Below are 41450 nucleotides of genomic sequence, written 5' to 3'. Positions count from 1 at the left end.
TGTGCGGGTTTCATAAAACAAAGGTAAGCAAAGATAGCTAATTTTAAAACTTACCAACCAGATATTTCCGCTGAGCCGTATTTTCGCCTGGATGATCCACTCACGAGCAGGGATGCTATCATCGCTTCAATTAGTAGAAAATAATCTGGGAAATATGGCGCTGATACTTCTGGGAAGCATGTTTGTCGTATATCAAGAGTTTATATTGTTCAAGAATGTGCTGTCCTGGATAGGACGTAAAGCAGTGCCTATGGATTTAAGCTATTCCTTATACGCTATTCTTGTTCCATTGGTAGTGATGATTATCAAAATCCCATTCAGCAGTCCGCTGGATATGTTTCCCAAGAATAATATATGGGGAGCGTTATGTTTCGACTTCGGCTTCTGGCACTTTATGACGGCACTTTCACTGGTATATGCCGTTATTATGATTGTCATTCAATTCATCCAGTTCGTTACCGCGCTACGGCAGAGCGGTAAACGTCTTCTATCGGTATGTGTAATCTATTTCCCGGTAATGTTTTCCTTATTCATATTGTCGATGTATGCTGTAATAGGAGTGGTGCTCCTCTTCATCATAAAATTTGCATTGAGTGTCATGGAAGAGAATAGCAGGAAATAAATTAAATAAAGGTTACTCTATATACATCAAACATCTATTATCCTTCTTTTTAAAACGCTTCAACCGTTCCAGCTTCTCGCTTTCACCTTCTTTGGCAGGAAACGTTACCTGACCGGTGTCCTTGTTATAATCGTATAATTCCCGTGCAGGAACCACATAAACGTGCTCCGGAGCACCATTAACCCATCCAAAGCCAAAAACGTAAAACAGACTTTTTATCGGACGGTTCAGTTGGTTAATATTCATATATACCTCGTACTTCTCAATATCCTTCCTGTCAAGATAAAATCCAACTTTACTTCTCCATTTACATTCTACGGCTATTATCTCTCCGACCTTATAAATCCTGCTCCTATCTACAGCACATTCCAATAACAAATCCGGAGATGAAGAAGACAGAGGCCGGTATCCCTCAACATATTTATCACCTCGCCAATCCAGAAGCCGCCAGAATATTTTTCCTGTATCCAAGTCGGAACATCCATCTTTACTGATATTAGAATTTTTCACAACCCACTCTTCAAACCTGTCTCCCAAATATTTATTCTTGTTCCTTTCTTTAAAGTATTGAAAGGTGTCCATGAACCGATATTGAAAAACATTCACACAGTCATCTATAAACCTATTTAATATTTTCATTGTCATAACAAACTGCTTCTATATCATTATTCATCATCTATGAAGGTGTTTCAGGGAGCTTCATTATCTCGGTACAGATGTGGCTCGCAATAAACCACCTGCAAAAATAAAGTAATATTTATTTCAAACAAATATTTACAAATAAAGAATAAGCATTCTTGATTACAAAAGCACAAAACAAACACCCAAATAAAAAATCAGACTTTTTTCTGTTTTTCCCAATTCTTCCCAGATTCCTTTCCCATCTTTGCAATACGAAAACAAATAAAGTATTAATCATTAAAAATAAAGAAGTATGAAAAAGTTTATTATGATGTTAGTTTGTATGTTTGCAGTGCACACAATGGTAATGGCAGATAACGATAAACCGATACAGGTAAACCAGTTACCGACAAAAGCGCAGACATTTATCAAGACTTATTTCAAAAACCATAAAGTGACATTAGCCAAAATGGAATCGGGAGTATTCTACAAAAGTTATGATGTAGTCTTTACAAATGGAGAAAAAGTAGAATTCGATAAAGCGGGAGAGTGGAAGGAAGTGCGGTGCAGACAAAGTGAAGTTCCCGCACAAGTTGTACCGGAAGCAATCCGTAATTATGTAAAGACCAACTATCCGGATGCAAGAATTCTCGAAATAGAATTCGATCATAATGAATATGAGATAAAATTGTCCAATCGTTGGGAAATTACATTCGACTCTCAAATGAGAGTAATCGATATCGACGATTGACAATGCCTGCCCTCAAAACATGAGGGATTAAAATACAAGAGTACAAAAACAGTTGTTCGAGTAAACTCCGAACAACTGTTTTTGTTTAAAAGCCCCATATATATCAGTCGGCAGATTATCAGCTCTTTTGAGAGCAAATAACACATTATTTAATATCTGCTCTCCAAACATTCCGTACATCATGAAAAATAAATGCCGCAATAAAGAATATAAACGCTTTATTTTTATACTTTTACACTCATTAAACAGCAAATTCAAATTATATAAACGATGGATAATTCAACTAACAATAAAAACATATTCCAGTCGGAGCTGCCTTGTGAAAAGAAAAACGGACACAGCATAATCCAAGAATTCATAAACAACTACCCTTACAGTGTCCAGGACTTAATAAAATTGCTCGAATGTGGTTATCAAATTACTTATGAAGATAGAAAAATCATGAAAGAGCAGTTCCCCACCGACACCTATAAATATTATGCTACTTTCTCCAGGTTAGCATTCAAATTGTATCAGGAAGGGCAAGCTGAACTAATAACAACTCTAATTACTTCCGGAGTGGACCTTTCAGGAACAATTTATACGATTGAAGCATTACTTTCCAACAAACCCGAGTATTTCAGTTTTCAAACCAATGTATGGGTATGTATCGCTAATAACGCAATAACCCATTACAAAAATCATTGGATATTTTGTGAGGCAGCACTCAAACAAAGCGGTAAATGGGAAGAGGTTTACAAAGCAGAGTCATTCCTAAGAAAACACAACAAATTAGATAAAAATGAAATCATAGCATGGAAGAAACCTAAAGAATACAAAATATTAAAGCTGCTCTATCCTCAATTGCAAGTACCGGCTGTCCGTTTCTTAGAAGACGAACAGCCCGACCCTTACCAAACGGCCATCTCCCTCTTTCATAAAACCGAACTGTCAGATATGTTGGAAACATTAAGCATAAGTATAGAGAAAGAACGTCCGGTTTGGGGATATCATCACATAGCCGGTGCTACTGCTGAAGAGAAAATCAATACACTATGGCATACATTTCCCCACGAAGAATTCCTTGAGGCATTGTTTTACCTCGCTGATCACAAACACTCTTCTTCCATACTCAACCTACTGATAAAAGAGGAAGCTAATGAAATTAGAGATGCCATACACGCCCCCAATACACTTCACAAGTTACAAACAGGGCTGGAAGTAGGAAGAATATATCATCCGGAGTTTCTACTTCTATTATGGGAGTTAGGATACAGGCACAAAAAAACGGAAGATTGGCAAAAAGACAATAGCCTGACAAATACTACGAAAATGAGGCTTTATTGTTTAGACAAACTATTCGACAATACACTAAACATCGATTTAAAAGAAATATTAACTAGTAGTATTATCCAGGCAGTGTGCCTGATTGAAGACATTAGGAACAACCGCATTACTTTTACCAATCATCCTAATTGGAAATCACGTATAAACAGTATACGCAGTGCATCCAATCATCCCTTAAATAATTATTGGGGATACATTGATATGGCTTTAGATAATTTCCATACAAAAGAAGGCCAAAGCATGAGAACGTATCTATGCCAGAAAGAACCGGGAATCAAACTTGATAATAAAGAGGAGACTATTGTAAAAGAGACAAACCTTTATAAGGCATTGACTATTTTATATCCGGATATTTATAATTAAATCATACTTATAAATACCGCTCCCCTTTACTAAAAAAAGAAGAATCCCGGAAGAACATGATATTCGGACAAAGATTGAATAGCGTAAGCAATCTACTATTCGCAACGGCAATAAGTATTTGCACCGCACGTACAACGGGGCAATAGTTGCTCGCTCAACTCATCGCGATAGAACTCGTACAGTTGCCGATACATTGTTTCATAGAGGGTTTCTATTTGTTGTTCCTGTTCACTCTCGCTTTGAAAACGATTTTTAAAAGGGTCTTCAAAGTTAAAATGCACCTGCCGTTTGGCATTGAGGGTGAGGAAGCTCAGTTCTTCCTCAGCTTCTTTACACAGGGTAACAACATAGTCCCATGACCGATGCGCATATGCTCCGACACCGGAAGGCTTTTTACGCGATATGCCGTAACCGTTTTGCTCCATCACATCGCATACGACATCGGGAACGCAATTTCCTTCCATAACTCCTGCCGTAGAAATATTCATTCCTCTGCCAAATGTGTGCAGGAGTTCTTGTGCGATACGGCTGCGGCACGCATCCTTATTACTTATTAATAATATGTCCATTGTGTGTTATTTTACCAGTTCTAAATATTCACCATATCCTTCTGCCTGCATCTTCTCTTTAGGGATAAAGCGCAAAGAGGCGCTGTTGATGCAATAACGCAATCCGCCTTTATCGGCAGGACCATCTGTAAAGACATGTCCCAAATGGGCATCACCTGTTTTGCTACGGACTTCCGTACGTACCATTCCGTGAGTAGTATCTGCTTTCTCCTGAATCAGCTTGCGGTCAATCGGCTTGGAGAAACTGGGCCATCCGCAACCGGAATCGAACTTATCGGTAGAGACGAACAAAGGCTCACCCGTAGTAATATCCACATAGATGCCCGGACGGTGTTCATCCCAGTAGGCATTACGGAAAGGCGGTTCGGTGGCATTTTTCTGGGTAACGGCATACTGTTCTGCGGTGAGTTGCGAACGCAATGTTGCATCATCGGGCTTACTGTAAGCCGCCACCGGTTTCTTCATCTTTGCTTTACGTGCCAGGTCGAATAGCGCAGGATTGATATGACAGTAGCCGCCCGGATTTTTATCCAGATAATCTTGATGATACTCTTCTGCCGGATAAAAATTCTTCAACGGCTCAATTTCCACTTCCAGCGGGCGGGTGTAGTTGGCAGCCAGACGGCTAACGGTTTCACGGATAACAGGCAGATCGGCTGCATCGGTATAATAAATGCCTGTGCGATACTGAGTACCACGGTCATTTCCCTGACGGTTCAGACTGGTAGGGTCAATTGTCTTGAAATAAAGGTCGATAAGAAAAGGCAAGGTCACCTTATCAGAATCATACTGTACTTTTACGGTTTCGGCAAAGTCCGTAGTACCTGTACAGACTTGCTGATAGGTAGGATTGGCTATATTTCCGTTTGCATATCCCACTTGGGTAACTTCTACACCTTCTATTTGCTTCAGGAAATGTTCGGTTCCCCAGAAACATCCGCCTGCCAGATAAATTTCTTTCATTGACTTCATATCGTTTCTCCTTTCCGCCTGACCGGTCGATTTACCGACACAGGACAGACAACTTATTAGCATTACAAAAATAAAGATTATTTGCTTCATACCATTTACCATATATGAAGTAAAAAACAAAAAAGTCAACGCAATGGTTGACTTTTTCAAATAATATTGTTTATTATCAGAAGCTGAATTTCTCCAGTTTCATAGAAGCAAGGCTTTGTATTTTAGGAACCAAAGTCACAAAATGCGCCGCCTTTTCGTGTGCAGCCAAAGACTCCTCATCTTTCCATGTTTCGCAAATCATAAGGACATCTTCACGGGTTGCACTTTCAAAAATGTCATAAGCAATGCAACCGTTATCCTTCAGGGAACAAGCTACCAGTTCTTTTGCAGCTTCCATCACAGCAGCACGGTTATCCGCACTCACTTGAATAAAAACATTCAGTCTAAGCATATTCATATCTATTTTAAGTATGGCGCAAATTTATATAGAATAAATAAGAAGTCCGTTAAGATTCTGTGTAATTATTCCTCAAATGTGTTACCCGTTTCTACAACACTCTACATATTTCTACATTGGACTTTTCGGGACAACTTCGCATAATTATCCTGTAAATCAATCATATACCAACAGCCAATACAGTTTGGCATTCTATTTGTCCTATGATAAGTGTTAGAGATGATAACCCCAAATATTCACTAAAAATCAGAAAGTTATGAAAAAGGTATTAGCAGCATTAGTAATGGTTTTAGGAACAGGAAGTTCTGTAGTATTCGCACAGGAAGTAAACAACTCATCAGCAATCGTGGCAGAAGCACAAGTTCCGCAAGACGAATTTGTGAAAATCGACCCGACAGAATTGCCACAGGCTGTTATGCAGACATTAGCCAAAGATTATGAAGGTGCATCTGTAAAAGAAGCCTACGTAAAAGAAACGGAAGAGACCACACTCTACAAAATCATCATCGTCACCCAAGACGGTCAGGAAGCGGAAACGCTTTTAAACGAAAAAGGCGAAATTGTCAAAGAATAGTCTTTTCTAAATGTAAATCTCATTAAAGAAAAAATTCCGGTTCGTAACGAATCGGAATTTTTTTATCCGCAAAACACATACGTACCCACAGAGATTATTTGTACATTTGTTGCATCGTATTTAGATGCAGTATCCTATGAAAGTCAAGATAGAAGAGAGCTGGCGGCAACGTTTACAAGAAGAATTCGACAAGCCCTACTTTGAAAGATTGGTATCATTTGTGAAAAGCGAATACGGACGTGCCAACGTGCTGCCGCCGGGACACCTTATCTTTCATGTTTTCAACTCATGCCCTTTTGAAAAAGTAAAAGTGGTTATCTTAGGACAAGATCCCTACCCCAACCCCGGACAATATTACGGGATATGCTTTTCCGTACCGGAAGGAGTAGCCATACCGGGATCACTCGCCAATATATTCAAGGAGATACATCGAGACTTGGGCAAACCGATTCCTACTTCCGGCAATCTGGACCGCTGGGTGGCTCAGGGAGTATTCTCCATGAACTCTGTCCTTACGGTACGCGCCCACGAAACCGGTTCGCACCGCAACATGGGCTGGGAAACTTTCACAGATGCGGTAATCAAGAAATTAAGTGATGAACGAGAACATCTCGTATTCATGCTTTGGGGAGCTTATGCCAAAGAAAAGGCAGCCTTGATAGACAGCAGCAAGCATTTTATTCTGACAACCGTCCATCCTTCACCCCGTTCCGCCGAATACGGTTTCTTCGGTTGCAGGCACTTCAGCAAGGCCAACGATTATTTACGGAGCAAAGGCATTGAGGAGATAGACTGGTAAGACCAAAGCCCAATCTTACAGCACCCCGTTTACCCCGCTGCCGAACAATGCGAAATCTCCCAAACAGGGGTCGTCCGGAAAGACTTCCGCCAAAGCCTCGGTTATGTTCCGCGCATTCTTCAGAGAGAATGTTTCCGTATCGGTAAGCCCCAAAAGATAAGCCACCCTGCAAACGTGCGTATCCAAAGGAATCAGCAAATCGCGACGGTCAAAGCTCTTCCAAATGCCGAAATCCACTTCCGACTCTTTCCGTATCATCCACCGCAGAAACATATTCAGTTTCTTTTGAGGGCTCTTGACTGAAACTTCCAGAAATGCGCACAGCTTCTCCATCGGTGTACCCGGATAAACCGACAAGGCATCTTCCAAACTATCAAAACGGGTATAGGCAGCGTGCAGCCGGGCAAAGTAAGTATAAAAATCCGCATGGGAAAGCATACGGTAAAAGCTACTCCTATCTGTAGGCAGGAAATCTTCTTTCCACCTGCAGGACAAGACATACCGGTAGGGTGAAGCTCCCATTAAGCCATGCAGTCCGTCCGCTTTCTTTAATATCTGCCTGCGGTTGCCAAAACTCATTATAGCTGTGAGCAAGCCGCTAACCTCAATATCCTGTTTCTGCGTATACCGATGCGGAAACTGAACAGGATCACCTTGTATAAAGGCTGCACAATGATATTCTCTTGCCCACGCCAAGAGCTGCAATCGGGTTTTCTCGGTCATACTTTGTAATATTCAGCAATTTTCAGTTTCTATTTCTATTTTTCCATCCGGCCCTGCACCCTGCCACTATCCATACAGCAACAACGAACGGTGCGGTGAGGGTTGTTATTCCCCACTTCATACCGCCTATCTGGAGTAAGACGGACAGCAATACAGCCACTGTGGCCCACGCGCCGCCTTTCCATGTTTTATCTCCCAAAGCAATGGCGCACAACACTCCGTTATATCCCATCAATCCGGCATTCAAAACAGCATCATCCACTCCCAACAGCAGAGCGAACGGAATGGAAAGCCCCGCTCCCAATGCAGCATAAAAGCCATTGATACGGGAATTAACCATGATACCCAACAGGAAGAGCACTCCTGCCAATACTGTATTCCCCTGAAACATCACCTGACCGATGTTCAGACAAAAAGCCTGCAAAAAAGAGAGTGACTGGGCTGTCACTGCATTCCCGGAAGGCAATAGCAAAGACGGCATCATCCCTCTGCAAGCAGCCAACAATATCCACACCGAAAGGATGAAAGGAGCGGTAAATCCCGGCACCCGCCGCTGCAAGCTGAAAAGACGGGCTATCCAAGCGGATAAGCACGCACCTGCAACCAACAATGAGAAAGAAGCTACGGAAACCGGCATAAATACTCCGATCGCTATTCCCACCAAAGTACCGTTAAACCCGTAAAGCCCGTTCCTTATATCTTCGCGACTGTAACCGGAAAGACAAGCCGTTAGTGTACTTACAACATTACCCACAATCGCCAGCAAGGCCATTTGCCAGGAATTCAGAAGGATACCTGCCAGCATCAATACCCCCGACAGCGCATTGTTCTGAAACATCACCTGGCCTACACCACGCCCTAAAGTAAGAAATGCTTCTTTCATATACTCTTTCAAAAGCTATTTATATAATATAATCCGCTGCAAAATTACATATGTTTTGTCTTTTCAGATTAAACAAACAATGATTATTAACGAACTTCCGTCCAACAAATGTCCAATAAATATGCGGCAAACCACATTTATAGCAACATCGGACAAGTCCCCTATCCCTTTTTCCCCTTATTTTTGCATCGTGAACAAACCGATAGAATATATGGAAACCAAAAAGACAACCCGGGAAGAGTATCAGAAGTGTGTGAATGCAGTGGTGGATTATATCAATCTCCACCTCGGAGAAGAAATCGACCTGAAATCGCTGGCCAAGATTTCCCATTTCTCTCCGTTCTACTTCCACCGCATCATGAAAGCTTTTTTGGGCGAACCCATAGGTACGTTTATCGTCCGGACACGTACTGAAACGGCAGCACGGTTATTACGCTACACCGATTTGCCGATAGCCGACATTGCTTATCGCATCGGTTATTCGTCTTCCTCGTCATTGTCTAAAGTGTTCAAGCAGTTCTACGGTATTTCACCTTTAGAATATCGTAACAATAAAAACTTTGTAATTATGAAACCAGCTATTATCCGTCCGGAACTCAAACTGAAACGGGAAATCAAAGAACTTCCGGTCCGAAATGTGATTTATATCCGATTGTTCGGAGACTATAAACTAAATGATTATTGCGGCACGTGGATGCGCCTTCAACAATTTGTCCAAGAGGAAAAGCTGCCAATGGGAGAAGTGATGCCTTACTGTATTTTTCATGACGACCCTAAAGTGACCCCGATAGAGAAACTGCGTACCGATGTATGTATGGTTATGCCTGCCGCCGTAACTCCGAAAGGCAATATCGGCTTCAAGCAACTTCCGGCAGGACGCTATGCCATATTCCTGTATAAGGGTTCGTACGAACACCTGCAAAGTGTGTACGACACAATCTATGGAAAATACATCCCTGAAATGGAATGTACATTCAGAGAGGAAGCCAGTGCCGAACGATACCTGAATAATCCGGCTGATACTGCACCGGATGAGTTACTGACAGAAATCTATATTCCGATAGAATAAATTAAAATATGTAAGGTATGGGTTCGTCATTCTTCATTATGTCCGGAATGAGAAACCATACCTTATGAAACAGACAAACACCCCTACTTCATCTGCTTATAGTCCGCAATGAATCCTTCCGTCATCCACTTTGCCAGAGCCTGGCGGTTGGAACTGATAACGAAACGGCGCTGGTCGAACGTATTCTGGATATTGCCCAGTTCAACGAAGACCGAAACCGGAGCGGCTTGCAGCAACACGTAGAGGTTACGCGAACTGACAGTCCCTTCAAATCCGCGATTGGGCTGATGTTTGTCATATTTCGATTCGAAAGTTTCTTTCATGGTAACCGCCAGTTTCTTTCCCGACACGCTTTTCGGAGCATGGTAAAAGAATACGTCCGTCTGCGCACTCCTGCTGCGGCTGTCCACATGCAAGAATATAGCCCGGCAATACTTATACTTCCTACGGTCTTTCCGGTAGAGTTCATTGATTTTGGTGCAACGCTGTTGCAGGCGGGCTACCTGATTCAGCGGAATGGCATCGCCCATGCACGTTTCCCGCTTACTGTTGGAAAGGTAGCGGCTGTCGCGGATTCCGTCTTTGGCATCCTGAATGATGATATGCACTTCCGCCCCTTCCTGCATCAGGTTACGGGCAAGGCGCAAGGCAACATCATAGGCATATTCATCCTCGTGCAATTCCACCTTTCCTATTTTTCCGATAGCTCCGGGATCGGGACCGCCATGCCCGCTGACCACATAGAAGCAAGCACCCTGCAAGCGGTTGGACGTCACTGGCACATCGGCCAGCTTCTTCCCGAACAGCCGTTCGCGAACCACTCTCTTTTTACCGGCAACAGCTTTGGGCGAAACGGAGGCAGAAGTCCCTTTCTTCAAGGGCGGCAACACATATTTCACACCCAATCGCAGTTCCTCTTTTCCACGCAGACGTTTTTCGTTCAGCTTCATAAACTCATTATAGTAGGCTTTTCCCGGACGTTTGTTCCGTTCCAGAAAAGACGAAATACCCTCGCCCGATTTGGGTGTGGCATATTCTCCCTGAGCAGAGACATCCAAAAGAAGAAAAGTACAGAAGAGAACAGCAAGCAAGCAAAATATACGTTTCATATTCCCGTTATTCGTCATTTATTTCGTATCGGCAGCAGATTTTCAACTGCTAAATTATAGCATTTTACCATTCGCGCGCACAAAATTATATTTTTTTCCCTACTTTTGCGACAACTTACGTGTTTTAAAGAAAAGAAACTCTAAATACAGATAGCATTATGGCAAAGCAATTCAAGCCGGAGACACTGTGCGTACAGGCAGGGTGGACTCCTAAAAAGGGAGAACCCCGCGTACTCCCCATTTATCAAAGTACAACTTTCAAATACGATACCAGCGAGCAAATGGCGCGTCTGTTCGACCTCGAAGACAGCGGTTACTTCTACACCCGTCTGCAAAATCCTACGAACGATGCCGTTGCAGCCAAGATAGCCGCCCTCGAAGGCGGTGTAGCCGCCATGCTGACATCGAGCGGACAGGCAGCGAATTTTTATGCTATCTTCAACATCTGCCAGGCAGGCGACCACTTCGTATGCTCATCCACTATCTATGGCGGAACGTTCAACCTGTTTGGCGTGACAATGAAAAAGCTGGGTGTCGATGTAACGTTTGTCAACCCCGATGCGCCCGAAGAGGAAATCTCTGCCGCTTTCCGTCCGAACACCAAAGCCCTGTTCGGCGAAACAATCTCCAACCCTACGCTGGAAGTTCTCGACATCGAAAAGTTTGCCCGTATCGCCCACAAGCACGGCGTACCTTTGATTGTAGACAATACTTTCCCCACTCCTATCAACTGCCGCCCGTTTGAATGGGGAGCCGATATAGTAGTCCACTCCACTACCAAATACATGGACGGACACGCCACCAGCGTAGGCGGAGCAGTTGTAGACAGCGGCAATTTCGACTGGGAAGCACATGCCGACAAATTCCCCGGTCTCTGCACACCGGACGAATCGTATCACGGGCTGACTTATACAAAAGCTTTCGGCAAACTGGCTTACATCACTAAAGCAACGGCGCAACTGATGCGCGACCTCGGCAGCATCCAGTCTCCGCAGAATGCGTTCTTGCTGAACCTCGGTCTGGAAACTCTGCACCTGCGCATGCCGCAACACTGCGGCAATGCCCAAAAAGTAGCCGAATACCTTTCCAAAAACGACAAAGTGGCATGGGTGAACTATTGCGGCCTGCCCGACAACAAGTATTACGCATTGGCACAGAAGTACATGCCCAACGGCTCCTGCGGCGTTATCTCTTTCGGACTGAAAGGCGGCCGCGAGGTGTCTATCAAATTTATGGACTCGTTGAAGCTGGCAGCTATCGTAACTCACGTTGCCGATGCACGTACCTGCGTGCTCCATCCTGCCAGCCATACGCACCGCCAGCTCTCTGACGAGCAACTGTTGGAAGCCGGTATCCGCCCCGACCTCATCCGTTTCTCGGTGGGTATTGAAAATGCGGATGATATCATCGCAGATATAGAACAGGCGCTGAACGCGTAAGCATCATCTGTTCAAGTGAAACGCATCATCTGTCGAGGGCTGTTCAATCATACATTCAGCCTCAACGGATGATGCGTTTCATTATTATTCAGTTTTCAATGTTATCGGCAGGCTTTCCTTACCCTGACAGAAGGTCTTTGCCTTCACTACCGGAGCATGGCACGGCACGGGCGCTTCCCACAAAGCGGATTGGGCATCCGGTTCCGAACCATCCGTTGTGTAACGTATTTCAGCACCTCGAATGGCAACGTTGGCATAAAGCTTACCGTCCTTCACCAACAATCCCGGATGAGGCAGGCGGAAATTGATACCGTTCCTTGCCCAATAAGGCATTTCCATATCGCTGATTTTTTCATAATACAACGCCAATGCTTTGTTGAAGGCTTGCTGTTCCTGTGCACCCCGCAGTTCTTCCCATGCCGGATAAGCATTCCAGCCACGCTCTGCCAGTCCCATGATTTTCGGGAAAAGAAGGTATTCCACACCGTTAAAGCTACGGATTGTTTCGGCAAACAACTGACCTTGCACACCCAGGATATTCTTTCGCCCCTCTGCCGTCAGAACTGTTTTTCCCTTTTCCGCTGCATCCAAATCGACGGGATTGCCTGCACCGTCCGTACGCAACGAACGATAGATGCTGAAAGGAAGCATGGAGAAAGAGACTGACTCATCCACATAACCGCCCCAATCAAGCCCGCGCTCGTCGGGATGCCCGTTGTACGCCATATCCATATAGAAATTGCCCACATTACAGAGAATCACCGGGTAGCCGTTATTGGCAATCTGATACACCACCTCATCGTATCCCGGAACCGTATTCCAGCAGTACACGCCCGCCGCCTGAGTCCGCAATTGCCGGTGCGCCTCTTCGGTATGCCCCAAAGCAACTTCCTGCCAACCGCTGAATTTCAGCCCGTTCCTTTGCATAATGTCTGCCATCTGCGTGATGAAATGCTCTGCCAAGTCATGCGGTTTCGTCATTCCTTTATCTTTCATCAACGCCTGACATTTTGGGGAACCCAGCCATACGCCACGCGCCACTTCATCGCCGCCAAGATGCACCGTAGCCAGCGGTACGCCGGCTTCCCTGTACATAGCCGCAAGTTCCTGAATCACTTTCTCCATAAAGCGATAAGTAGAGGGCATGGCCACATTTATCACATTGTCCGTATAATACTGCACGGATGCGTAGCGGGAAGTATCTTCCGGCTCACTCAGCAGATATTCGGCGGCCTTTTCCACATCCGTGTCCTTATACTTATTATAACGCGCTTTCATGGAGACGATAGCCGCACGGGCATGTCCGGGAGATTCTATTTCCGGTATGACGCGGATATGTCTTTCGGCAGCATAGCGCAACAGACCGATAAAATCCTCACGGGAGTAATATCCGTTGCCTACGGTTGCGGCATCCGGGTCGTAACCGCCGTCATAGCACGGATAGAGACAACGGCTCTCGTCGGTGGTATGTCCGCGGCGGCTGCCCACGGCGGTCAGCTCTTCCAATCCCGGAATTTCCAGACGCCATGCCTCATCATCCGAAAAATGGAAATGGAGCACATTCATTTTGTAAGAAGCGAAAACGTCCACCAGCTTTTTCAAATTGTCTACGGTAGTGAAGTTGCGGGCAATGTCTATCATCTGCCCGCGATACAGAAGGTCGGGATAATCTTCCACAGACATAGCGTCCAGCCGGTACGGCGCTTCTTTACCTTTCAGCATCGCCAGCAAAGTTTGCGTACCGTTGAAAACTCCGTGCGGAGTGGCGGCGCTAATCTTTACCCGGTCGCAGTCTATAACCAAATCATAGTATTCATCGTTCACAGCTTTCGCCTTGTCAGTCAAGGTTTCCAAAGCAATCGTAACGGGAGCTTTATCCACTACTTCCAAGTCGTACAGAGCAGATAACTTCTCTTTCAGCAACCTTGCCTCAACGGCATACGCGTCCGGATACGCCAAAGCCACCTTGCCATCCAGCACAACAGCGCCTTCGGCAGGCGTCGCTTTCTTTACCGACGGCAATATATCCCACTGTTTCAAAGCCGATACGTTCTCCAAACGAAGATTCGATTCGTATATTTTAGTTGCATCCGGATAGCCGGGCAGTGACTCCGGCGAGGGTAACGCAAGCGTATTCAGCGTTACGGGAAGCGGACTGCTTTCCTTACCGTCTGCCGTAGCCACCCAATAAGTGCCTTCGGGCGCGTGCGAATTCCGGTCTATCTTGTAAGAGCACAGAAAAGTGATACGCATGGAATCACCAGGAGCCAACGGAGTAAAGCTTTCCGTCGGATACATCTTAAAGAAGTTTCCGTTCACCGGTTCCACCTTAACGGCAGGATTCCCTATCTGCTTCACATTGCGGGGAAGTTGCGAATAATAGATTGTCCAATTTCGGGGAAGAGGAGCGCCGGAGATGTTTTTAAGAACAAAGGAGTTCTCATAGTATCCGGGTTCCGCATTACCCGTACCCATTTCCCAGGTCAGGGAAACCGGAGCTTCGGGTTTGTCACTCGTTCCGCATCCTGCCAGCAACGGCGCGGTGCAAAACAATAATCCTGCAAGAGGAAGTTTAAAAATCTTCATAAAACAACTGTGTTAAGTTAATAATTTGGGGTAATACTTAAATCTATTGCCAAAAATAAGCATTTTTAGTTTATTTACTGATAATTCTAATAGAAATTATCCGATACAGACTACAAATTAGAACTTTTATCTCTAAATTTGCGACCAAATCATAACAAATTTAACTAATCTACCATGGCTAAGATAACCAAAGAAGCTGCCTTGCTCTATCACTCGCAAGGCAAACCGGGAAAAATTGAAGTAGTGCCCACCAAGCCCTACAGTACACAAACCGACCTTTCACTCGCTTATTCTCCGGGCGTTGCAGAACCGTGCCTCGAAATCGAGAAGAACCCGCAGGACGCATATAAATATACAGCCAAAGGCAATCTGGTAGCTGTAATCTCCAACGGAACCGCCGTTCTCGGTCTGGGCGACATAGGCGCACTCAGCGGAAAGCCCGTTATGGAAGGAAAAGGGCTGCTGTTCAAAATCTATGCCGGCATCGATGTATTCGATATCGAAGTGAACGAGAAAGACCCCGACAAGTTTATCGAAGCAGTCAAGGCAATTGCCCCCACGTTCGGCGGTATCAACCTGGAAGACATCAAGGCTCCCGAATGTTTTGAAATAGAACGCCGGCTGAAAGAAGAACTTGATATTCCGGTGATGCACGACGACCAGCATGGTACGGCCATCATCTCCAGCGCCGGACTGCTGAACGCACTGGAAGTGGCAGGCAAGAAGATTGAAAACGTAAGAATCGTAGTGAACGGCGCAGGCGCTTCCGCCACCTCATGCACCAAACTGTACGAATCGCTCGGCGCACGCCGCGAGAACATCCTGATGCTGGACAGCAAAGGCGTCATCACCAGCGACCGCGAGAACCTGACCGAACAGAAGCGTTACTTTGCAACCGACCGCCGCGACGTACATACCCTTGCCGAAGCCATCAAAGGCGCCGACGTATTCCTCGGCCTTTCCAAAGGCAATGTACTGACGCAGGATATGGTACGCAGCATGGCCGACCACCCCATTGTATTCGCCCTTGCCAACCCTACTCCGGAAATATCCTACGAAGACGCTATGGCAGCGCGTCCGGACGTACTGATGTCTACCGGCCGTTCCGACTATCCGAACCAGATTAACAACGTTATCGGCTTCCCCTATATCTTCCGCGGCGCACTCGATACGCAGGCAAAGGCCATCAACGAAGAGATGAAGATTGCTGCCGTACACGCCATCGCCAATCTTGCCAAACAACCCGTACCCGACGTGGTGAACGAAGCCTACCATGTGAACAACTTCACTTTCGGTCCGGAATACTTCATCCCGAAACCGGTAGACCCGCGCCTCATCACCGAAGTGTCCTGCGCCGTGGCAAAAGCCGCCATGGACAGCGGTGTGGCCCGCAAGCACATTGCAGACTGGGATGCCTACCGCCTGCAACTGCGCGAGCTGATGGGCTATGAAAGCAAGCTCACCCGCCAGCTCTACGACACCGCCCGCCGCAACCCGCAACGTGTGGTATTTGCCGAAGGCATTCACCCCAATATGCTGAAAGCCGCCGTTGAGGCCAAGGCCGAAGGTATCTGCCATCCCATCATATTGGGCAATGACGAAGCTATCGAGAAGCTGGCAAAAGAACTCGACCTCAGCCTCGAAGGCATTGAAATCGTAAACCTGCGCCATCCCAACGAATCGGAACGCCGCGAACGTTACGCACGTATCCTTTCCGAAAAGCGCGCCCGCGAAGGCGTCACCTACGAAGAGGCCAACGACAAGATGTTCGAGCGCAACTACTTCGGCATGATGATGGTGGAAACCGGTGAGGCCGACGCTTTCATCACCGGATTGTACACCAAGTACAGCAACACCATCAAGGTGGCCAAAGAAGTAATCGGCATCCGTCCGGAATTCAAGCACTTCGGCACAATGCACATCCTCAACTCGAAGAAAGGCACGTACTTCCTTGCCGATACGCTTATCAACCGCCATCCCAATGCGGAAACACTGATAGACATCGCCAAACTGTCGGAGTATACCGTACGCTTCTTCAACCATACTCCCGTTATGGCCATGCTGAGCTACTCCAACTTCGGTACGGACAAGGAAGGAAGTCCGGTAAGCGTGCACGAAGCCGTGGATTACATGCAGCGCAACTATCCCGACCTTGCCATCGACGGCGAAATGCAGGTGAACTTTGCCATGAACCGCGAACTGCGCGATGCCAAGTATCCGTTTACCCGCCTGAAAGGAAAGGATGTGAATACGCTTATCTTCCCGAACCTGAGTTCCGCCAACTCCGCATACAAACTGTTGCAGTCGATGGATATGGACTCCGAACTCATCGGCCCGATACAGATGGGACTGAACAAGCCTATCCATTTTACCGATTTTGAAAGCTCCGTGCGCGATATAGTAAACATTACCGCAGTAGCCGTTATCGACGCCATTGTGGACAAAAAGAAAGCAGGCAAATGAAAAGGCAATTTTCCAGATTTCAAATCGTTTGCATCACGCTTCTTTGGGCAGCGCTTTGCTACATAGTACTGACAACCGCCGAACGGATTGACGGACCAATTATCCTGACACTTGCCATTTCAGCAGCATTGGTATTCATTCCTGTAATAAAAGCGCTCAAAAGGAAATAAATAATATCTTTTTATTCATTTTTACGGGATAAAACAATATTTTTGTTGTTTTATCCCGTATTTTATTTATAAATTGTTTGCTTGTATCATTTTTATATTTACTTTTGCAACCGCAACAAGAGGTAAGGCGCTACCGTATCACCGCCTTACAATATAAATATGCAAACCCAATAAAAGAAATAGATTATGAATGCAGCTAAGGTATTAGAAGATTTGAAAAGACGGTTCCCCAATGAACCGGAGTATCATCAGGCAGTAGAAGAAGTGCTTTCTACCATTGAAGAAGAGTACAACAAACATCCGGAGTTCGACAAAGCCAATCTGATTGAACGTCTTTGCATCCCCGATCGTGTTTACCAGTTCCGTGTTACTTGGGTGGATGACAAGGGTAACGTACAAACCAACATGGGTTACCGTGTACAGCACAACAACGCCATCGGTCCGTACAAAGGCGGTATCCGTTTCCACGCTTCCGTGAACCTCTCCATTCTGAAATTCCTTGCTTTCGAACAGACTTTCAAAAACTCGCTGACTACCCTGCCTATGGGTGGCGGTAAGGGCGGTTCGGACTTCTCTCCGCGCGGCAAGTCAAATGCAGAGGTGATGCGTTTCGTTCAGGCTTTCATGCTGGAGCTGTGGCGCCACATCGGTCCCGAGACCGACGTTCCTGCCGGTGACATCGGTGTAGGCGGCCGCGAAGTAGGTTTCATGTTCGGCATGTACAAGAAACTGGCTCACGAGTTTACCGGAACCTTTACGGGAAAAGGCCGCGAATTCGGCGGTTCGCTGATTCGTCCGGAAGCCACGGGTTACGGCAACATCTACTTCTTGCTGGAAATGCTGAAAACCAAAGGTACAGACCTCAAGGGCAAGACCTGCCTGATTTCCGGTTCGGGCAACGTGGCTCAGTACACTGCCGAGAAAGTACTGGAGATGGGTGGCAAAGTCCTGACAATGTCCGATTCCGACGGTTACATATACGACCCCGCAGGTATCGACCGCGAAAAGCTGGATTACATCATGGAACTCAAGAACCTCTACCGTGGACGCATCCGCGAATATGCAGAACAATATCCGGGCGTTAAGTATGTGGAAGGTGCACGTCCCTGGGGCGAAAAAGCAGATATCGCTCTGCCTTCTGCCACTCAGAATGAAATCAACGGTGACGATGCCAAGAAACTTATCGCCAACGGTGTAATGGCGGTATCCGAAGGTGCAAACATGCCTTCTACTCCCGAAGCTATCAAAGTGTTCCAGGAAGCCAAGATTCTGTATGCTCCGGGCAAGGCAGCCAATGCCGGCGGTGTATCGGTATCGGGCCTCGAAATGACCCAGAACTCCATTAAACTGGGCTGGAGCGCCGAAGAAGTGGACGAAAAGCTGAAAAGCATCATGAAGAACATCCACGAGGCTTGCGTGCAGTACGGAACGGAAGCCGACGGTTACGTAAATTACGTAAAGGGCGCCAACGTTGCCGGATTTATGAAAGTAGCCAAGGCAATGATGTCACAAGGTATCCTGTAAGCAGGATGATTGTTACGGTATAATAAGAGGAAAGCATGTAAGATTTATCCGAATTTTGACATGCTTTCCTCTTTTTTTATCTGATAATATTGTTTACATTTACTTCCGTTTTCCAAAAACCAAAAAGTAAATGATATGAAACGATTACTTCTCCTTCTATTCAGTTGCGTCCTGTTTCTCCAACCTTACTGCCAGGCGCAGCCTCTCACATCCGAAGAAAGTCCTGTAACATTAAGCACCGCTACCGGTGACATCAAAGGCAGACTTCTCCTGCCTGCCAATGCCACAACCTGTCCCGTAGTGCTGCTTATCGCCGGTTCCGGCCCTACCGACATGGACGGCAACAATCCCATGATGAAAAACAATTCGCTGAAATTCCTTGCCGAGGGACTGGCACAGAAAGGTATCGCCTCGCTCCGTTTCGACAAACGCGGCATAGCCGGCAGCGCCGCAGCAGGCAAAGAAGAGTCCAAACTCCGCTTCGAGGATTATGTAAACGATGTGACGGGCTGGATAGACTTTCTTGCCAAAGACAAACGCTTCACCGGCATCACAGTAGCCGGACATAGCGAAGGCTCGCTCATCGGCATGCTTGCCTGCCAGAGCCGCCCCAAAGTAAAGAGTTTCATTTCCATTGCCGGCGCAGGCAGTCCGGCATACGAAATCATAGAAAAGCAAGTGGCTGCCCAAATGATGCCGGAGTCCATACGGAAAGAAGTGGCGGACATCAACCGTTCGTTAAGAAACGGAAAAGAGGTGGCGCAAGTCCCTGCCTATCTGCAGGCGCTGTTCCGGCCTTCCGTACAGCCCTACCTCATCTCCTGGTATAAATACAATCCGCAGACCGTCATCGCTTCCCTGAAAATGCCCGTGCTGATTCTTCAAGGTAAAAACGATATTCAGGTAAAGGAAGAGGATGCAATGCTGCTGAAGAAAGCATCTTCCAAGGCAGAACTCGTTCTGATAGACAAAATGAACCATGTGCTGAAAGATTGCGAGAGCACCGCACCGCAGCAACAAATGGCAGTGTACAATAATCCTTCACTGCCCGTCAATGCCGCGTTGATGAATGCAACCGTACGGTTCGTCAATAACAGCAAATAAAAACCAATAACAGATATGACAACAAAAGAAATTCCCGTACTGCTCCTCACCGGTTATCTGGGCAGCGGTAAAACAACGTTAGTAAACCATATTCTCGCCAATAAACAAGGCATCAGATTCGCAGTTATCGTCAATGACATAGGCGAGGTAAACATTGACGCAGACCTCATCCAAAAGGGCGGCATCGTGGGCAAGAAAGACGAAAGCCTCGTTGCGCTTCAAAACGGCTGCATCTGCTGCACGCTGAAAACGGACCTGATAGAGCAAATAGGCGAAATCATGCGGATGGAGCGTTTCGACTATATCGTTATCGAAGCCAGCGGCATCTGCGAACCCGAACCTATCGCACAGACCATCTGCTCCATTCCCCGCCTGGGCGGCATGTACACCCAATACGGCATCTGCCGCCTGGACTGCATCACCACCGTAGTGGACGCCCTGCGCCTGCAAGACGAGTTCGCCTGCGGCAACGACCTCACCCGAAAAGGGATTGACGAGGAAGACATTGAAAATCTTATCATCCAGCAGATTGAATTCTGTAATATCATTCTTCTGAACAAGGCAGCGGAAGTAAAACCCGAAGAGCTGGAACGCATCAAGCAGATTATACGTACCCTGCAACCCGCAGCCGAAATCATCGAATGCAATTACGCGGATGTGGATTTAAAGAAGATTATCCATACAGACCTGTTCGACTTCGAACGCGTGGCTACCTCGGCAGGATGGATTCGCGGGATAGAGAAACCAGCCACCGAAGAGGAAGAAAAAGAAGCGCACGGACATCATCACCACGAAGAAGGGCATGAGCATCATCATGAAGAACATGAACATCACCACGAAGAGCACGAGCATCACCACGAAGAGCACGGACACCATCATCATCACCATCACGAAGGGGGCGAAGTGGAAGAATACGGCATCGGTACTTTCGTTTACTACCGCCGTCCGGCATTCGACATTCACAAATTCGACCATTTCATCGCCACCAGATGGAGCCGCAACATCATCCGTGCCAAAGGCGTATGCTATTTCAGCCACAACCGCGACATGTCCTACCTTTTTGAACAGGCAGGCACTCAGAAACAACTGACCGAAGCCGGGCTGTGGTATGCCACGGCCCCCGAAGAAGACCTGATTGAACTGATGCGTCAAGAACCCGGACTGATGCGCGACTGGGACGAAAAGTACGGAGACCGCATGCAAAAGATAGTCTTCATCGGCCAGCACATGGACAAAGAGCAGATTATACGCGACCTCGACGCATGCCTTGAGTAAGCCTATTTCCGTTTCCACCGGAGGAGACGGATGTTTCCCTTAAGGAAACGCCCGTTCCCCTTTAAGGAAACCCGAATTTCCCTGCAGGGAAACTGAAGTTTCTACCATAGGAAACTGACGTTTCCCCCTAAGGAAACCGGAGTTCCCACCGTGGGAAAACTGCATTGCGTTGCATTTCAACCGGTTATCCCTACCAGTCATACCGTTCTACATACTCGTCAAAGTAGTCATCAAGCCGCAGGCCGAGAGCTTCTGCCTGGCTGATAATGTATTGCTGGGCAGCAGGATTGATAAGGTACTCTCCTTTACGGGCAAGGTAATAGTTCTTACGCCCGAAGTAGGAAATAAGCCGCAAGCGGAATGTACCCGCCACCCGAACCGTGAGCAACTCTGCCACCCGGGTGAAGCCGCGGGCATAACGCACCGGCGTATTCGGACGGTAATATTCACACTTTCCCTTCATCGACTCCAGCTTCCGGGGAGTAAGCGTAGGCAGGAACGGATATTGCAGGGAAGCATTCTGCAAGGCTATATAGCGCAGGCAGGTAAAGCGTTTCGTACAACAGGCAGAGGCACATACACCGAAGTTGTGGGGCGCCTGTAAATTTTCCAAGTCATTCATTTATTTTACAGATTAGTTTGTCTCAACGCTTCATAGACAGCCGGATGCAGGAAATAACGCACGTCCCTGCCCTCTTCCATCGCCTGGCGGATAAAGGTAGAACTTATTTCGAATGTGGGCGAAGAGGCCAGTTTTACATTTTGAGGTAAAGTATTCCCGTCCACCTCATAACCGGGACGGGGGTAAATAAGAATAAAGTTTTCCGCAAGAATACGCTCCGACTGATACCACCGGGAGAAAAGCTTCCAGTTGTCGGAACCTATAATAAGATGGAAAGTGTCTTGCGGATAAGTCTGTTTCAGTTTATCAAGCGTATGAACGGTATAAGACGGACGCGGCAGATGAAACTCGAAATCGGAAGCCCGGAACTTGGGATAGCCTCCAATGGCAAGCTGCACCAGCTTCAGACGGAATTCATCGCTCATCAGAGAGGCTTCTTCTTTCAGCGGATTATGCGGAGTCACCATGAACCACACCTCGTCCAACCCTTCGTATTCACAAAGATAGTTGGCAAGCGCCAGATGTCCGATATGTACCGGATTGAACGAACCGCTGAAAATGCCTATATCCACTTGATAAATTGAAAATTAAGAATTAAAAAATACAGAAGGCTATGGTATCAAAGCTTTCCTTTCAGGCGTTTCCAACAGCCGTAAATATTTACGCCGCTTATGAACATCACAATAAGCATGGCCGCAGCCGGAGTGTACTCCTTCAGGTCAACATTCAATATAGCCAAGACGATAGCTCCCAAAAACAGAACGATATTCAGGACTAAGAGAACCTTATTGGCTCTCGGCGATAGATTTCTGCCTTTCGTCCGCTTCATCGGTTCAGGAATTGGGTTATCACTTTCAATGCCTCCGCTTTAGCCGTTTCCAAATCATCGTTTACAATGACCGTATCGAATTTCGGTGCAAAGCCAAGCTCGTATTCGGCCTTCGCCACACGGCTCTCGATAACTTCGGGAGCATCCGTGCCGCGGCCTATCAAGCGTTTGCGCAATTCCTCCACCGAAGGCGGCTGGATGAAAACGGACAAAGCACGCTCGCCGTAGAACTTCTTGATATTGCAACCGCCCACTACGTCTACATCGAATACAACATTCTGTCCGGCAGCCAGTTGCTTTTCCACCTGTGCTTTCAGTGTTCCGTAGAAGCGGTCCTGATACACTTCCTCGTATTCCAGGAACTCATCGTTGGCTATGCGGCTCCGGAACTCATCGGGAGTGAGAAAGAAATACTCCACCCCGTTCTGCTCCGTGCCGCGCGGCGGACGGCTGGTTGCCGAAATAGAGAAAGCCAGATTCAGGTTCTGCGTCAACAGATAGTTGATAATTGTGGACTTGCCCGACCCTGAAGGGGCGGAAAATATAATCAGTTTACCCATCTGTGGTATTTACTATTTAACGGTTTACTATTTAATCCTCTAATTGGTTTGCTCTAACTTCATGTTGAAACAAACTTATCATAAATTCATGCAACGTCCGGAACCGGTTCCTTACATCACGTTCAGGACCTGTTCCTTGATTTGCTCCAGCTCGTCCTTCATCTGCACTACAATCTTCTGCATTTCGGCATGATTGGACTTGCTGCCCAGCGTATTGATTTCGCGACCCATTTCCTGTGCGATGAAGCCCAGCTTCTTACCTTGTCCGCTACCGCTTTCGAGCGTGCTGATAAAGTATTTCAGGTGATTGGAAAGACGTTGCTTTTCTTCGTTGATATCGAGTTTCTCGATGTAGTAGATAAGTTCCTGTTCCAGGCGGTTCTTGTCGTAATCCACACTCAATGTCTTTTCAAGCGCATCGGTGATACGGTCCTTTACCTTGCCTACCCGTTCCTGCTCGTAGGGAGCCACCGATTCGAGCAACCGTGCTATATTCTCTATCTTCTCACGGAATTTCTTTTCGAGCGCTGCGCCCTCCTGCTTGCGGAAGTCTATCAGATGATTGATAGCCTCTTCCACTGCCGCATGCACCACTGCCCATTCCTCATCGCTCAGCTCCTGAGTCTCATTCTTCGTCATTACATCCGGCATACGGAGCAGCGTGGCAAACCAGTCGGCAGGTTCAGGAATACCGGCTGCCGCAGAAATTTCCTTAATCCGTTTGTAATAAGCCTCCACCAATTCCTGATTGATAGGAGTGGCCAGTTGTTCCGCATCTTTCTTCTCAATCCAAAGGCTGAAATCGACCTTGCCCCGTTCCAGCATTTTGGATATTTCGTTACGGATTTCCATTTCCTTTTCCCTGTAAAGCGGAGCGATACGGGCAGATAAATCCATCGCTTTGCTGTTAAGCGACTTAATTTCAATATTGATTTTCTTATCGGACAGTTCGGCTGTTGCTTTGCCGTAGCCCGTCATAGATTGTATCATAATGTATAGTTTTATGCGACAAAGATAGCTATTCTCACTGATTATTTATTGCATTCACCGAGAATAATTTGAGCAATAGACAAATATCGCATGCACAACTTAGTATGCAATATTCGCTAATTTTCTGAACAGATGCAAGCAAGCAGCCGGCAATTTAATCAATGAATCAGGAATGCAACGACAAACCATTCGGCAAACAACTTGTGTAATCGAAACAAATCACGTAAATTTGCCACAATAAAAATCAGAATAGAAGTTATGTCATGTATCTTGCATATTGAAACATCCACTTCGGCCTGCTCCGTAGCCGTGAGCGAGGACGGACAGAACGTTTTCAAAAAAGAAGACCTGAATGGGCTTTCACACGCCGTATCGCTGGGCGTATTCGTAGACGAAGCCCTGTCATTTGCCGACAGCCACGCCATGCCGCTGGATGCCGTTGCCGTAAGTTGCGGTCCCGGTTCGTACACAGGGCTACGCATCGGTGTGTCTATGGCAAAAGGTGTATGTTACGGGCGCAACCTGCCCCTCATCGGGCTTCCCACCCTGAAAGTGCAATGCGTTCCGGTACTGCTCTATCACGATGAGCTGCCGGAAGACGCCCTGTTGTGCCCCATGATTGATGCCCGCCGCATGGAAGTGTACGCCGCCGTTTACGACCGCGCACTGAAACCGGTACGCGACATTGCGGCAGACATTGTGGACGAAAATTCCTATCAGGAGTTCCTGGACAAGCAACCCGTATATTTCTTCGGCGACGGTGCAGCCAAGTGCAAGGAAAAGATTGTGCATCCCAACGCCCATTTCATCGACGGCATCCGTCCGCTGGCAAGCATGATGTTCCCGCTGGCAGAAAAAGCTATAGCCGAAAAAGATTTTAAAGACGTTGCCTACTTCGAACCGTTCTACTTGAAAGAATTCGTAGCAAGCCAACCGAAAAAACTTTTATAGCGATTATGGTTAGCGGTTAGTGATTAGTGATTAGCGGGCTGCGCAATTGGACCGTATAGCATTAATCACTAATCATTAACCACTAACCGCTAATCACTAACCACTAATCACTAACCGCTAATTCTAAAGAATATGCAATATAATACTCAACAAAAGCGGATGCCTTTGCCCGAATACGGGCGCAGCATCCAGAATATGGTAGACCATGCACTGACAATCGAAGACCGCTCCGAGCGCCAGCGTTGTGCAAATACCATTATCAACATCATGGGAAACATGTTTCCCCACCTTCGCAACATACCCGATTTCAAGCACAAGCTGTGGGATCATCTTGCCATCATGGCGGACTTCAAGCTGGACATCGACTATCCATACGAAGTTATCCGCAAAGACAACCTGATAACCAAACCGGAAACCGTTCCTTATCCCAGCACCAAAATACGTTACCGCCACTACGGCCGTACCCTGGAAGTGCTGATTAAGAAAGCCATCGACTTTCCTGAAGGTGACGAGAAGCAGAACCTCGTTGCACTGATATGCAACCACATGAAGAAAGACTATATGTCCTGGAATAAAGATACTGTCGACGACCGCAAAATAGCGGACGACCTCGCAGAACTGTCCGGCGGCAAACTGCAGATGACCGACAGCCTTCTCCGCCTTATGGCCGAACGGATCGAACAGAATTATCGTCCGAAGATGAATAACCAGAACAACAGAAACAACAACAGAAATAATAAAAGAAAATACTAAAATAGCGGTTAGTGATTAGCGATTAACGGTTAATATCATAGGACATCACCACACTACCCTAATCACTAACCGTTAATCGCTAATCACTAACTACTAACCACTATTTCATGGCTTCATTTGTAATAGAAGGCGGACACAGCCTTTCCGGAGACATTTATCCTCAAGGAGCGAAGAACGAGGTGCTGCAGATTATCTGCGCCACCCTGCTCACAGCCGAAGAGGTGACGGTGCACAACATACCGGACATCCTGGATGTGAACAACCTGATTCAGTTGATGCGGGATATGGGAGTGAACGTATCGAAAAAAGGCATCGATACATATAGCTTTCAAGCAGCCAATGTTGATTTTGCCTATCTGGAGAGCGATGAATTCCTGAAAAGGTGTTCCAGCCTGCGCGGTTCGGTCATGCTCGTAGGACCGATGGTGGCACGCTTTGGCAAGGCTATGATTTCCAAACCGGGCGGAGACAAGATAGGCCGCCGCCGTTTGGACACCCATTTCATCGGTATACGGAATTTAGGTGCCGAATTCGTTTACAATGAAAGACGGGAAGTTTACGAAATATCCGCCCGGCAGTTGCAAGGCAGCTATATGTTGCTGGACGAAGCATCTGTAACGGGCACTGCCAATATCGTAATGGCAGCAGTATTGGCCAAAGGTAAAACAACCATCTACAATGCCGCCTGCGAACCTTACATACAACAGCTATGCCGGATGCTGAACCGCATGGGTGCAAAGATAGAAGGTATCGCTTCCAATCTGCTCACCATCGAGGGAGTGGACGAACTGCACGGAACAGAGCATACCGTTCTTCCGGACATGATTGAAGTGGGAAGCTTCATCGGCATGGCAGCCATGACGAAAAGCGAGCTGACCATCAAGAACGTTTCGCACGAAAACTTAGGTATCATCCCCGACAGTTTCCGACGTTTGGGCATCAAAATGGAACAACGGGGCGATGATATTTATGTGCCTGCCCAGGATACTTATCAGATAGAATCCTTCATTGACGGTTCTATCATGACAATAGCCGATGCACCCTGGCCCGGACTGACGCCGGACTTGCTGAGCGTACTGCTGGTAGTTGCCACACAAGCGAAAGGCAGCGTGCTGATTCATCAGAAGATGTTTGAAAGCCGCCTCTTCTTCGTGGACAAACTGATAGACATGGGAGCGCAAATCATTCTGTGCGACCCGCACCGCGCCGTAGTAATCGGACATAACCACGGTTTCAAACTGCGTGGCGGCAATATGACGTCCCCGGATATCCGTGCCGGCATTGCTCTGCTGATAGCCGCCATGAGCGCCGACGGCATCAGCCGTATTCATAACATCGAGCAGATAGACCGGGGGTATCAGAATATAGAAGGACGGCTGAATGCGATCGGAGCAAGAATAACGAGAATATAAGGAAGTGACAAGGCAACAGACAAGGCGATAAAACGATATGATACGAAAAGAAGAAGTATATAAAATAGGTATATTCAACAAACCTCATGGCATTCACGGAGAATTGTCATTCACCTTTACGGATGATATTTTCGACCGTGTAGAGGCCGAATATCTCATCTGCTTGTTGGACGGTATATTCGTACCGTTCTTTATCGAAGAATATCGTTTCCGCTCAGACACTACGGCTCTCGTCAAACTCGAAGGAGTGGATACGGCAGAACGCGCACGGATGTTTACCAACATTGAGGTTTATTTTCCCGTGAAGCATGCCGAAGGAGCCGGACCGGGAGAACTCAGTTGGGATTTCTTCGTCGGTTTCCGTATGAAAGAAGTACACCACGGCCAACTGGGTGAAGTGACGGATGTGGACACCTCTACCATCAACACTCTGTTCGTGGTAGATTATAAAGGAGAAGAATTGCTGATTCCGGCACAGGAAGATTTCATTATGGACATCGACCAGAAGCATAAGGTTATCACGGTGAACCTGCCGGAAGGATTACTTGCTTTAGACGATACGGAAGAAGCGTGAATAAGGCGCGAAACGCAAAGTTCAAATTATAAATAGAAAGTTTATAAGTGGCAGCAAATAAGAAGAAAAAAAGAAGAAAAGCCTTTTGGAGTAATATCAAGTTCAAATACAGACTGACTATTACGAACGAGAATACCCTTGAGGATATTGTCACCTTACGTGTGTCCAAATTGAACGGAATCTCCGTATTGCTTTCCGTACTGACGGTACTCTTTCTGATTGCCTCCCTGATTGTTGCCTTTACCCCGTTGCGCAATTACCTGCCCGGATACATGAACAGTGAAATTCGTGCGCAGGTCGTGGAGAATGCCCTGCGTGTAGACTCGCTCCAGCAACTCGTAGACAGGCAGAATCTGTACATAATGAATATTCAGGACATCTTTCTGGGTAAAATCAAAACCGACACCATCCATTCCATCGACTCCCTGACTACCGTACGGGAAGATTCGCTTATGGAACGAACGCAACGCGAGGCTGAATTCCGCAAACAGTACGAGGAAACGGAGAAATACAACCTGACGAGCATCGCCTCACGCCCCGAAGTAGACGGACTGATATTCTACCGCCCCACCCGCGGCATGATTTCATCTCCTTTCAATGCCGAAAAGAGGCACTTCGGAACGGATATAGCCGCCAATCCGGGAGAAAGCGTATTGGCAACCCTGGACGGAACGGTCATTCTGAGTACCTATACAGCCGAAACCGGCTATTTGATAGAGGTACAGCATAACCAGGATTTCGTATCCGTCTACAAGCATTGCGGCTCTTTGTTGAAACGCGAAGGCGACACCGTAAAAGGCGGAGAAGCCATTGCCCTGGTAGGCAACAGCGGGCAACTGACTACCGGACCGCACCTGCACTTCGAACTGTGGCACAAAGGAAGGGCGGTAAACCCGGAACTCTATATCGTATTTTAAAAGTATAAAGCATTAAGTATAAGATATAAACCTGAAAGCATAAATTATAAGACTGATGAAGAAACAAATTGCCATACTTGGCTCTACCGGCTCTATCGGTACACAGGCATTACAGGTCATAGAGGAACATCCCGACCGATACGAAGCCTATGTACTGACAGCCAACAACCGGATGGAGGATTTGATAGCTCAGGCGCGCAAGTTCAAGCCTGAAGCAGTGGTAATAGCAAATGAAACGAAATATCAACAACTGAAAGACGCACTTGCCGACCTCCCCATCAAAGTGTATGCCGGCGAAGAGGCCTTATGCCAGATTGTGGCGGAAAAACCTATCGACATGGTACTGACAGCCATGGTAGGCTATGCCGGACTGAAACCGACTATGAACGCAATCCGCGCACGCAAGACGATAGCCCTCGCCAACAAGGAAACATTAGTCGTGGCGGGCGAGCTTATCAACGACCTGGCACGTTTCAGCGGTACTCCCATCTTGCCGGTAGACTCCGAACATTCTGCCGTATTCCAGTGTTTAGCCGGAGAAATGGGTAACCCTGTCGAGAAAGTTATACTGACAGCTTCCGGCGGCCCGTTCCGTACCTGTACAATGGAGCAGCTTGCCACCGTAACCAAGACACAGGCTTTGAAGCACCCCAATTGGGACATGGGAGCCAAAATTACAATAGACTCCGCTTCCATGATGAACAAGGGGTTTGAAGTGATTGAAGCAAAATGGCTGTTCGGTGTACGCCCCGACCAGATAGAAGTAGTGGTACATCCGCAATCCGTCATTCACTCAATGGTGCAGTTTGAGGACGGAGCAGTGAAAGCGCAGCTGGGAATGCCGGATATGCGCCTGCCCATTCAGTACGCATTCTCCTATCCGGAACGCCTGAAAGCGTCTTTCCCCCGGCTGGACTTCAAATTGTGCACGGACCTGACATTCGAGCAGCCGGATACGAAACGTTTCCGCAATCTGGCGCTGGCATACGAAGCGCTGCACCGTGCAGGAAACATGCCATGTATCGTCAATGCAGCCAATGAGGTGGTGGTAGCCGCTTTCCTACGGGACGAAATATCATTCCTCGGCATGAGCGACGTAATCGAGAAGACAATGGCGCGCGTATCCTTTATACAAAAACCTGCTTACGAAGACTATGTGGCAACTGACGCAGAAGCCAGACGAATAGCAAAAGAATTGATAGTTAAAAATTAAATTGCAAATAATAAAATAGTAAATAATTAGATGGAAACATTCTTGATCCGTGCCCTGCAACTTATAATGAGCCTTTCATTGCTCGTAATAATCCATGAAGGCGGGCACTTCCTCTTCGCTCGTTTATTTAAGACACGAGTGGAAAAATTCTGTTTGTTCTTTGACCCGTGGTTCACCTTGTTCAAATTCAAACCGAAAAACAGTGAAACGGAATATGGTATCGGCTGGTTGCCTTTAGGCGGGTACGTCAAAATTGCAGGTATGATAGACGAGTCTATGGATACCGAACAGATGAAACAGCCCATGCAACCGTGGGAATTCCGTGCCAAACCGGCATGGCAGCGTCTGCTGATTATGATAGGCGGCGTACTGTTCAATTTCCTGTTGGCATTGTTCATCTACTCCATGATACTCTTTGCGTGGGGAGATGAATATGTACCTTTACAGAAAGCCCCGCTGGGTATGGACTTTAATGAAACGGCTAAAGCAATCGGTTTCCGTGACGGCGATATATTGGTATCCGCCGACGGCGTACCTTTTGAACGCTATGGTGGCGACATGCTGACAAGCATCGTCGATGCACGTCAGGTCAGCGTATTGCGTAACGGGCAGGAAGTATCCGTGTACATCCCCGAAGATATGATGGAACGCCTGCTTGCCGACAGTGTCCGTTTCGCTTCATTCCGCTATCCGTTTGTCATCGACAGCATTATGCCGGGACAACCTGCCGCACTTGCCGGATTACAACCGGGTGACAGCATCACTCAATTGGATGGACGTAACATCGCTTACTTCGACTTTAAGGAAGAAATGCTGAATCGCCAAAAAGCAGCTAACGACAGTACCAGCCGCCTTCTCACCCTGACTTACGTCAGAGCGGGGGTAGCGGATACCGTAAAGCTGACTACAGATTCTTTATATCAAATCGGTGTCGCTGCATCCCTGCAGACAAACAAGCTGTTGCCCGTTGTCAAGAAAGAATATAGTTTCTTCGCATCTATCCCGGCCGGGGTTACCCTGGGAGTAAATACGCTGAAAGGTTATGTCAGCCAGATGAAGTATCTTTTCTCTAAAGAGGGCGCCAAACAACTTGGCGGTTTCGGAACAATCGGCAGCATCTTCCCTGCAACATGGGACTGGTATCAGTTCTGGTACATGACGGCATTCCTTTCAATCATCCTTGCTTTCATGAACATTCTGCCTATTCCGGCATTGGACGGCGGGCATGTTCTGTTCCTCATCTACGAGATTGTAGCACGTCGCAAACCCAGCGATAAATTTATGGAGCGTGCTCAAATGGTAGGTATGTTCCTATTGTTCGGCTTGCTGATTTGGGCTAACTTCAATGATGTGCTCAGATTCTTCTTCTGATGGTTAGGATATAAAAAACACATCGTCTGTTTGACTATAACAGACGATGCGTTCAGTAGTAACAGATGGTGCATTCCATATAAACGCACCATCTGTTTTTTTTATTTTTATACCAGGTGTGCAATCCACTCTTCACGGTCGCCCGGCAGAAGGTCGATAACCGGAATCTCAACCATTGTATAGCAACCCGGTTGCTGACGCATTGCAGCACGTGCCACACATACCAGCACTTGCGCAGTAAGCGCCGGATTATTGATGCGCATGTTGAATTCGAACAGTTGGTTCTGTGTTTTTCCGGAAACGCCCTTACGGGTCAGGTTTACACCGTGTCCCATATCAAGCAGTGCATCTACGCTCGGAACAAGTTTCACATGCGTTTCGTCATTTACAAAATACGGATCGGCTTTGATGGCGGCAGCTACTTTGTCAAATTCGTAACCATCGTTCAGTTCGATGTAGACCATACGGCGATGTATGCCCGTACCGGTAGGAATCGTCATTGAAAGAGCGGCTTTTACACCCTCGATAGCCTTTACTGCCACCGTATGTCCCATACTCATACCCGGACCGAAGTTGGTATAGGTAATTCCCTTCGGCGCAATAGCCTCCAGCAAGGTACGCACAACAGAATCGCTTCCCGGATCCCAACCGGCAGAAATAATAGAAACAGTATTATGTGCTTTTGCCTCAGCATCCAGTGTACGGCGCAATGCCGGAATGCCGGTATGAATATCGAAGCTGTCCACTGTATGGATGCCAAGTGCCAATATCTCTTTAGCATATTTCTCAACGCTACGCGTAGGAGTACAAAGGATGGCCACATCCACATCCTTCAACTCTTTGATATCTTTCACTACGGAATATTCACTCAATTCTGCAGGACGGTTCTCTGCCCCTGCACGACGTACTACTCCTGCGATTTCAAAATCGGGAGCTGCCTGTAATGCCTCAAGTACAAAATGTCCGATATTGCCATAACCCACGATGGCTGCTCTTACTTTTTTCATCTTTTTATCGGTTTTAGTTATCAACTTTCTATTTTATGAGCGCAAAAGTAAGCATTTTAATTTATAACTTAACTATAGAAGCCCTCAAGTTTCACAGAGTTTTTCTTTTTTTAGAGACTAAAAGTCAATAATAATTCCTACATTCGCAGAATTAGGAATAATAATCATATGATAGAATACATTAAAGGTGAAATTGCCGAGCTGAGTCCGGCAAGCGCAACTATAGACTGTAACGGTTTGGGATATGCCGTAAATATTTCCCTGAACACATATGCTGCCATACAAGGAAAGAAAAGCTGCAAGCTATATATCTATGAAGCTATCCGCGAAGACGCCTATATCCTTTATGGTTTTGCAGACAAGCAAGAGCGTGAGCTGTTCCTTCTGCTGATTTCCGTATCAGGCATCGGCGGCAATACGGCCCGCATGATTCTTTCGGCTTTATCGCCTTCCGAATTGATAAATGTTATCAGCACGGAGAATGCCAACTTGCTGAAAACGGTGAAAGGAATCGGTTTAAAAACAGCCCAGCGTGTGATAGTCGATTTAAAAGACAAAATAAAAACCTGTGGAATGGCTTCCGGAGCGGTTGACATAACCGGTCCTGCCTTTACCGCCGCCAATGCACAAGTACAAGAAGAAGCCGTAGCCGCCCTTACAATGCTGGGATTTGCACAAGCTCCTTCACAAAAAGTAGTAACGGCTATTTTGAAGGAAGATGCCAATGCACCGGTAGAACAGGTTATCAAGCTGGCTCTGAAAAGATTATAGTCCATACATATTATTCATACATTAAAAGTAAACAAGCAATGAAGCCAGTTCCTATTCCCATGAAACAATGGTTGGCTGCCAACGAACGTACACGTGTACTACCCGGCGACCAATGGTATCTCAATTTTTCAGCAAGTATCCTATCGTTAGTAAAGCAATCTCCTCTATTCAAGGAAGATGACTATGCGCAGAAAGATGCCACAGTATCACTCACTATGTATTTTCAGGATGCAATTGCCCAGACCGGCGGTTGGAAGACATTCACCGAATTATACTACAAACAGTATAATACCTACCTTCCCTTCTATCCGCTATCCGACAGCTACATCCCCGATGAAATCAATCCGGAAGATATAGCATTTGTACTGTGGACATTAAAATCACACTTTGCACTCTATGGACCGGATGAATATACGTTACAAAATCCGTATGATAAGGACTTGTTGGCTTTAGCTCAGGAAGCTTATAAAATGATGGACGAAAAATTTGAAGAAGCGCCTATCAATGAAAAAACTTCTTCTTTTTTATGGGTAATGGGACCGGATTTGTTAGATATGCCCTTTGTTCCTCTTCCCGAAATCACTCCTGAAACAAAACTAAGCAAGGATGTGGAGCATTGTCTGGAATACAGCGGTGGCAAACCTTTACTATATTTTGCTACCTATAAAGAACTCTGCAAATTCTTTGTTGAAGTTCTAAAATGGGAAAATACCCGTTCTGCTTTACTTCCTGACTTACAGTACAAGAAAGAATTCGTAATATACGCCAATGCCAAAGGTATGCTAATAGCCCACGATGTAGCTGCCTATTTTTGTGAAGAGCACAACCCGATGTACAATGCCAAACGCGCTGCTGCCGAAGGCTACAAACTCTTTTGCCGCCCGGGAGCCTGCCCGTTCGACTTAATAAAGTACGGTATGCTCAAAGGAATATTACCAGATGTGCAATTTCCATTTGACAACGGCAAAGAAATACTACAGCAAAATTGGGACTTTATCGCCCGTTATTATCTATGTGAATATTATGAAGGGGAATAAAAACGCACAATCGCACCCTAACCGGAACAAAAAAGCCAAACCGACAGGAAAAAGAATCGGAAAATCAAAACCGTCCAAGGCTAATAACCAATTAAACAGAAGGGTGAAGTAAGCGGTTAGTGATTAGTGATTAGTGATTAGCGGTTAACGATTAGCAACTGTCATGCGACGTAATTACCAACCTAATCACTAACCACTAATCGCTAATTATCCATCATAATTCTATGATTTCTTCTTTGCACAAAGTCAGTTTCTCAAGGCCGTCGGTGGTTACTGCCCATGAGTTTTCAATTCCGATAGGACCTATACCGGGTAAAACAATCTTGGGTTCCAAAGCAAAAACCATACCCGGTTCCAATTCCTGCTTCATACGAGGAGCCAATACGGGCATTTCATTTATTTCCAAACCAATGCCATGCCCTATGAATTTTGCCTTTTGGTCTACTCCCATAAAATAATCCGCAAAACCGGCTTTCGTTACTATTTCAATAGCCCTGTTATACATATCTTCACAAACAGTTCCCGGTTTTGCCATTGCCACAATCTCCTCTTGTATTTCTAAACACGTCTGATGTGCAGCATAGGCCTGTTCCGGCAACTTGCCAATGGAGAACACACGGCTCATATCGCCCATGTAACCATAGAAGTTTCCACCCATATCCACCATGAAACATTGCCCCGCTTGCAGGAGAGTGCCGCTCACGCCACCGGGCAATGAAGGATCAAGCCCTTTGCCGCCCAATGCAAAATCATACGGAGAAGGAACCGCTGCATTGTCACCGGCCAAAAGACTTCCCATGAAGATTTCCATACTCTGTCCGAATACGCGGAAAATACCCAGACAACCTTCCAGACGCATCAACCGTTCTATTTCAACAGATAATTGACGGTCGGTCATTCCCGGCTGATAAACCGAGGGAATCTGTTCGTATGCCTTTGTATGGGCAGCTCCGGAACGACGGAACATTTCGATTTCCATCGGAGTTTTTACGCTTCGTGCCTGACGAATCAACGCAGTGCCGCAAGGCACGACCTCTGTTTCGGGAAAGCAGGCAGCCAAACGATTATATTCCGTAAAGGGTAGTTCGTCACCCTCCAGCATCAACTTGACCGGCAAAGGAAGACCGCATTCTTTCAATAATCCGGTTATTTGCTCCGGCTTACGGATAGGATGAATATGCTCGCCCTCAATATCGTTAGGGCGCTTTATGAACAAACGCGCAGGAGCATTCAACGGCAGATATAAATAGCCGCTTACTACGCAACCATACGTATAGATTAAGTTTACATTGCAGGTAATAAGTGCCGCATCGATACCTTGTTGGGCCATGAGGGCACGTATCTTATCACGTCTTAATTTCAATTCCGGTTGTAACATCTCTTAGTTATTTATAAATTTCGAGCAGCAAAGGTAATAATTTTAGGTGCAATGGAATTACTCTTCGGGCACATAAATAATCTCGCCGTTATCCAACTCATAAGCAATCCCTACCTTTTTGCCTTTTTTACCGCTTTTGGCATCCTGATTCTCCGACGGAGTATATTTATTGATTTTCTGACCTTCTTTCGTAATAATCTCCATGTTCTCTTTTCCGGGATTCTTTACCATAGTGAAATCTTCCTGACTGAACATCTCGGTCATATTGTAACGGCTCACCAATGCAACCATAAGTGCTACGGCAAATACCATTGCAACATCGAAAAGATTGCTTACCACACTCATCGGGTCGCTATCTTCTTCTTTTCTCAGCAAACGCCTTTTCATTATTCTTTTTGATTTTGGTTTAACAATTCAGAGAGAAATTCGAGATTAGTCATATCCTGCAAATACCAACGCTGCTTGACTTGCTGTGTTATAAACCCGATAGCACTGGAGAACAGCCCGACAACCGTAGTGGCAAATGCCACCTGCATATTGTAGGCCATCGAGGCAATGTCACCGGTGGAAAGCCCTACAAGTGCCGGACCCATTGGAATCAGCGTTCCCATTAATCCCAACATCGGTCCCATTTTGGTTAGAGTCTTGGATATTGCCAAATCTTTATCCGCCGCTATCTCAAAATCGGCAAGCAGGCGCTGCACGTGCGCCGGACTATCTTTCATCTCGATAATACGGTGAATGTAAGCAACCACCAAAGAGTTGTTCTTCTTGGAGAGGTGTCCGCCCAGCTCCGAAACTGTTTCAGGAGTCAGTGCATCCAACTCCTTGCGCAGCAAGGCATCGGTCTTACGGATAGCCAGATATTGCCCGAAAAAGTTTCCGAGGAGCAAGACCGAACGTCCGAAAAGAATAATCAACAATACGATAACAGGAACCAGAAGCCCTGTAGATATCCAATAGAGAATGTCTGAAATGTAATTCATAATTTTTATTTAATTAGTTAGTTTGTCTTTTCAATTTCACTTTTCTTAAAATCATTCCGACCAATGCACCGGCAACAAGCAGGATTGTCAAGCCTGCCAACGCTCCCCAGTCTACCTCGTCTATTCCTTTCACTGCCGTACGGCCGCTGACAGTAGCGATAATTCCCAAAATAGCAATCAGGGCATTGGCGAGGAAAAGCAATTCCAGCCGAAGTTCTTTTTCGGGCAGTAACCAGCGCAAAAGGAAGCTCCCGGCAGGTATCAATACGAATACCGCCGCTGCCATGCTCCAGGCAATCAGGGAAAAGGATACCCCGGGGAAGGAGAATATCAATGCGACCAAGCCGCAGAACAGTACCGGAAAAACTAAAATACCCGGAAACCAGCGCAGTGCCTTATAAGCCCATAGCACGCGCTTCTTCACAGGTCCGGCACTTTGGATATGTGCAGCCAGCATGCAGAAGGTCATCTGCAGAACCACTTCCACGCTCAGTACAACGGAGGTATCGAGCATCAGTGCAGGATTAGCCAGCCAGTCGGCAATCTGGGTTTTGGACTGCTCGATAGCATAAGGCCACATCAGCCCTACGAACAAGGCACAGATGACGGATATTACCAACACCGACCTTAATTTACGATAAGTTTGCTTCAACATGAAGTTGAAGCAAACCAATATCATAAGTACAAAAACAACCGTTTCCATTATTCCTGTAGTTTTTTACGACGATGACGGACGAGCAACAGCAGTACGACGATAGCAAGCACTACTACCAAACCGACTATCGTATTGCTCAGTACATTGGTCTGTTCTTCTGCAGTAGAAGCCATCTCCTCTTTTTTCATCACCATCCCTTTCTTGTCATCGGATGCGGCAGCTTCACGTATCTGAACAATGTTTTTCTTATATTCCGCCGCTGCCTGCGCATCGGTTTTCGAAGCAATGAACTGCCTTAACTTGGTATTGTCACAAACAAAGCCGGAACAGGAGGGTTTGTACTTGTTTACCAAATCGGTATGCAACTTGGCTATATCGGCCACTTGCTGCTCGTTGGCTTTCCACATTCCCTTGCGCACCGTCTCCAGCATAACAGCAGTCATCTCCTCCAAAGCTGCCGGATTCTGTTGCTCGAAATATTCATGCAAGCCCAGGCCGAACTTATCCTTTACGTACACATTATATATCTCATCCCACATTTCCTTATCGATAGCTTTGGGCTTCATCACATTCCAGCCATATGTGTTTTGTACAATCTCGGCAAATGTATTCGCAGCACCTGCTTCTCCTTTCATTTTCTCCTTGATATAGGTAGGGTTGAAGATAGTCGTACGGCTCTCCACTCCGATAGCTTCCTTGACCTCCTGCATGCGGAAGTTGTTGCGATTGCGGTAATCGCTCAGGTAAGCATCCGGGTCTTTTCCCGTCACATTACGAACTGCCAGGTTGAGCCCGCCCATAAACTCGTACACGTGGTCGAGGCTCAATGCTCCCCACATATTACTCTGGCGAGGCTGTATAACCGCATCCGTACGTGACAGCGCAGCTTCGAAAGCGAATTGACGGAAGGCTTCCCAGTTCTTCTCACTGCCATAGTAAGCACCCATATTGTTCAAATAGGTATCTGCTATTTCTTTCTCGCTTTCCCAACGGTCACCGCTCATTACCATACCCTGGATACCGGTTCCATAACCGCCGTTAGCTCCTCCGAACACGCGGAACGTAGAAATCTCCCTGGCGTCTTTAGGAGTCAAGCCTTTTTCTATCAATACCCGTTCTGCTTCGACCACTCCGGCAGCAACCTGATTTTCGTACTGGTCGTCTTTTGCATGGGCAGCCATTTCAACCGCTCGGTTAATAAGGAACAAGCGGGAAGCTGCAATGTCCCTCAACTGCCCGCTCGTCTGTACTACCACATCGATACGCGGGCGTCCCAGCTCTTTCGAGGGGATGAGTTTCAAATCCGTAACACGGCCGAAAGCATCCCGCAGAGGTTCCACACCCAGCATATAGAGTATCTGGGCGATAGTGGCTCCTTCCGTCTCGATGAACTCGCCGCTCCACAGCGTATAGCTTACTTTACGGGGAATGCTATCATTGTGCCGGCGTTTATACATCTCGATTGTATTATTTGCCAACTGTATGCCTTTCTCCCATGCCGCCTCGCTCGGGGTAGCCTCTGCATTGATTCCGTAGAGGTTGCGTCCGGTAGGCAAGGTATTGGGATTTACTATCGGATCGCCTCCCGGTGAAGGCTGGGTATATCCGCCGTTCAATGCATTCGTCATGCTGAGCAGTTCTTTTTCCGGACTTTCTATTAGTGCCTTTTTATATTCTCCGACATTTTTAATTGTGCGCTCGACTTCCATGACTGCCAAAGCAAAAGTGATTTCTTCTTTGGTATATTCTACGGAAGAAGGCATTTTATTCATTGGGGCTTTCTCTCCGCCTCCCACAGCCATCATCATCGCCATCATGCCCTGCGGCGCATTACGCGATTTTTCCATCTTCCGGGCTTTGGCAAGTTCGTCGGGCGTGATATCCGCCACACGGCAGATGAGCTCGTCCGTTCCCAAAGCCGGATTAGCCAGCAACCGGGTTACTAAAGTACGGGCAGGATTCAGATAATGCTGTGTGAACAAAGCGCGGTGTTTCACCGTTTTTTCGTCGGCGCGTTTGCGGAGTTTGTCCAGGGCAAGCAGGCTGTATGCAATCGGTTCGGTAGCCATGGCGTACACGCTGCTCTTAATGCGCGCATCTTCATAAGGAACGCCCATTGTATAAAGCTGTCCCGTTATTTTCTCCGTAGCCAGTTCCTCGGCAAAATTCTCGATACGCAAAATCTCGTCTTCCGTATAAGGAACGGTGAGTACGCTGTCCAGTTCCAGCTCGCGGTGAATACCCAGCTTCACCGCCACTGCCTTCACAGCCAAAGAAGCACGGCGCAAATCGACTTCGCTACGCATATCTTTCCGGGATTCCTGTTCGTGCGCACCGTTAGAACAAGCACTGACAGCATTATTGTATATCTTAATTTTCTCCACAAGTTCACGATAGATACCACGGACACTGCTCTCGAGGAACGGAGGGGTGAGGTAAGACTGCAAGCCTGCATATGCCCTGCGTTTGGCTATCATACCTTCTCCCACATTTCCTATCGAATAAATATAGAAATGAGGCAAAGCGCCTACCAGCCGGTCGGACCAGTCGTTACTACTCAAAGCAACCTGCTTTTTCGGTGTAAATTCCAGACTGCCATGAGTACCGAAATGAATCAATGCATCGGCCTTAAAACCGAACTGCGTCCACAAATAAGATGCAATATAAGTGTGAGGAGGTGCGGCATCCGTACCATGAACAATCTTAAACGCATTGTCTCCCTTTCCGGCGGCATTTTGCGGCAGCAACACCACATTCCCGAACTGTAAGCGGGCAACTCCCAGACGTCCGTCGCCGGTAGCCATATACTCACCGGGAAATTCTCCGAAGGAAGATACGACTTCCGCATATTTTTCCGGCCTGAGTACTTTCCTTACCCAACTTTCATACTGTTCTTTGGTAATCAGCTCGGGATGCCCGTTCTTCATGAAGTTGTCGAAAGCTCCTTCCGCATACGTTCCGAACACAGCTCCCTGTGCTTGTATCATACGTTCCAGTTCTTTGGAGGATGCCGGCAAGCCGTCTACCTTATACCCTTCTTTCTTCAAATGCAGCAATAGGTTGTAAAGCGAAGGGGCAACTTCCATACCGGCAGCAGCCATTGCGTTCTGTCCCGGGCCTTTATAATAATAAATCGCCACGCGCTTTTCATTGTTGGGCTTGTTCTGCAACTTGATATAGTTATTCACCGTCTCTACAAAAGTTTCCAAACGTTCGGGAATGGCAAAAGCATGCTGCAATCCTTCTTCATCCCTATAATGTCCGAACAAAGCGAAAGGACGGATAGCCCCGTCTATTTCGGGGGTTACGACACTTTGCGAGAGAAATCCGCCGCTCATTCCCATTTTGTCGTTCTCCCACTCTTCTACGAGCCGGTTTACATTCAGCGGAGTAAACAACGGGATATTCTGTTGTGCCAGATAATCCACGATATAGTCTCCCATGCGCCCGTGCGCCATATTGATGACTGCCGAGGGGGATACCGAATCAATTTGGTGCCTGCCAATGAAGCCTTTCATACTCCGTACCGGATAAACGACATTACCCGTCTCCTCCAGTTTCCGGATAAGGTCTGCCGGTTCGCCCATCATACCAGTGATTATGATACGGGGAGCTCCCTCTTGCAACAGCCCGTTTTCCTGCAGGAAAGCATTGTATCCGGCTATCGTATTGAAACCGAGTTCTTCATCATCCGGCTTCTTCGGGTCGGCATGATATATCATATCATTGGAACGTTCTGTTACAGCTTCAGGTTCGTCTACCGAAATAAGCTTGCCGTCGATATGCTTACGTACATAATTCAGCATGCTACGGTAGTTACGGCGCCCGCCATTCCCCAGGTAACTTCTCAAAGTGTCAGCCTGGATAGAGTCCAGCGAAATTATCTCATTGGCAGGATTGGTGGCGGAAGTGGTCAGAATGGGCAAGCCGTCATCGGCAGCCTTCTGTATCTGCGCACGCTGTTCTTCCGTTATTCTCATCCCCATGGCATTGATAAATACCATGTCGTAGGAAGTCAGTTTATCCAGTTCGTC

General features: G+C 46.7%; 40 protein-coding genes (1 of these 40 only partly in view). 21 read left to right on the top strand and 19 right to left on the bottom strand.

What is annotated here, in order from left to right; all coding sequences use genetic code 11:
* Positions 1 to 154 precede the first annotated feature (154 nt).
* A complete protein-coding gene (locus AB5903_RS04685; protein WP_368117677.1) occupies positions 155 to 622 on the top strand; it encodes a hypothetical protein in 468 nt (155 codons plus the stop codon).
* A 12-nt stretch (positions 623 to 634) separates the two neighbouring features.
* Here AB5903_RS04685 and AB5903_RS04680 read toward each other — a convergent pair whose 3' ends face one another.
* A complete protein-coding gene (locus AB5903_RS04680) occupies positions 635 to 1267 on the bottom strand; it encodes a hypothetical protein (RefSeq protein ID WP_117901742.1) in 633 nt (210 codons plus the stop codon).
* Positions 1268 to 1556: 289 nt separating this feature from the next.
* On the opposite strand from AB5903_RS04680, the gene AB5903_RS04675 reads away from it, so the two are divergent.
* Entirely contained in the window at positions 1557 to 1994 is a 438-nt protein-coding gene (locus tag AB5903_RS04675) for a PepSY-like domain-containing protein (RefSeq protein ID WP_195657994.1), read from the top strand.
* A gap of 270 nt (positions 1995 to 2264) precedes the next feature.
* Positions 2265 to 3683: a DUF6035 family protein gene (locus AB5903_RS04670; RefSeq protein WP_195657995.1), complete on the top strand. Its 1419-nt coding sequence runs from the start codon at positions 2265 to 2267 to the stop codon at positions 3681 to 3683.
* Positions 3684 to 3778: 95 nt separating this feature from the next.
* Here AB5903_RS04670 and AB5903_RS04665 read toward each other — a convergent pair whose 3' ends face one another.
* The 3 genes from AB5903_RS04665 to AB5903_RS04655 form a co-directional block, all read right to left on the bottom strand.
* On the bottom strand, positions 3779 to 4252 hold the full coding sequence (locus AB5903_RS04665) for a hypothetical protein (protein ID WP_005657017.1): 474 nt from the start codon (positions 4250 to 4252) through the stop codon (positions 3779 to 3781).
* Positions 4253 to 4258: 6 nt separating this feature from the next.
* Positions 4259 to 5314 carry a peptide-methionine (R)-S-oxide reductase MsrB gene (gene msrB / locus AB5903_RS04660; protein ID WP_117739978.1) on the bottom strand — a complete coding sequence of 352 codons (1056 nt, stop codon included), beginning with the start codon at positions 5312 to 5314 and terminating at the stop codon, positions 4259 to 4261.
* A gap of 76 nt (positions 5315 to 5390) precedes the next feature.
* Positions 5391 to 5666, bottom strand: coding sequence for a putative quinol monooxygenase (locus tag AB5903_RS04655; protein ID WP_022104095.1), 276 nt, complete (start codon positions 5664 to 5666; stop codon positions 5391 to 5393).
* 262 nt (positions 5667 to 5928) lie between these two features.
* Here AB5903_RS04655 and AB5903_RS04650 point away from each other — a divergent pair, with 262 nt between their 5' ends.
* Together AB5903_RS04650 and ung are read left to right on the top strand one after the other, a co-directional pair.
* Positions 5929 to 6246: a hypothetical protein gene (locus AB5903_RS04650; RefSeq protein WP_005657021.1), complete on the top strand. Its 318-nt coding sequence runs from the start codon at positions 5929 to 5931 to the stop codon at positions 6244 to 6246.
* 136 nt (positions 6247 to 6382) lie between these two features.
* Complete coding sequence (gene ung / locus AB5903_RS04645) at positions 6383 to 7045, top strand: uracil-DNA glycosylase (protein WP_040316242.1); 663 nt, start codon at positions 6383 to 6385, stop codon at positions 7043 to 7045.
* A gap of 15 nt (positions 7046 to 7060) precedes the next feature.
* Here ung and AB5903_RS04640 read toward each other — a convergent pair whose 3' ends face one another.
* Positions 7061 to 7768, bottom strand: a complete 708-nt coding sequence (locus AB5903_RS04640; protein ID WP_005657024.1) for a TIGR02757 family protein — start codon at positions 7766 to 7768, stop codon at positions 7061 to 7063.
* A 22-nt stretch (positions 7769 to 7790) separates the two neighbouring features.
* Positions 7791 to 8651 (bottom strand): urea transporter, encoded by an 861-nt coding sequence (locus AB5903_RS04635; protein WP_005657025.1) that lies wholly within the window; start codon positions 8649 to 8651, stop codon positions 7791 to 7793.
* 211 nt (positions 8652 to 8862) lie between these two features.
* On the opposite strand from AB5903_RS04635, the gene AB5903_RS04630 reads away from it, so the two are divergent.
* On the top strand, positions 8863 to 9720 hold the full coding sequence (locus tag AB5903_RS04630; RefSeq protein WP_368117676.1) for a GyrI-like domain-containing protein: 858 nt from the start codon (positions 8863 to 8865) through the stop codon (positions 9718 to 9720).
* 83 nt (positions 9721 to 9803) lie between these two features.
* Here the strand turns inward: AB5903_RS04630 and AB5903_RS04625 are convergent, their stop codons facing one another.
* Complete coding sequence (locus AB5903_RS04625) at positions 9804 to 10847, bottom strand: N-acetylmuramoyl-L-alanine amidase (protein WP_005657027.1); 1044 nt, start codon at positions 10845 to 10847, stop codon at positions 9804 to 9806.
* Positions 10848 to 10987: 140 nt separating this feature from the next.
* On the opposite strand from AB5903_RS04625, the gene AB5903_RS04620 reads away from it, so the two are divergent.
* Positions 10988 to 12268 carry an O-acetylhomoserine aminocarboxypropyltransferase/cysteine synthase family protein gene (locus tag AB5903_RS04620; RefSeq protein WP_005657029.1) on the top strand — a complete coding sequence of 427 codons (1281 nt, stop codon included), beginning with the start codon at positions 10988 to 10990 and terminating at the stop codon, positions 12266 to 12268.
* Positions 12269 to 12352: 84 nt separating this feature from the next.
* Here the strand turns inward: AB5903_RS04620 and AB5903_RS04615 are convergent, their stop codons facing one another.
* Positions 12353 to 14854: a family 20 glycosylhydrolase gene (locus AB5903_RS04615; RefSeq protein WP_005657031.1), complete on the bottom strand. Its 2502-nt coding sequence runs from the start codon at positions 14852 to 14854 to the stop codon at positions 12353 to 12355.
* A 174-nt stretch (positions 14855 to 15028) separates the two neighbouring features.
* Between AB5903_RS04615 and AB5903_RS04610 the strand changes: the two genes are divergently transcribed.
* The 5 genes from AB5903_RS04610 (at position 15029) to AB5903_RS04590 (ending at position 21390) form a co-directional block, all read left to right on the top strand.
* Positions 15029 to 17317 (top strand): NADP-dependent malic enzyme, encoded by a 2289-nt coding sequence (locus tag AB5903_RS04610; protein WP_005657033.1) that lies wholly within the window; start codon positions 15029 to 15031, stop codon positions 17315 to 17317.
* Positions 17314 to 17487 carry a hypothetical protein gene (locus AB5903_RS04605; RefSeq protein ID WP_117901737.1) on the top strand — a complete coding sequence of 58 codons (174 nt, stop codon included), beginning with the start codon at positions 17314 to 17316 and terminating at the stop codon, positions 17485 to 17487. The genes AB5903_RS04610 and AB5903_RS04605 overlap by 4 nt, the downstream gene beginning before the upstream one ends.
* Before the next feature lie 186 nt (positions 17488 to 17673).
* The gene (locus AB5903_RS04600) at positions 17674 to 19011 is read left to right on the top strand and encodes an NADP-specific glutamate dehydrogenase (RefSeq protein WP_016661743.1); all 1338 of its coding nucleotides are present in this window, start codon (positions 17674 to 17676) and stop codon (positions 19009 to 19011) included.
* 135 nt (positions 19012 to 19146) lie between these two features.
* The gene (locus AB5903_RS04595; RefSeq protein WP_272710797.1) at positions 19147 to 20115 is read left to right on the top strand and encodes an alpha/beta hydrolase; all 969 of its coding nucleotides are present in this window, start codon (positions 19147 to 19149) and stop codon (positions 20113 to 20115) included.
* A 15-nt stretch (positions 20116 to 20130) separates the two neighbouring features.
* Positions 20131 to 21390: a GTP-binding protein gene (locus AB5903_RS04590; protein ID WP_118153918.1), complete on the top strand. Its 1260-nt coding sequence runs from the start codon at positions 20131 to 20133 to the stop codon at positions 21388 to 21390.
* 190 nt (positions 21391 to 21580) lie between these two features.
* Here the strand turns inward: AB5903_RS04590 and AB5903_RS04585 are convergent, their stop codons facing one another.
* The 5 genes from AB5903_RS04585 to AB5903_RS04565 all read right to left on the bottom strand — a co-directional run bounded on the left by AB5903_RS04585 (position 21581) and on the right by AB5903_RS04565 (position 24391).
* A complete protein-coding gene (locus AB5903_RS04585) occupies positions 21581 to 22012 on the bottom strand; it encodes a DUF6078 family protein (RefSeq protein WP_005657045.1) in 432 nt (143 codons plus the stop codon).
* A gap of 5 nt (positions 22013 to 22017) precedes the next feature.
* Positions 22018 to 22584 (bottom strand): nicotinate (nicotinamide) nucleotide adenylyltransferase, encoded by a 567-nt coding sequence (gene nadD / locus AB5903_RS04580; protein ID WP_016661746.1) that lies wholly within the window; start codon positions 22582 to 22584, stop codon positions 22018 to 22020.
* A 47-nt stretch (positions 22585 to 22631) separates the two neighbouring features.
* A complete protein-coding gene (locus tag AB5903_RS04575; RefSeq protein WP_005657049.1) occupies positions 22632 to 22841 on the bottom strand; it encodes a hypothetical protein in 210 nt (69 codons plus the stop codon).
* Complete coding sequence (gmk, locus tag AB5903_RS04570) at positions 22838 to 23401, bottom strand: guanylate kinase (RefSeq protein ID WP_005657051.1); 564 nt, start codon at positions 23399 to 23401, stop codon at positions 22838 to 22840. The genes AB5903_RS04575 and gmk overlap by 4 nt, the downstream gene beginning before the upstream one ends.
* A 111-nt stretch (positions 23402 to 23512) precedes the next feature.
* Positions 23513 to 24391, bottom strand: a complete 879-nt coding sequence (locus AB5903_RS04565) for a YicC/YloC family endoribonuclease (protein WP_005657052.1) — start codon at positions 24389 to 24391, stop codon at positions 23513 to 23515.
* A gap of 258 nt (positions 24392 to 24649) precedes the next feature.
* On the opposite strand from AB5903_RS04565, the gene tsaB reads away from it, so the two are divergent.
* The 7 genes from tsaB (at position 24650) to rseP (ending at position 31582) form a co-directional block, all read left to right on the top strand.
* Positions 24650 to 25342 (top strand): tRNA (adenosine(37)-N6)-threonylcarbamoyltransferase complex dimerization subunit type 1 TsaB, encoded by a 693-nt coding sequence (gene tsaB / locus AB5903_RS04560; protein ID WP_272710798.1) that lies wholly within the window; start codon positions 24650 to 24652, stop codon positions 25340 to 25342.
* 132 nt (positions 25343 to 25474) lie between these two features.
* Entirely contained in the window at positions 25475 to 26095 is a 621-nt protein-coding gene (locus AB5903_RS04555; protein WP_368117675.1) for a DUF4290 domain-containing protein, read from the top strand.
* Between the two features lie 107 nt (positions 26096 to 26202).
* Positions 26203 to 27507 (top strand): UDP-N-acetylglucosamine 1-carboxyvinyltransferase, encoded by a 1305-nt coding sequence (murA, locus tag AB5903_RS04550; RefSeq protein WP_005657059.1) that lies wholly within the window; start codon positions 26203 to 26205, stop codon positions 27505 to 27507.
* Positions 27508 to 27544: 37 nt separating this feature from the next.
* On the top strand, positions 27545 to 28081 hold the full coding sequence (gene rimM, locus AB5903_RS04545; RefSeq protein ID WP_272710799.1) for a ribosome maturation factor RimM: 537 nt from the start codon (positions 27545 to 27547) through the stop codon (positions 28079 to 28081).
* 47 nt (positions 28082 to 28128) lie between these two features.
* On the top strand, positions 28129 to 28998 hold the full coding sequence (locus AB5903_RS04540; RefSeq protein ID WP_005657063.1) for a M23 family metallopeptidase: 870 nt from the start codon (positions 28129 to 28131) through the stop codon (positions 28996 to 28998).
* A 55-nt stretch (positions 28999 to 29053) separates the two neighbouring features.
* A complete protein-coding gene (locus AB5903_RS04535; RefSeq protein ID WP_117955609.1) occupies positions 29054 to 30211 on the top strand; it encodes a 1-deoxy-D-xylulose-5-phosphate reductoisomerase in 1158 nt (385 codons plus the stop codon).
* A 30-nt stretch (positions 30212 to 30241) separates the two neighbouring features.
* Positions 30242 to 31582: an RIP metalloprotease RseP gene (gene rseP, locus AB5903_RS04530; RefSeq protein ID WP_005657069.1), complete on the top strand. Its 1341-nt coding sequence runs from the start codon at positions 30242 to 30244 to the stop codon at positions 31580 to 31582.
* Positions 31583 to 31689: 107 nt separating this feature from the next.
* On the opposite strand, the gene AB5903_RS04525 is transcribed toward rseP, so the two are convergent.
* Positions 31690 to 32589, bottom strand: a complete 900-nt coding sequence (locus AB5903_RS04525) for a diaminopimelate dehydrogenase (protein ID WP_005657071.1) — start codon at positions 32587 to 32589, stop codon at positions 31690 to 31692.
* A gap of 168 nt (positions 32590 to 32757) precedes the next feature.
* Between AB5903_RS04525 and ruvA the strand changes: the two genes are divergently transcribed.
* Together ruvA and AB5903_RS04515 are read left to right on the top strand one after the other, a co-directional pair.
* Entirely contained in the window at positions 32758 to 33360 is a 603-nt protein-coding gene (ruvA, locus tag AB5903_RS04520; protein ID WP_005657073.1) for a Holliday junction branch migration protein RuvA, read from the top strand.
* Between the two features lie 38 nt (positions 33361 to 33398).
* On the top strand, positions 33399 to 34397 hold the full coding sequence (locus AB5903_RS04515; protein WP_195658000.1) for a DUF3843 family protein: 999 nt from the start codon (positions 33399 to 33401) through the stop codon (positions 34395 to 34397).
* Between the two features lie 214 nt (positions 34398 to 34611).
* On the opposite strand, the gene AB5903_RS04510 is transcribed toward AB5903_RS04515, so the two are convergent.
* The 5 genes in view from AB5903_RS04510 to AB5903_RS04490 are tightly spaced (at most 57 nt apart) and all read right to left on the bottom strand, a layout consistent with a single transcriptional unit that may run on beyond the window.
* The gene (locus tag AB5903_RS04510) at positions 34612 to 35775 is read right to left on the bottom strand and encodes a Xaa-Pro peptidase family protein (RefSeq protein WP_272710800.1); all 1164 of its coding nucleotides are present in this window, start codon (positions 35773 to 35775) and stop codon (positions 34612 to 34614) included.
* Positions 35776 to 35832: 57 nt separating this feature from the next.
* Positions 35833 to 36162, bottom strand: a complete 330-nt coding sequence (locus tag AB5903_RS04505; protein ID WP_005657078.1) for a DUF2149 domain-containing protein — start codon at positions 36160 to 36162, stop codon at positions 35833 to 35835.
* Complete coding sequence (locus AB5903_RS04500) at positions 36162 to 36761, bottom strand: MotA/TolQ/ExbB proton channel family protein (protein WP_005657079.1); 600 nt, start codon at positions 36759 to 36761, stop codon at positions 36162 to 36164. The genes AB5903_RS04505 and AB5903_RS04500 overlap by 1 nt, the downstream gene beginning before the upstream one ends.
* A 13-nt stretch (positions 36762 to 36774) precedes the next feature.
* Positions 36775 to 37464 carry a hypothetical protein gene (locus AB5903_RS04495; RefSeq protein WP_117901732.1) on the bottom strand — a complete coding sequence of 230 codons (690 nt, stop codon included), beginning with the start codon at positions 37462 to 37464 and terminating at the stop codon, positions 36775 to 36777.
* Positions 37464 to 41450 carry the 3' portion of a cobaltochelatase subunit CobN gene (locus AB5903_RS04490; RefSeq protein ID WP_272710801.1) on the bottom strand. Its footprint extends 183 nt past the window's final position, so only the last 3987 of its 4170 coding nucleotides appear in the window; its start codon lies beyond the right edge, outside the window; it ends in the stop codon at positions 37464 to 37466. Before AB5903_RS04490 ends, AB5903_RS04495 begins: the two co-directional genes overlap by 1 nt.

The sequence above is a fragment of the Bacteroides sp. 2201st1_D9_2201SCRN_220225 genome, assembly GCF_040928965.1.
GTDB lineage: Bacteria > Bacteroidota > Bacteroidia > Bacteroidales > Bacteroidaceae > Bacteroides > Bacteroides stercoris.
This window is presented reverse-complemented; position numbering and strand designations above follow the sequence as displayed.

Coding starts and splice junctions, on each gene's coding strand:
- AB5903_RS04500 (WP_005657079.1), bottom strand. CDS start 36,761: ATGAATTACATTTCAGACATTCTCTATTGGATATCTACAGGGCTTCTG.
- AB5903_RS04525 (WP_005657071.1), bottom strand. CDS start 32,589: ATGAAAAAAGTAAGAGCAGCCATCGTGGGTTATGGCAATATCGGACAT.
- ung (WP_040316242.1), top strand. CDS start 6,383: ATGAAAGTCAAGATAGAAGAGAGCTGGCGGCAACGTTTACAAGAAGAA.
- rimM (WP_272710799.1), top strand. CDS start 27,545: ATGATACGAAAAGAAGAAGTATATAAAATAGGTATATTCAACAAACCT.
- rseP (WP_005657069.1), top strand. CDS start 30,242: ATGGAAACATTCTTGATCCGTGCCCTGCAACTTATAATGAGCCTTTCA.
- tsaB (WP_272710798.1), top strand. CDS start 24,650: ATGTCATGTATCTTGCATATTGAAACATCCACTTCGGCCTGCTCCGTA.
- AB5903_RS04555 (WP_368117675.1), top strand. CDS start 25,475: ATGCAATATAATACTCAACAAAAGCGGATGCCTTTGCCCGAATACGGG.
- ruvA (WP_005657073.1), top strand. CDS start 32,758: ATGATAGAATACATTAAAGGTGAAATTGCCGAGCTGAGTCCGGCAAGC.
- AB5903_RS04585 (WP_005657045.1), bottom strand. CDS start 22,012: ATGAATGACTTGGAAAATTTACAGGCGCCCCACAACTTCGGTGTATGT.
- AB5903_RS04675 (WP_195657994.1), top strand. CDS start 1,557: ATGAAAAAGTTTATTATGATGTTAGTTTGTATGTTTGCAGTGCACACA.
- AB5903_RS04535 (WP_117955609.1), top strand. CDS start 29,054: ATGAAGAAACAAATTGCCATACTTGGCTCTACCGGCTCTATCGGTACA.
- AB5903_RS04515 (WP_195658000.1), top strand. CDS start 33,399: ATGAAGCCAGTTCCTATTCCCATGAAACAATGGTTGGCTGCCAACGAA.
- AB5903_RS04575 (WP_005657049.1), bottom strand. CDS start 22,841: ATGAAGCGGACGAAAGGCAGAAATCTATCGCCGAGAGCCAATAAGGTT.
- AB5903_RS04495 (WP_117901732.1), bottom strand. CDS start 37,464: ATGGAAACGGTTGTTTTTGTACTTATGATATTGGTTTGCTTCAACTTC.
- AB5903_RS04650 (WP_005657021.1), top strand. CDS start 5,929: ATGAAAAAGGTATTAGCAGCATTAGTAATGGTTTTAGGAACAGGAAGT.
- AB5903_RS04625 (WP_005657027.1), bottom strand. CDS start 10,847: ATGACGAATAACGGGAATATGAAACGTATATTTTGCTTGCTTGCTGTT.
- msrB (WP_117739978.1), bottom strand. CDS start 5,314: ATGAAGCAAATAATCTTTATTTTTGTAATGCTAATAAGTTGTCTGTCC.
- AB5903_RS04590 (WP_118153918.1), top strand. CDS start 20,131: ATGACAACAAAAGAAATTCCCGTACTGCTCCTCACCGGTTATCTGGGC.
- AB5903_RS04685 (WP_368117677.1), top strand. CDS start 155: ATGGCGCTGATACTTCTGGGAAGCATGTTTGTCGTATATCAAGAGTTT.
- AB5903_RS04640 (WP_005657024.1), bottom strand. CDS start 7,768: ATGACCGAGAAAACCCGATTGCAGCTCTTGGCGTGGGCAAGAGAATAT.
- AB5903_RS04615 (WP_005657031.1), bottom strand. CDS start 14,854: ATGAAGATTTTTAAACTTCCTCTTGCAGGATTATTGTTTTGCACCGCG.
- AB5903_RS04620 (WP_005657029.1), top strand. CDS start 10,988: ATGGCAAAGCAATTCAAGCCGGAGACACTGTGCGTACAGGCAGGGTGG.
- AB5903_RS04655 (WP_022104095.1), bottom strand. CDS start 5,666: ATGCTTAGACTGAATGTTTTTATTCAAGTGAGTGCGGATAACCGTGCT.
- AB5903_RS04595 (WP_272710797.1), top strand. CDS start 19,147: ATGAAACGATTACTTCTCCTTCTATTCAGTTGCGTCCTGTTTCTCCAA.
- AB5903_RS04635 (WP_005657025.1), bottom strand. CDS start 8,651: ATGAAAGAAGCATTTCTTACTTTAGGGCGTGGTGTAGGCCAGGTGATG.
- AB5903_RS04680 (WP_117901742.1), bottom strand. CDS start 1,267: ATGACAATGAAAATATTAAATAGGTTTATAGATGACTGTGTGAATGTT.
- AB5903_RS04670 (WP_195657995.1), top strand. CDS start 2,265: ATGGATAATTCAACTAACAATAAAAACATATTCCAGTCGGAGCTGCCT.
- AB5903_RS04665 (WP_005657017.1), bottom strand. CDS start 4,252: ATGGACATATTATTAATAAGTAATAAGGATGCGTGCCGCAGCCGTATC.
- AB5903_RS04565 (WP_005657052.1), bottom strand. CDS start 24,391: ATGATACAATCTATGACGGGCTACGGCAAAGCAACAGCCGAACTGTCC.
- AB5903_RS04630 (WP_368117676.1), top strand. CDS start 8,863: ATGGAAACCAAAAAGACAACCCGGGAAGAGTATCAGAAGTGTGTGAAT.
- AB5903_RS04600 (WP_016661743.1), top strand. CDS start 17,674: ATGAATGCAGCTAAGGTATTAGAAGATTTGAAAAGACGGTTCCCCAAT.
- murA (WP_005657059.1), top strand. CDS start 26,203: ATGGCTTCATTTGTAATAGAAGGCGGACACAGCCTTTCCGGAGACATT.
- AB5903_RS04505 (WP_005657078.1), bottom strand. CDS start 36,162: ATGAAAAGGCGTTTGCTGAGAAAAGAAGAAGATAGCGACCCGATGAGT.
- AB5903_RS04510 (WP_272710800.1), bottom strand. CDS start 35,775: ATGTTACAACCGGAATTGAAATTAAGACGTGATAAGATACGTGCCCTC.
- AB5903_RS04605 (WP_117901737.1), top strand. CDS start 17,314: ATGAAAAGGCAATTTTCCAGATTTCAAATCGTTTGCATCACGCTTCTT.
- gmk (WP_005657051.1), bottom strand. CDS start 23,401: ATGGGTAAACTGATTATATTTTCCGCCCCTTCAGGGTCGGGCAAGTCC.
- AB5903_RS04610 (WP_005657033.1), top strand. CDS start 15,029: ATGGCTAAGATAACCAAAGAAGCTGCCTTGCTCTATCACTCGCAAGGC.